Source organism: Psychromonas arctica, assembly GCF_038155225.1.
GTDB lineage: Bacteria > Pseudomonadota > Gammaproteobacteria > Enterobacterales > Psychromonadaceae > Psychromonas > Psychromonas arctica_B.
This window is the reverse complement of the sequence record NZ_JBAKBA010000002.1, coordinates 57,672-115,342: the sequence shown is the minus strand read 5'-3', so window position 1 is coordinate 115,342 and position 57,671 is coordinate 57,672. Positions and strand designations below refer to the sequence as shown.

The following is a 57,671-nucleotide window of genomic DNA, read 5'->3' as shown; positions in this document are numbered from 1 at the left end:
TAGTTTAGGGAATGATTTACCCGTACCTTATCGAGATTTTAATCGTATAAACAGACCTATATTTTGTCATGATATATGCTATCTGAATTCCATTAATAAAATTTACTCATCAGTAAAAATTAAAAAAGAACGAAGCAATAATAATCAGAAAAATAGTATCTTGTTAGTGGATGATATAGAAGCAAATCGATTCATTGCTGGGGAAACTTTAAAAAATAGAGGTTACCAAGTGTCGTTTGCTTGTGATGGCATTGAGGCGCTAGAAATATTAGAAAAACAACACTTTGATGTGGTTTTAATGGATGTGCGTATGCCAAGAATGAATGGTATCGACGCGGTAAGATATTTAAAAGGTGGTGAGGGTATTAATCGGCATACACCGGTTATTGCAATGACAGCTAACGCTGAAGTCTCGGAAATGGAAAGGTGTAAAGCGGCTGGAATGGATGAGTTTATTGGTAAGCCTTTTGATACTCAAATATTAGTTGAGTGCATTAATCGTTGTATATACAAGACCAAAATTAAGATGCAATCTATTACTGAAACTAAAGTTGAAACTAAAGTTGAAACTGATGTAGACAAGAACCTCGATGAAAGTAATAACAACCTTGCTACTAATAACACGAATAATGACAACGAAGAGTTAATAGAAGAAACATTTTTATCGAAAGAAGTATTACTATCAAAAGAGTCGCTTAAAGCTTTAGTGATTGATACATCACCTGTAGCTGTTTTAACCTTAATTGGCTTCTTTATCGATGATATTCACCGTCGTACTGAGTTAATTAACTTGTCTCTTAAAAGTTGTGATTTAGAGGAACTCGGTGATCATGCTCATGCATTAAAAAGCTCAGCAGGTTCATTAGGTGCTGAAGCTATGTTTTCATTTTGTAAAAACTTAGAGCAAGCCAGTTTAGCGGAAGACTTTCCTAAAGCAAAATCTATCTGTGCAGACTTAAATCATATTGCTGAACGTACTTTGACGGTTTACAAAGACTTCAGAAATAACCAAGGAGGCGCTGCTTAAGGCTTTGTTTAAGGTTTAGTTTACGTTGTTCAAACGCGCTGCTAGATAATAAAAAAGCGCGTTTTATTAACTGAGTTTTAATGTTGATAATTAATAGGAAAGAATAGCAGCACACCTTTATTGCATGTGTTGCTTCTGACGTTGTAATAACTTACTTGGTTTAGTGGCGTCTTTTACCTGTGCAGCATAAAGGTTAAGTGTGTTGAATACACTTTTAAGGCCTGAAGCCGTGTAGTCTCGCTCAAGTTGTGGCAGTACTACTTCATGTTGGTCAGGAAACAAAGCAACGACCGATTGCGAAATTAACTCGTATAAACGCTTAAGATTAATCTTATGTGTTTGTCCCGTTTCGTCGAATATCCAGTTAGAAATCGCCATAAAGTTATCAAAAGGCTTATCAGCGAGTAGGTAATCTAAGGTGTGTTTAAATCGTCCTGAATTACCAATCATATCCCAGTATCGTGCAAAGCGATTAACCAATTGCATGGTGGCAAAATCGACACGATCCGTACTTAAAATATTAAACGGTGGTAACGGGTTAAAACGTAAATCAAAATTTTCAGTGTGTCTAATAATCGGGCTTCCTTTAAGGCGCTTTAAAATACCCATTTGTATTTCATGTGGCTTACACGCGTATAGCTGGTCGAAACTATCCTTAAAGGTGTCAAAAGTTTCACCTGGTAGTCCAAAAATTAAATCGGCATGAATATGTGCGGTGGTATTTTCTTTCAGCCAAATTAAATTATCTTTAGATTTTTTGTTATTTTGTTTACGGCTGATATTAGTTTGAACTTGTTGGTCAAAGGTTTGAATACCAATTTCAAACTGTAATGTATTTTCAGGGAATAGCGCTAACATTTCTTTTAGTTTTCTAGGCAGGTGATCTGGCACGACTTCAAAGTGCAGATACAAGTCATCGGTCATTCTATCTAAGAAAAACTGCATAATTTGCAGTGAGGTATTAATGTCTAAGTTGAAGGTTCTATCAATAAACTTAAAGTTACGAGCGCCACGTTCATACAGTGTGAGCATTTGTTTTAAGAACACGGTTAACTCATAAGGATTGGATTTGGTGTCTAACGAAGATAAACAAAATTCACATTTGAAAGGGCAGCCACGAGATGCTTCAACATAGAGTAAGCGATTCTTTAAATCTTCATCGGTATAATACTGATAAGGCATTTCAAGATCTTTTAAATCAACGGGTTTTGATTTCATGATCTTTGTATCTGGTGCATTATTGCTCAGAAGATCTCTACAAAGTTCATAGAAGCTGATATCCGCTTCACCAGTTAATACATAATCTGCCGTTTGAACAATAAGTTGCTCTTCTGATTCATAACTTACTTCAGGTCCGCCGAGTACTATTGTAACTTCTGGGGCAATGACTTTTAGTAGGCTAACCACATTAGTTGTTTCAACAATATTCCAAATATAAACCCCAAAACCTACTACCGATGGCCTGGCCGCTAGTATTTGTTCAACAATATCTAATGGACGAGTATGAATAACAAATTCTTTAACTTCACAATTATCTTGCAACTCTTTTAAGTTCGCATACAAGTAACGTAGCCCTAAACTAGAGTGAATATATTTAGAGTTAAGCGTTGAAAGTACGATGCTAGAGTGAGTTAACCCTTCAATAACGGGTACCTTCTCTTCATTGTTACCAGTACGCATAATTGTGAGTGCATTATCGAATTGTTGAATAGTCATTAAAGCTCTTAAATCTCGGGGGAATATATGCGCGACATAATACAGTAATCGCTTATTCTATTCAGCGTCTATTTTCTCTAATGAGAAAGGGAGCGATTTAATGTTTAATATCTACATAAATGGACTCTGTAAATAACTCTGTCTAACTGTGAGTTTACATTGTCTTATACCAACGAGCTAAAAGGGTAGCGAGTTGTTTACTAGGACTCCCTTTCTTTTCACTTTCTCTGGTGAGTGCAGACCAAGCAAGGTCAAGTCCTTTGGGGCCCAGTTTAGTTGAGCTAATTCTTTGAGTTTTAAGTGCAGAACTGACCGCCCATTTAGACAATATGCTCACGCCTAGGCCTGCACTAATTAATTCAATAATCGCATCGGTCATTTCAACGATCTCTAACTGTTGTGGAATAACGCCTGAAGGGCTAATAAAACGGTCATATTCAAAGCCAGGCAATACGGTTTGGCTATAAGTGTAGTAATGTTTTTCTCTGAGATCTTCAGCTTCAATGAAGTCTTTATTGCTTAACGGATCGTGATAGGGCGTTACCAGTACTAATTCATCGATAAAAAGAGGTGTTGTTTTTATGCCTGGTGTCGCGAGGTGTCCTGGTGCAATCACGACATCGATTGAACTATATTGTAAACTGGTTATAGGATTCTGTGTGGCTGAGATGACTAATTTTATTTTTAAATTTGACGTATTTTGGTTAACAAATTGCACAAAATCAGGAAGCCAGTAATAGCAAGAATAAGAAGCCCCCCCTAAGTGTACTACTTGATTATTTAAACTGGTATTAGCTTCAAAATCGGCTTCTGCTTGCTTCAATATAGGGAGGGTTTGTAGCGCCGATTTTGTAATTATATCTCCTGATGGACTAAATGAATGATGGGCATTATTGGGGTTAGCATTTCTTGCTGCTGAGTTGGTCGTCGCTATGCTGTCTTGTTCATTATTGCTTGATACGGCCTTAACAAGGCTTGATATCACTGCGATGTTATTAGTCTTGTGGCGCTTTGTATACGACACCCAAAGTCTATTGTATAACCTAAGTCTATATTATTGGTCGTCGAAACAGATTTAAAATAACAAGGTTTTTACTTATTTAGAAAACTAATTAATAAAACTTAATATTATGAAAGGTTAAATAAACAGATTGTTTTTGATCTCTTCTACAAATTTATAACAACTTTTCATTTATCAAATCTTTTATTGATCTAGCACTATTCTTATCAAGATTAGACTATTGATAATGGTTTAAAGCGTGTTTAGGTTCAGGAGGCTATAAAATGTATAAATATTTAAAATATATGTTGCCAATAGCCATACCTTTATTGATTCTTTATTTGCCTGTGTCTGCTTTTCTTTTTGAAGGTATGACGATTGTTCAAAAACGTATTGCCGCTATTTTTGTATTCGCTACGCTCAGTTGGGTATTGGAGCCAATCCCTATTTATGCAACGTCTGTCGCTATTATCGCTCTTGAACTGTTTTTAGTGTCCGATAAAGCAATCATTTTTTTTCGTGGATTAGAAGGAACTCCGCAGTATGGTGTTGTAATCAACCATGTCGATATCATGGCTACTTTTGCTAGTCCGATTATTATGCTTTTTTTAGGCGGTTTCTTTTTAGCTATTGCCGCTACAAAATTTCGCTTAGATGTAAATTTAGCAAGAGTACTTCTCCGTCCCTTTGGCAATAACCCTCGTTATGTCATGTTAGGATTGATGTTGATCACGGGGATGTTCTCGATGTTTATGTCAAATACCGCGACGACGGCCATGATGTTATCTATTTTAGCACCTGTGATTGCTTTATTTAGCCCTAAAGATCCCGGTCGAATTGCCTTTGCTTTATGTATTCCTCTTGCCGCGAATATAGGCGGAATAGGAACACCTATTGGTACGCCACCTAATGCGATTGCGCTAAAGTATTTACAAGGCGTCGACAGTATTACTTTTGGTGAATGGATGGCATTTGGTGTGCCATTTGCTTTGATAATGATGGCTTTTTCATGGGGGCTTATTAATAAACTGTTTCCTGCTAACCAACAGAAAATTGAATTAGAGATTCAAGGTGAGTTTTTAAAAACACCAAAAGCGTTGTTGGTTTATACAATATTTATTGTGACGATCCTCTTATGGTTGATGGGCTCGGTTCATGGAATGAATGCTTATACGGTGGCAATGATTCCCGTGACAGTTTTTCTGATGACCGGGATCATTACTAAAGATGATTTAAAGAAAATTTCATGGGATGTGCTGTGGTTAGTATCCGGTGGTATTGCGCTGGGGTTAGCATTGGACAAAAGTGGTTTAGCTGAGCTGATCGTTTACAGTATCCCTTTTAACTCTTTTTCTCCTTATGCGGTATTGATAGGTGCGACATTTATGAGCTGGTTGATGGCTAATTTTATGTCTAATACAGCAACGGCAAACTTGTTGTTACCTATTATGGCTGCATTAGGTACGTCAATGACTTCATTAGCTCCATTGGGTGGCGAAGTCGCATTGATATTAGTGGTGACCTTTGCCTCTTCACTCGGTATGGCATTGCCTATTAGTACGCCGCCTAATGCGTTAGCTCATGCTACTGGCCACATAAAAACCAATGACATGGCTAAGGTTGGTATTATCGTTGGTTTATCGGGAGTATTGTTAAGCTTTGTTGTCGTTTGGGCATTGAATCTATTAGGTAGCATTTAGCGCTGACATCTACTTTATACTTTAAGGGTAAATAATGGATAAATTACATCTTGTTTGTGTCGATGAAAATAACGAAGTGACGTTTAAGCTGTTACATGATCTCGCACCATTGATTGAATGTTTGACTGTCATTCAATGTCATTCAGCCGATGAAGCTATAACTAAGTTAGATAGTATTGATAGACAAGGGGACTTGGTCGCGATAGTCGTTTCAGGGCTAACGGAATGTACAGAAACTTCAACGCAATTGTTAGAAGTGATAGCAGAGGATACTCGCTTTGATCATACTAAAAGAATATTAATTGCTAGTGATACTTCTAAAGAGGTGTTAATTAATGCGATTAATGTGGCTCATATTAATCGCTTTTACGAATCGAATTGGGATGCTGATATTTTATTGCAGCAAGCGAGAGTATTACTGACCAAATATATTTTCGCTAAAGGGCTAGATTACGAACAATACCAAGCTCAGCTTGATACTGAAACCATATTAAAGCGTATGCGAAAACGCCTTTGAGCTGACTAAGCTGATATGGGTTAACGTAGTGCTTTAGCAATTTATTAAGTCATCATGAGATGGGTAATGAGTAGCTATTTATCATTGGTCCAATAGATAACAACTTGCTGTTTCCCCCATTCTCGCGCTTTTTTAACATCTTTACCCATGTAAATATCGATTTTCTTTTTCCAGCGTTTATTCATTTTATCTAACACGCGAAATGTGCCTTCGAAACCTTTAATTCTGACTTCTTGTTGATGAGTTAGCCCCAGTTTTAGAAGGTCTCTTGATACTGCAATTGATTTCATACCTGGTTTCAGTTTGTCTCCCCATGAGGCTTCATTTGGTGTTGAATCTGTCTCACCAATGCTTGAAGTATAGGCACTCGCTGTCACCGTTAATGATTGTTCTGCTATAGCGAAACCCATAAATGACATGAGCGTTAATACAATACCGATATGAAAGTTAGATTTCACCATGGATAGTCCTTTATCATTTATACCCGTTACCGTTCAAGCTAACGACCTAGAGGGCCGCTGTGAAGTAAACACCTTCGTTGTTAAAAAGTGTCGATTTAACCCGTTAGATCGTCTTCTTTTTACCTAGTATCTGTTCACTTCACTGCTTGCTGAATTTTGTATCTTGAATGGTAACGGGTATATATGTTTGTTTATTAAAAACCGTCAAAAATAAATTTAGTATTTAAATTGACTAATAGCCAGTACGTCACCGTTTTGATTTTGAAGTTCAACTTTCCATTGACCGTGTATATTCGATTGAATAAATTTACTCGAATGACTTCTCCAACGATTACCTATGACACCTATGCGTACTTTCGCAATATGTTCATCATTTAAACTCCATTGATAATAGAGCGTCGTATTTTTTGAGTCATCAACTTGAGAGAAGGCATAGATCGTTGCAATATTATTATCAAAAACAATGTCGTTGATAGTGCCTACTGGTTCATTATTGATGACATTTTGAGAAAGGGTAAAACGTTCAACATCATCAGAAAATATCTCTGTTTTAACCTGAGTGAACAGTGCCGAGGAATTATTGGTCTTTATTACAGGTACCTCAGTTGCTGCCGTATTTGAAGCTGTCGATGTATTAGCTGTTAAATTATTTATTTTATCTTCGATAACAGGGGATTGTTCAGTATCGCCACTTGTGACGTCAGGCATGGTTGTATTGCCAATTGACGAAGTATTTTCACTTGACTGCTTAATAGCTGAAGTGATTTTTGTGAGTTCACTTTCTATGGCATCAACAGGTGTTGCATCAACACTGATATTTTCAATACTAAGGTTTTCTAATTGGGCCAGATCTGGTTCATTTATTGATATTTTTGTCTCATTTGGTATGTTGGTAGTTGTTGTTGAACCTGAATTTTCTATTGAAGGAATTTGGGATACTGTTGTTGCTGGCTCTGTACTGTCAGTCTTTGCTGCTATTGTTTGATTCTCATCAGTATTGTCTTGGGAAAAATAATAAGTACCATAATAAACACTACTGCCAATGGCCATAAACACTAATAGAGAACATCCAATTATTCTCCCCCAGTGGTACTGATATTTTTTTTCATCCTGAGTGATACTATTTTGTTGCGGTTTAAAATTAACTCGGATGGTAAATTTTTCCGATTTATTCATGCTTTTGATCTCACTGAGGTTCTGATAAGTAATAAAATATTGGACTATTAATACAATTAATAATTCAAAGGTGCTTTTAGGCTTTTTTGTCTGATATGATTATGATTTTACTTATTTGGTATGTATTTGCTACTTTTCTAAGTCTAAATCGTTAAATGAATTAATGTTAATGATGACTTAATCATTGAATAACGAGCGGTGGGGAGGGCAGCTGTACTAAGATTGAGTGTTAAGTGCTGACAATAAATCTTAGTGCTGCTTACAGTCACTACGAAGCAACGGGTTAGGGTTATTTGTTGGAAGTCTGTTTTCGAAAGCATAATAGCTGATTGTTTGCGGGCATTACGTGATCATTTATTAGATTAAGGTTTGCTGAGTTTGCCAATATTAATATGTCTTCAATGTTACGAATACCGCTGTTTTTATCTCTTTCTTTTAGCCACAAATCAAAACTTTCATTGCTTTCGCTAGTAAACTCTCCTTTATATTTAAAAGGACCATAAATACAAATATGAGCGCCTTCTGACAAGTTATGCGCAATGCCTTCAAAAAACTTAACCACTAATGGCCAGCTTATTATGTGTAACGTATTCGCTGTAAACAATGCATCTATTGGTAATGCTTTGTTTGGAATCGGCCAATTTTCATTTAAATCAACGATGATAGGTTTTTCAATATTCACTAATGCGCTTTCATCTAACCATTGATTAATGCCGCTGTGATTGATCGGTAAATCACTGGTTTGCCAAGTTAAGTGCGTTAAATGTTCAGCAAAGAAGACGGCATGTTGCCCTGTCCCTGAACCAATTTCTAATACATGTTTATTAGACGCGAATAGGCTTGTTAAAAGATTGAGAATAGGTTTTTTATTGTTTTCAGATGCTTGAGAAAAAGGTTTATTGGTCATTTTTAATCTAATTTTTTGAAGGGTAAGAATTCACGACATTGTTCCTGATACAGTAGCATGTGGCTTTGCTCTTGTTGACAAAAATCTTTAATTGCATCTTTAAAACTAGGGTGCATTATCCAATGATAAGAGTAAGTTAAAATAGGTTCAAAGCCTCTTTGAATTTTATGCTCTCCCTGAGTACCTGGATTAAAACTTGTTAGATTATTTTCAATACAAAACTCAATACCTTGATAATAACAAAGTTCAAAATGTAAATTATTATAGTATTCAGTACACCCCCAATAACGCCCATATAGTTGTGAGTCATCATAAAAAAATAATGCACAAGCAACATCTTCTTGGCCATTATCCGCAATGAGTAATAAGACATTATCGGTCATTTTATTGACTATATCTTTAAAGAACTCTGCATTTAAATGAGGCTGGTGACCACGTTTTAAATAAGTTAATTGATAGGTTAAATAAAAGAAGTCTAAGTCTTTCTGTGTGATTTGATGATTTACTAATCGTCGAATGTTAATTCCTTGCTTAACCACTGATAACCTTTCTTTACGCGTGCTTCTTCTTTTACGTGATGTAAAAGTATTAAGGAAGTCATCGAAGCTTTTATAGTTACGATTAAACCAATGAAATTGTACGGTATTACGTTGATAAACATCTTCTGGTAACGCTGTTGTTATTTGATCGCAATAGAGTAAATGCCAACTGTTAATTTGTTCTTGTTCACAATGTTGTATTAGCGGTTCAAATAAATTACATAAGTGTAGCTCTGAAGACAGTAATTTATCACTGTTGACAGGCGTAAAAGGAATGGTTGCTACTAATTTAGGATAATAATCAATGTTGTACCTTTTAAATGCATCTGCCCAATCCCAATCAAAAACATACTCACCCCATGAGTGACTCTTTAAATATATTGGCATAATAGCAAGGGCATCATCACCTGCTTTTGCGAGCAAGTGGTGAGGTTGCCATCCTTGTTGAGCACTAACGGATTGACTATTCTCAAGTGCCTTAAAAAAATCATAGCGAAGAAAAGGGCAGGTTGAGTTGTTTAACTTGTTCCAATCATTCTCATTGATATTTTCAATAGCATTAATGAAGTTAATTTTTATGTGGGTGGTCAATTGACATTCCTTAATTGATCTCTGCTAAAGCGCATTGTTAATAAATAATGTGGCTATTACTTTAAAAACGTTTTGTATTTTATTTATTGCCTAGCATACCGTGGTAAGAACAGAAGTAAGATAAAAATTTTTATCATCTTACGTGGACTTAATAAATATTTGTTGAACTTGAATCTGCTTGAAGCGTTTATTCTAGTGCATTACATGATCTAATTGAGCTTTATATTCGTATTTATACTCTGTTGATACTAAATACAGCGATACTAAAAAAGTATGAAACTAAACTTATTACGATTAATTTAAGGCTCATGTTAATGAAATATGCAAAGCAAAAGATAGCAAACGTTTTATTGGTTATAGCCTTTATGACACTGAGTAGCGGAGGAGCAATGGCGACAGAAGAAGCTAAATATGAACTTGTGCATCAAGAAGGTGACTTCCAAGTGCGACAATATGCCCCTCACATCGTTGCTGAGACTCTGGTCGATAGTGAATTTGAAGATGCTGGTAGTGAAGCCTTTCAACGTTTGTTTAAGTATATTTCAGGTAATAATAGTACTAAACAAAATATCAATATGACAGCACCTGTTAGACAAGAAGCCGGTGGAGAAAAAATTGAGATGACATCGCCAGTCGGACAGCAAAGTGTTAACGGACGTTGGGCGGTTAGCTTTATGATGCCTGCGTCTTCATCTTATGAGGCGCTTCCTACTCCTAATAACAGTGAGGTGGTACTGAAACAGGTACCAGAACGGTTTATTGCTTCTATTGAGTATTCTGGTCTTTGGAGTGAAAAAGCGTACAAAGAGAATAAGAACGAGCTACAAATGTGGATCAGTAAAAACGGTTATAAAGTAATAGGAGAACCTATTTGGGCGCGCTATAACGACCCATTTACTCTTTGGTTTTTAAGACGTAATGAAGTTCTCATTCCTATTGAAAATCCTTAAAGGAGTTAATAAATAAAAATAACCTGTATTTATATATTATCTTGAAATTAGTTTATAAACTGAAAATGCAGCCATAATCGATGTGTTCTTTAATACATTACATATTTAATACATCGATTTTATAAGAGCATTTTCTAAAACCAGCCGACTAAAACCAATTCATAATATAAATTAATAATTCCTCATCTTTTTTTGATCTTCATCGATACATTTATTAGATAATCTATCCTTGTATATATTCATTGCTGTATACGTATTTTATTCATTAGTTATAATACATCCATCAAAAAATAGTTATTTCCACGAGTGCGCTCAAAGAGGAATTCTATGTCGGTAGATATAATATAAGTGATATAGTGATCAATGACTTATGATTTAAATGAAAAAGTGATGAATTGCTTAATCTTATTTAAATCAGTATTTTTGAAAAGAGTGTTTTGAAAATAGTATGTGAAAACAGCGCTCCATATTATAGGCAACTTTTGTTACATGCTAAAAAGACTGGTGTTCGCTGTATGTTGTTAAATAAAGTAGGTTAGATTCACATGAGTAATAAAATATACCATCATCCTGTACAGATTTATTACGAAGATACAGATCATTCAGGTGTGGTTTATCACCCTAATTTTTTAAAGTATTTTGAACGTGCTCGCGAGCATGTAATTGATAGCCAACGCTTAAATAGATTATGGAATGATCAAGGCATCGGTTTTGCCGTTTATAAAGCTAATATGATCTTTCAAGAAGGTGTGGAGTTTGCTGAAGTGTGTGATATTCGCACCAGTTTTATTATTGAAGGTAAATATAAAACACTATGGCGACAAGAAGTTTGGCGTCCAAATGCAATCAGACCTGCTGTTATTGGTGATATTGAAATGGTGTGCTTGGATAAAGATAAGCAATTGCAGCCTATACCTAATGAAATTTTAGCCTTACTCGTATAAATTATATTTTTAGCAATGTTACGGCTCTCTCAAACTTATTAAAATAACGATTTCACGCTTGCAGAAATAGTATTTATAAGTCATTTTAGGACTTTAAAAAAGGGATAATTATGATTTTTGCAAAAAATGAACAACGCTCGTTTCATCGAATGGAAATTAATTTACCTATCGAAATTACAAAAGATGAAAAAACTTATCATGGGATTTGTAGTGATTTAAGCAGCACTGGAATGCGAATTTCGCTAGAAAAAGCAGAATTAAATGAAGGAGATGAAGTGAATATTAATCTTCGTACTGATGATGATCGCTTTATGCCATTAAATGCGACTGCCAAATTATTGCGAGTGAGTAAATCGGAAGATGGAAGCTTTTCTGCAGCCGTCGAATTCTTAGATTTAGAGTGAACGTTAATTACTTGAATAATAAACTAATTTAATTGGTTAAAACAGGTGGCAAATACTGTTATATTTTATAATCAAAATATATTTTTTAGAACTCTATTTATAAGATCTCTGTTTATAAGAAATTTCTTTATAAAACTGGGTGTAGCCACTTGTAGTTCGTATTAACTTGTTTTTTAAATCGACTGATTACTTTTTTAATAAATGTTTTGCATCAAAATATTTTATAGTTTGTTGTAATGTACTTGTGCGGCATATTGCTAATGATTGTTCATTAAACATGGTTTGATGACATTGCCAAGGTACAAATTTGTCCAACGAGTAATGATCATTAAAATTGATATCTACGTTTTGCGTTAGTCGTTTTTGAAGGTTAAAGTAAAAAGTATCTAAGCCTAACCCAATCCCAATCCCTGTTGCCTTCACAAATGCTTCTTTTAAAGTCCATATTTCAAAAAAACGTTGTTTTTGTTGTTCCCCAGTTAAGTGGCTAAGTTGCTTATGTTCTTGTTTTGCAAAATAGCGTCGACTAATTAGTTCAACATTGATTTTTCGTTTTGGGTTTTCTATATCACATCCAATGTCATCATTTGCACAAACTACCATTACAATTAATTCGTTGTTATGGCTAAGGTTAAAGCGAAGTGCATTTATATTATCAACTAACTCTGGTTTGCCGTGTTGATTGCGTATAAATTTTAATGATTCAGGCGTTGTGTTTGTATACTGAGCGAGTATTAAACGACATAGCGATCGGGTAACGGTAGATGTATATTGGGTCGGTTTATTTTTATATTGTTGGAGTTTTAATACCTCTTCATTACTTAGCAAAGCACGTAATGATGTCATTGCTTCTGTTGATAATTGATGAGGTTCAATAAACCACAAATCAATATGGTTAGTATTTAAAGAGTTAAGAGAAGAGGGAGGTAGAAACAATTATTCACCATTTATAAAAATAAACTTATAAAGTAAAAAAGATAGCTAGGCTATCTTTTTTATAATCAATTTTAGTATTATCTAAATGATTTATTTAGTTGATTCTGGACGTCTAAATGCATTGATTTGTTTATTCACTTCACGACGTTCTTTTGATAATTCAGCACCAGTAATGATGTGATCGTCAACACGATCTTCATAGTCAGATTGCATGTTTTTGATGATATTAACAATATCTGCATGACTCATATTTGGTGTGATGTACTCAGATAAGTTTGTTAATAGATCCACACGTTTGCGGTTATCACGGATTTTTTTCTCATTATCAATGATTTCACGCTTTAGTTTGTTTTTACGTCGAGTGTTTTTTACCAATTCAAGAACAGTACTCATTTATCACACCTTTTTATTTATACACTTAATGATTATTTAAATAGTAACAAATAATATTATTCGTTTAATTAAATCAATAAATTGCTGATTTTTACTTAGAATTCAATTATACGCTGCATATTCATTTACGAAACCGATTTTTTAAAAAAATGTTAGATAAATGACTTATTATTGGACTTTTATGATTTTTTTGTAAAAGATAGTCGAGTCATAAAAATGTAATAACTTACTGTTTATATAAAAACTCCACTGCAACATCATAACCAGAGGAATTATTCATGACAGATATCGCACGTAAATTTTATATACTAGATACCAATGTTTTATTACATGAACCTTTAGCTTTATATTCCTTTCAAGAACATAATGTTGTCATTCCCATGACCGTATTAGAAGAGTTAGATCGTATCAAAGATAGGCAAAAAGATGTTAGCAGAGATGCTCGGGTTGCAATCCGTAGTTTAGAGCAACTTTTTCAAGATGCGACAACAGAACAAATTAGCCAAGGAGTTGAAATAGACCATAAAGGTGTTCAGTTAGGAGGCGTTATTTCGATTTTCGCTGATCATCATGCCTCTTTTATACAAGAATCTTTTAGTGAAGATGAACCCGATAATCGTATTATCAACGCTGCGTTATATCTACAGAAAAGCAAAGCTCCTGCTAAAGTAATTCTAGTCACTAAAGATATCAATATGCGTCTCAAAGCTAAAGGGGCAGGACTTAAGTTCGTAGAAGACTATAGGACTGATCAAGTGATTGGCGATGTCGATCTATTAAGTAAAGGCTATCAAAAAGTAGAAGGACAATTTTGGGATAACATAAAAGAATGCGAAACCTTCAATCGCGGCGAAGATACTTACCACCAACTAAAATCTGAAAAAATACTTAACCCTTATGCTAACCAATACGTTATTGATGAAAAAAACGATTTTGTTGGGAAAGTGACAGAACATTTTAAGGATGAAGTAGAGTTATTAGACATCGGTTATGATCGTTTAATGAATCAGCAGGCTTGGGGAATTACACCAAAAAATATATATCAAGGTATGGCGATCAATGCATTGTTAGATCCTAAAGTCGATTTAGTGATTTTAACGGGCCCCGCGGGTTGTGGTAAAACCTTACTTGCTGTTGCAGCCGCACTTGAATTAGTCATTGAAAATAAGCAGTACGATAAGATTATCGTCACGCGTAATACGCCTGATATTGCTGAAAATATTGGTTTTTTACCCGGGACGGAAGAAGAGAAAATGATGCCTTGGTTAGCCTCAGTGACAGATACTTTAGAAGTACTACATAAAAATGATAATTGTAGTGCCAGTTCCGTTAAATACATTATGGATAAAGCCAATATTCAATTTAAGTCTGTTAACTTTATGCGGGGACGGAGTATTCAAAACAGTTTTGTATTACTGGATGAATGTCAAAACTTAACGGCTTCACAATTAAAAACGATCATTACACGGTGTGGGGAAGGGACTAAAATAGTCTGTTCTGGCAATCTTGCTCAAATCGACAGTAATTATCTCACGCCTGTCACATCGGGATTAACTTATATAGTAGAACGATTTAAAGATTTTGAAGGTAGCGCTAATATTTATTTAAATGGCGTTATGAGAAGTCGATTAGCTGAATTTGCTGAGGAGCATTTATAATAAACTAGCTTGTTCGTAAAAGTATTGGCTTTTTAATGTGCTTAAAGCCAATACTGCTCATTTAAAGCTTAAGGTATTAACTCTTTTCTGCTTGTGCTCTCTCTAATCTTTTAGCTTCTTTGATCATATTGTTTTTATACTTCAATTCTTTCACTTTAATTTTGTTGTTTTTATCACGGCTATTTTTAATTAAATCATTATCGAGTTGATGTTGTTGTGATTTTGCTAATTTATCATAAAGAACAACATTCACTGAGGCTGCTAAATTCATACAACCAATCGTCGGAATATAAACAACTGCATCAGCTTTATTGATCACCTGTTGTTTGATAGTGCCGTCTTCTGGGCCGAATAAATACATGGCATTTTCAGGGTGTTCAAAATTAGGTAATGGAATTGCACCTTCAATTAAATCAACACAGACTAGTTTCATTCCAGGTTCTAACGCTGTTAACAGATCTTCGTAATGTACTAAGGGTACAATTTCATGGACTTTTTGAGTGTCTGCCGCTAAACGAACCGCGCGATTAAATCGGTCGCCGGAATAAACCACTTTCTGTGCATCGTAACAACCCGCTGCACGCATAGCGCCGCCAACATTAGATGAGCTTTTAGGATTAGTAAGGGCGATCATGGTACGAATTTTTGAGCTAGATTCTAGTTTATTTTCAGACATAATAAATTGGCACAGTAAGTAAAAGTAGAGGGTTGGAATAGGTTATAAGCATGTTAGGTTTTATTTACTTTACTTTACTTTTGATAGAGTTCAATCGTTATGAACTTCAATTTCAGGTAATAAAGGAGAAAAAGCTAACACGCTTTTAATTATTAACTATTATTTATTTAACTAATTGCAATAAAGAATAGTAAATTATAACGCTTCGATTTGGCCAAGTGCTTCAGTAAACTCTGACAAACCTAATTCAATGTCATCTTCATCGCCAACCCAGTTAAGGCCAACAATAACATCATCTTCAACTAAATCTTCTAACCAGAACTCAAACCAATCCGCTAATGCAATAGGTGCTGGCGTATAATCTTCCCATTCTTCGATACAATGTGTTTTTGCTAGCGCTTCAGATGACCATAATGGCATTACTTCAGTTTCTTCATAGCTCATTGAATCCATCACAACCCAATCACCACTTGCTTTATCTTGTAGTGCCCATAAAACTTGACTTTCTTTAACGTCATCTTGGAATTTTTCTAATGCAGCAATGTTCTGAGTCATGGTGTTTCTCTCTTATCATGAAGTGGTAAAGCTAAAAACGCTTAGTATACGGGTTAAGGTGATAATTGATAGTCAGAAATAAGGATGTTTTGATGCAATGACTTGATAGTCAGTATTTTTTAATTCTGTCATAATTACGCTGACTTAAAAGGAAAAATCATGGAATTATTACAATTAGAGCATTACGGAAAAACACTTCGACTTGAAGCTTCAATGGCTGGTTGGCAGCAATTGTATTGGGGAGACCAAATTGTATCGCAAATTACGGCGAGCGAGTTCGCGCAAGGTAAAAAAAGTCATGAGTTTGAACTATTTCAGCAAGCTGCATTAAATGAACTCCCTTTAACACCTAATGCAGACCAACCAGAAAGTGTGACAATAAAGTGTAAGTTAGATGTTGAACTTGAATGGCAGCCTTTTTTACTTAATTATTGTTTTTATGAAAATGAAGAATTAATAAAAGAGGCGTCTCGTAATGAAAAGGATATCGAACAACAAACACCGATAAAAGTGGTATCAGAACCTAAAAAGATAAGCCTTCTTGGTTTAGGTTCTTTAGCATTAAAACTATTTAAAAGTGCAAAAATCATTAAAGTGGTATTAGCAGGAGCAAGTGTTGCTGCTTACAGTTGGTTTTTCTCTTTTCAATTTGCAGCTGCATTGATAGCTTGTTTAGTCTTTCACGAATACGGTCATATTCGAGCTATGAAATATTTTGGCATGAAAACTAAAGGTATTTATTTAATCCCTTTTGTCGGCGGGTTAGCCGTATCCGATGAAAAAATTAATACACGTTGGCAAGATGTGGTGATTTCGATCATGGGGCCAACATTTGGGTTAATAATGTCATTGGTGTGCTTAATTATTTATTGGTTAACTGGTAGTGAATTTTTTGCTGGTTTAGCGACATTTAACGCATTACTTAATTTGTTTAACCTTTTACCTATTTTGCCGCTTGATGGGGGGCATATATTAAAAAGCATTAGCTTTTCTATGAACAGTAAAATTGGTTTGTTAGCTTGTGTGTTAGGTGCTGCTGCCGGCGTCTTTATTAGTTACGCATTAGGATTAGCACTATTAGGTTTTTTACTATTAATAGGCAGTGTTGAAATAGTATTTGAATGGAGAGCACGTTTTAATAGTCATTTGTTACCATTAGATCGCTACGGTCAACTATTTTCAACAACTTGGTATCTATTAACAGTGGGTGCTTTAATAGGTATCATTTTTTATTTTGCAAAATCGGGTGATCAATTATTATCGCTACCTTTAATTATATTAGGTAGCTAAACGTTAGGTGAATAAGCGAACGCGATAAATTAAACATCCAAAAAGTAAATTAGACAGTGCTCGGCAGATAAAATATTAACAATTGATATCATGATTCTTTTAAAGTAGATTAGCGTTAAATTTTTTACAACTTTTATACCTTTTTATGGTCGTAAAAAGTGTTCGTAATAAAGCCAGTCTCTACTGGCTTAATTTTTATAGTCAAAGGTGTTTATCAAAACGTTTTATTTTATATTGGTTTAACGTTTAATAATCAACATTTAGCATCAATGACATAATTAATTACGCTTATAACTATTTTCTATATTCTATCTGAATTTGTTACTGATACTTTTCAGAGAACACTGCATAATACCTTTAAATTATATATATCCTGTGACTTTGTAAGGAAACACATGAACAATAAAAGACTAACTCACCTTAAGGCACTTGAGGCTGAATCTATTCAAATAATGCGTGAAGTAGCCGCTGAATTTGATAACCCAGTAATGCTGTATTCAATTGGTAAAGATTCGTCTGTGTTATTGCATCTTGCACGTAAAGCCTTTTACCCAGGTAAAATTCCTTTCCCATTACTTCACGTTGATACTGACTGGAAATTCAAAGAAATGATTGAATTCCGTGATAATTTATCGAAGAAGTACGATTTCGATTTATTAGTTCATAAAAATCCTGAAGGTATTGCAATGGGCATGGGACCGTTTACACATGGTTCAGCTAAGCATACTGATGTAATGAAAACACAAGGCTTGAAACAAGCACTAGACCATTACGGTTTTGATGCTGCATTCGGTGGCGCACGTCGTGACGAAGAGAAATCTCGTGCTAAAGAACGTGTTTATTCATTCCGTGATAAAAAGCACCGTTGGGATCCTAAAAATCAACGTCCTGAATTATGGAACATCTATAACTCAAAAGTTGACCGTGGCGAAAGTATTCGTGTATTCCCACTATCTAACTGGACTGAGCTTGATATCTGGCAGTACATTTACCAAGAAGATATCGAAATGGTGCCACTATACTTCTCTGCACCACGTCCAGTTGTTGAACGTGATGGTTCATTAATCATGGTTGATGATGAGCGTATGCCACTTGAAGAAGGTGAAGTTCCACAGATGAAAAATGTGCGTTTCCGTACATTAGGCTGTTACCCATTAACAGGTGCGATTGAATCTGAAGCGAAGACATTACCTGAAATTATTCAAGAGATGCTGTTAACAACAACATCTGAGCGTCAAGGCCGTGTAATCGATAACGATTCTGCTGGTTCGATGGAAAAGAAAAAAATGGAAGGTTACTTTTAGGCCAACGCTTAAATAACCCAGTCCTATAAAGAGTTAAGGAAAAAAAATGACTAACGATACAAATCTAATCGCATCGGATATCGAAGAATATTTACGCGTTCACGAAAATAAAGACATGATGCGTTTCATCACTTGTGGCAGTGTAGATGACGGTAAATCAACTTTAATTGGACGTTTATTATTTGATAGCAAAATGATCTTTGAAGATCACATGGCTGCTATTGAAAAAGATTCTAAAAAATTCAACACAACAGATGAGTCTTTTGACTTAGCATTGTTAGTTGACGGTTTACAGTCTGAACGTGAGCAGGGCATTACGATTGATGTTGCTTACCGTTACTTTGCAACTGAGCAACGTAAATTTATTATTGCTGACACACCTGGACATGAACAATACACACGTAACATGGCAACAGGTGCTTCAACTTGTGATTTAGCGATTATCCTGATTGATGCGCGTCATGGAGTACAAGTTCAAACTCGTCGCCACTCTTACATTTGTTCTTTGTTGGGTATTAAGCATGTTGTTATTGCTATCAACAAAATGGATGCAGTCGATTACGATCAAGAAGTTTATAAGAAAATTAAAGCGGATTACCGTGAATTTGCCAAACAATTAAACATTGCTGATGTTCGTTTTGTGCCAATTTCAGCGCTTAAAGGTGATAACGTAGTAAACCAAAGTGAAAACATGCCTTGGTATCCTGGTTCGCCATTATTACGTTTATTAAATACAGTTGAAATCAGCAGTAATGCAATTGATCAATTCCGTTTAGGCGTTCAATATGTAAACCGTCCAAACTTAGACTTCCGTGGTTTTGCAGGTACTGTTGCATCGGGTGAAATTCGTGTAGGTGATACAATTGAAGCATTACCTTCTGGTAAACAAAGTAAAGTGAAAGAGATTGTTACTTTTGACGGTAACTTAGAAGTTGCTTATCAAGGTATGGCTATCACACTAACACTTGAAGATGAAATTGATATCAGCCGTGGGGATATGATTGTTCGTCCGCATGAAAAACCACAATCAACTAAAAACTTTGAAGCTGATGTTGTTTGGATGGATGAAACGCCACTAAACGTTGATCGTGAATACATCATCAAAGTTGGTAGTAATACGACGGTCGGTGCTGCTACTTCTGTTAACTATCAAACAGATGTTAATACAGTTCAACAGAAGCCAGCGACGCAATTAGCATTAAATGAAATTGGCAGTTGTAATTTTGAAGTCGCAAAAGAAGTTCAGTTTGATGCATACTCAGATAACAGAGCAACAGGCGCGTTCATTATTATTGACCGTTTAACTAATGGTACTGTTGGAGCGGGCATGATTAAACGTTCACTTGAAGCAACTGCAGGTCCTAAATCAGCTTACAGCGAGTTTGAAGTTGAATTTAATGCATTAGTTCGCAAACATTTCCCTCATTGGGAAGCAAAAAATATCCTAAAAGGATAATTGCTAAATAGTGTTCGGTTACTAGTGTTAGGCTAGTAACCGAATGCTCTTAACTGATGGCCTATTCATGACTCTTCATTCCTATTTTGTTCTCGCAGTTTTCATCTTCACTATCATCGGTTTAATTAAATTCCAAGAGCGTCCAAGTGTTGTCTTCGGCGTTGCATTAATGACTTTATTTTCCACACAAATGGTGACAACAGACCAAGTAATTAAAAGTCTCTCCAATCAAGGACTATTAACATTAATTTTGTTAATGCTGTGTTCTATTGCCCTTGAAAAAACCCGTTTATTGCGTTTAGTTGCCATGAAGGTGATTAAACCAAGTTATAATTCAACATGGCTACGACTATTCGGTTTTACTGTTTTCTCTTCTGCTTTTTTAAACAATACTGCTGTCGTATCAACCATGTTAGCGCCAATTCGTAATAACCCTAATCACTCTGCAAGTAAGTTATTAATTCCATTATCCTATGCCGCTATTTTAGGCGGTACATTAACCTTAGTTGGGACATCAACTAATCTGATTGTTAACAGTCTTGTACTTGATGCTAATTTACCTTCATTAGGCTTTTTTGACTTCACCTTAGTCGGTTTATGTTTAGTCGGTGCTTGTGGTCTTACATTATATGTTTGTCGTTCATTATTGCCCGACATTGATATGAAATTAACTGATGCGCCTTCTTATTTTATTGAAGCAAAGGTTAACCCTGATTCTAGTTTAGTGGGTAAAAGCATCGATCAAAATGGTTTACGTCATTTACAGTCTCTGTTTTTGGTTGAAATCATGCGTGGTGAATTGCAACTTACCGCGATCACGCCAAATGAAGTTATTCAGGCGAACGATAAACTCATCTTCAGTGGTGACATTTCTAAAGTTAACCAGTTACGTTTATTTGATGGCTTATCTATTTTTGCTGAAAATAGTGGCTTACCATTAGGTAATTTACGAGAAGTGGTCGTACGCCCTGAAAGTGTTCTAAATGGTAATACATTAAAATCAGTTGGTTTTCGTTCTTTGTTTGATGCGGCAGTGGTCGCCATTAAACGAGACGGTGAAAAAGTATCAGGAAAAATCGGCAAACTAAAAATCAAACCAGGTGACTTTTTAGTATTAGCAGTGGGTGAAGATTTTAAATCTCGTCGTAACATACGTAAAAACTTTATATTATTGTCGGATGTCGAGCTAGATTCGCGTTTATCAGGTAAAAAAGAACTTTTAGCTATTTTTGGTTTTGTTGTTGCTATCGCTTTAGCTGCGATAGGTATCATCCCTTTATTCAAAGCAGTATTACTATTACTAGGTGTATTACTTTTAAGTGGTTGTCTAACTAGTAGTGAGTTAGTAAGGCGTTTTCCTACTGATATTTGGGTAATTATATCGTCAGCTATTGTTTTATCTTATGCATTACAAAACAGTGGTGTTATCGATATTTTTACACAATTGATGAGTAATAACTCAGGCTCATTTAGCCCATTACTCGCGTTAATTGCAGTGTATGCTATCACCTTGCTTTTGACCGAATTAGTCACCAATAACGCCGCCGCTGCATTGATATTCCCGATTGCTTATGGTCTTGCAGTAAGTATTGATGCGAATCCAACTGCTTTTATTATGGCCGTCGCGTTTGGTGCGAGTGCAAGTTTTATCAGTCCTTACGGTTACCAAACTAACCTGATGGTATTCAATGCAGGGCAGTATAAATTAAATGATTTTATTAAAATTGGTGTACCTGTTAGCTTGGTTTATAGCGTGACATGTATTATTGCCATTGTTTTTGTATTTGGCCTATAGACTGTAAACGTTTATTAATTAAATAAGAAGTTATGCTTTATTGAGTTCACTGACTTCTGTTATTAGAGAGAATATTATGAATAACCCATATATAGAAAAAGATGTTGATGGTGAAAAATCATCTGATGTTGTATGGCATCAAGCGAGCGTTTCACATCAAGACCATTGTCAATTAAACGGCCATAAAGCGGCAGTCTTATGGTTTACAGGCTTGAGTGGCTCAGGTAAATCTACAGTTGCTAATGCGGTTGATTTAATGCTATTTCAACACCAAGCTAAAACCTATGTATTAGATGGTGACAATGTTCGTCATGGTTTAAACGGTGATTTAGGCTTTTCTGATACTGATCGTATTGAAAATATTCGTCGAGTAGGTGAAGTGTCAAAGCTTTTTGCTGATGCAGGTTTATTAGTCTCTACTGCTTTTATATCACCTTTTGTTGCAGACCGTGAAATGGTACGTTCACAGTTACCAGAAGGGCAGTTTATTGAAGTCTTTATTGATACACCTTTAGCAGTGTGCGAGTCTCGTGATCCAAAAGGTTTATACAAAAAAGCACGTGCTGGCGAAATAAAGAATTTCACCGGTATTGATAGTGCTTATGAAAAGCCAGTTAATCCAGAAATACATGTTCAAACAGATCAAAAGTCTATTCAAGCTTGTGCTCAACAAGTTATTGATTACTTGAAAGAAAATAACTATTTATAAGCTCTAAGACTTTTATTAAATATTTTATGACATGATGTTGTGGTTAATATATTCTGAGATATTAGGCATGATGTTTGACAGATAGTTAAATTTTTACAATTATTGTGCATGTAGTACATATAATTAAAGCCCTCTGAGTCACTTATAGCGAGTCACTCAGAGAGCCTTATTATTTTTAGTTTCTTATTAAGCGTATATTTAATGCTTACACGCTTAAATGTTAAATTAGATTAATGACTCTTTGATAATTAACTTTTTTGCTCAATTCCGCCTAAGCATAAATATTTAATTTCTAGGTAATCATCTAATCCGTATTTTGATCCTTCTCTACCGCTACCTGATTCCTTAATGCCACCAAAAGGTGCTGCAGCATTAGATAATGCTGTTTCATTAATGCCGACCATTCCATACTGTAATGCGTCTGATACTCTCCATACTTGATTCATATTTTGAGAATAAAAATAAGAAGCTAATCCTGCATCGGTTGCATTTGCTTGCTCAATAACTTCTGTCTCATCTTCAAAAGTCATAATTGAAATGACGGGACCAAATATTTCTGTTTGTGCAATGTCCATTTCATTATTCACATTCGTTAATACGGTAGCGGGGTAGAAACCGTCAGCTTTTAACGAGTCATGTGCTTCGTCTTTATTGGATAGTGTTAATTCTGATTGATATGCTATTTTAGCACCTTGCTCTACTGCTGAGCTGACTAATAAACTGACTTTATCAACCGCTTGTTGCGTAATGAGCGGGCCAATATTAGTCTTAGAATCAAGTCCATTACCTGCTTTAATAAGTTGAGTTGCTTTGATCACTTTTTCAGTAAACTCATTTGCGATGTTGCTGTGTACACAAAAACACGGTTGATAGCAACACATATTTGTCCTGCATTTTTAAACTTATTAGAGATTAAACCATTCACAGCGGCGTCAATATCAGCACTTTCAAATACGATCAGTGGCGCATTACCACCTAATTCCATTGACACTTTTTTAACGCCTTCAGCACATTGTGCGAGTAATGTTTTTCCAACGCCCGTTGAACCAGTGAAACTGAATTTATTCACTTTAGGGTGCATGGTTAATACTTTACCTACTTCTGCTGATTCGGTGCTAACCACCACATTAAAAATACCATCGGGTAACCCAGCAACGTTAGCTAAGTGAGCTAATACTAGCGCAGATAGTGGTGTATCAGCAGCCGGTTTAATGACAAAAGTACACCCTGCGGCTAAAGCGACAGAAGCTTTACGTAAAAGCATGGCATTTGGAAAGTTCCAAGGCGTTATTGATGTCACGACGCCAACAGCTTGTTTATTCACTAATATTTTTTGTTGGTTAGAAAGGGCTGGAATAACATCACCGTAACTACGTTTACCTTCCTCACTAAACCAATGTAAATAACTCACACCATAACGAATTTCAGCAAGCGCCTCAGAAACAGGTTTACCTTGTTCCAATGTTAACAAGCGTGCTAAATCTTGTTCATGTTCTGTAATTAATTTAGCCCAAGCAGTTAAGTGCTCCGCTCGTTCGTAGGTTGTTAGTTTAGTCCAACTTGGAAAGGCTGCTGCTGCAGCTTCAACCGCGGTTTCGGCATCATTTTTTTGTGCATTATGAATTGAGTTTAAGCATACCTGTGTGGCAGGATTGATTACTTTGAAATGCTCAGAGGGTTTGTCGGTTGTTAATCAGTTGCCATTAATGAATGAGCCAGATTTGATCAGTTCTTTATGTTTAATATCATGCATTTAGTTATATCCTACTTAAGTTGTAGTCTATTTAAAATTAGCGTTTTTTGCAGACTATTTGTGCAATAGCGCGATTTGGGTTGTGCTTAATGCCTTCAAAATAAAACAATATATCCCAATCCTTGAAAAGTGTTTTAAGTTCGTCCTTTTTTAATAAAAATTGTTCGCGATGAGGTCTACCAAATACTCGGTTTGCTTCGGTGAATGTTTCATAAATAATAATACCACCAGGCTGAACCGCTTGTTGAAGTGCATTGAACAATGGTCGATGTAAATACCTGAACACAATAATACCCTGTAACTGCAGTTTATTGAGCTTGAGGGCATCAGTTTGAGAGTCAGACTCAAAGTCTGCACACCAAGTATTCTGTTGAAGAACATTGTCATCGGTGACTAAACTATCTAATACTTGCTGTTTTATATCAGCGAATAACACATCAATACCCTGTTCTTTTAAATACAAACCATTTTGGCCTTTACCGCAAGCTAAGTCTAATACTTGGCCGTGTTCTGGTTTTAAAAGGTGTCCATAGTCTTGTAATAATTGCGCACTTAACATGTTGGTAATCTCACTTAACTTTCAGACACATCTAATATGGTAACGCATGAGACTTTGTTATTAAACCCTTGCCAAAAAATGAGTTAACAACAGAGTCCCTCACTGTGTTTCAGTTATATACGCTAGCATTTTATAGGTGCTCAGCTTAAAAATTAGTGAAAGATAATCGCTATTGGTTATTGTAAGGCTTCGATTAACTCTCGTACGTTTTTAAGTGGAATGATTTTTTGATCGCCTTTCACAAATTGTTGCATTGAAGCGTGATAAGCCACAGAAGGGATAAAAATCTGCTTTTTTCCATGGCTTAATGCTTCACGAACACGAGGGACAATTTGTGGTATCTGACGTAGTTCTCCCGTTAAGGCTAACTCACCGATAAACACAGCATCACTCGGTAAAGGCTTAGAGTTAATTGAGCTGAGCAAAGCGGCGGTCACCGCCATATCGGTCGATGTTTCAGAATCTGCCATTTTTAAACCGCCCACTAGACTGATATTAATATCGTAATAAGTAGGAATTCCACCGTGTTTTTTGAGTACCGCGGTGATTAATGATAAACGGCTGTATGAAACACCAATACAGTTTCTAATTGATTTTTCTCCTTCAACTTCCGTCGCTAACGCTTGTATTTCAATTAATAGATTACGAGCACCATCTTTAATCACCGAGATAGCAGAGCCTTCAAAGTGCTCTTCACTACCAGATAAAAATAAGCGACTTGGATTATCAACAGAGCGCATGCCTTTTTCGGTCATTTGAAAAATACCCACTTGCTCAGTATCACCAAAACGGTTTTTATCGGCACGTAAAATTCGTACAGAGGCATCATTCACTTCAATGTGAATCGCCGTATCAATAATGTGCTTGAGTGTTTGTGGGCCCGCCATTTGCGAGTTTTTATTTACCTGACCAACTAAAATCAAGGTAATGCCGTGCTGCTTACATAAACGGTTTAATATTTTTGCACAAGTTTTAACTTGAGTGACACCACCTGCAGAGCCATCCACTGAATTTGATTCAAAAGCTTGAATGGAATCGGCAATTAAGAATTTCACTTTATTTTCAATACATTGGTTAACAATATCTTCAATGCTGTCAGTATCTGATAATAAAAAATTATCTTCATTAAAGTGTAGGTTTAACCTTTCAATGCCACGTTTAGCCCATTGGCTTAAACTTTCTTCAGCGGTGACATATAAAGTGGACATCGTCTGTGACATGACAGAGGCCACTTTAGTGAGTAGGGTGGTTTTACCAGAACCCGGGTCGCCGCTAATTAATACCACTGAGCCTAATGTAATACCATCACCCAATACGCGGTCTAATTCACTTAAACCTGTTGAGACACGTTGTGCATTCTCTACTTGTACAGTTGAAATTCGTTGCACGCCATTAGTGGTTACACCGGCATAACCACCGACTTGATTACGATTAATGGCGGCATTAACTGATTTAGTTGTACTCGATGCTTCTCGAAATTCAGTGATTGTATTCCAAGCTTTACATTCGCCGCATTGACCTTGCCATTTAGTATAATCAGCACCACAGTCACTGCATACGTAGGAAATTTTTGTTTTTGCTTTTGCCATGAATTTTTCCGTATTATCAAATCAGACTTAATGTCTTGGAGTCTCAATCGTCTTAAGTTTTCTTTAGTATTCTTTAGTATTAATTTTTGTATGCTGTTGTTTTTATATGTTTATTTTTAACTTTAATTTATTATTCATCTAACGCTAACTGTTGATTAAATAACTTTATCGCTTGATTGGACTTTGAATAGTCATAACCATGAGAAGTAAGGTGTCTTAGTGCTTTGGTTTTCTGTTTTTGATCCTCAATTGCTACTTTGAATTTCTTAGAAAGCAGTAAACAAGCTTCATCGAGATCATTAAACGTGGGTGTTGGAAAACCTTCATTATGTGATTCTATGGCTAATGCAATAATATCGAAACTATGACCTTTGGCCTGTAAAAATCCCATCGCTTTTTGTTTTAAATGTTGAGTGACAATTGCTTCACGATATTTATTACTTAATAATTGCTGAGCAGCATCAATGTAATTGAACTCATTGTCATCAAATGTTTGTTTAATTAATAGTTCGCCAATGCCTTTTAATTTTAAATCTTGTTTTATACGAGTCGCGCCATAACCTTTATTTTGCGAGCCACGAATAAAGGACTCCGTAAAACGTTGATCATCAAGATAATTGTAATCTAAGCATTCATTGATGACGGTTTCTATCCACTCTTGGTTATCCGTTTTACGTTGAAGCTTTTTTAATAGTTCTGCTTGGCTATGGTCTCGACGTGATAAATGCCAAAAAGCACTTCGACGTACCCCATCAATATCCTTTGCAACCTTAATTGGCTTATTCGCAAACATAATTAACTCGCTTAAGTGTGTTTATATACAGTATAACGTTATATTACCTATTATTACAGGTATGTTGTGTTAATTGAGCAGGGAAGGAACGATTAAAAGGGTTGTATTGTGTCATTATCACCCTATAATATGCGCCCCCATATTGATATAACAATACAGTTAATTAGGTTAGCTATAAGCTATCACTAAACAGTTGGGGCACATAATAAGCGGGTTCCCTCACCCCGTTGTTACATTAAAAAGTGGCAGTAAAAGCCACAATAAAAAGGTCAAAATATGTTATCACTTTCAAACACGCAAATTCGCCGTGCGCTTACGCTATTGGTTGGATTTCACATCATTATCGTTTGTGCTAGTAACTACCTAGTACAATTGCCGTTTACTTTATTTGGCTGGCACACTACATGGGGTGCTTTTAGTTTCCCTTTTGTTTACCTTGCAACGGATTTGACGGTCAGAATCTTCGGACAGAAGAATGCTCGACGTATCATTTTTAAAGCTATGCTGCCTGCGTTAGTTGTCTCTTATGTCATTGGTGTATTATTTCATCAAGGTATATTTCAAGGTATGGATGCACTCGCTAATTATAATAGCTTTGTATTACGCATTGCTGCTGCAAGTTTTGCTGCGTACTTATTTGGTCAATTGCTAGACATTAAAGTATTTGCCAATTTACGCCTGACTAGATCTTGGTGGATTGCACCAACGGCATCCACTTTATTAGGTAACTTACTGGATACCTTAATCTTCTTCTCTTTAGCTTTTTATGCATCAACCGATGAGTTCATGGCGGCTAATTGGCCTGAAATTGCGTTGGTAGATTACGGTTTTAAATTGTTAGTGAGCCTGTGTTTATTCTTACCTGCATATGGTGTGTTATTAAAAGTGTTAGAGAAACGTATTATCAAACTGCCAGACCCAATCTCTTTAGCTTAGAAACAATACTTTAGAAGTAATGGTTTATCAAAAAAACTTTATAAACTATAAAATACTATAAAATTAATTAACCAATAAAAAGTTCAAAGGGAGATCTTCTTATTGGTTTTTTTAATGTTAATCCTTTCTTTAATAAACCTTTCTTAATTATTGCTTACTCACCCATTTATATCGACTATTACTCATTCGTTATACCTATTGTTAGTGGTTAACTTTAACCTTACCTTTTAGAAAATAGAATTAATGATTGTACTTACTAACGGGCAATTGCAACTCATCAAATCATAAAGAAGCAATCACTAATGCAGGAACAATAAGTGATGTGAATGAGTGGCTAATACCGTTAAACGTCAACATTTTATGGGAAGTCTATTAGTAACGGGAAGTTAATACCTAACACATTAAATAAGTTATTTTAACCAGTAAAATAGGGCAGTTAATTAATGTAATTGGTATAAGTTTACTTTGAATAAATTTGCTGCAGTGAAGACCATTCAATATCTTCCCAACTATCAGGGTTAGGCCATTGTTCAGGGGAAGCTGTTAAATCAAAATATTCAACCTTAGTGACTGGATCTCCTTCAAATACATTATCGACCACAATCTTTGAATTTGGGGCAGTGCAAATGGTTAAAACAGTTTTAATCTGTAATAATAATTTAGGATCAATCTTGTCATTCTGACTTTCATAATCATAAATAACTCTAATGCTTTTTTGTTTAGAAACAGGGTGTTTTAATAATAAAAAATATAATAAACCACCGTGTTTTGTCTCTTTAAAACACTTCACTGATTTTACTTTATAGCGTTCAGCTTGTATTTTTTGCGCCGCTAAGTCAGCCTTAACATAGGTATAACCACTTTCAGAGGTTGATAACCATTTCCTCGTTGAATTAAAAGCAAATAATCCTGCAACAACAACGGCTATAGGGAATATAACTGTTGAATAATCACTACTAATACCAATATCGATAGAAGCAAAGGTAGTCAATATTAAGCTACTGAGAAACCAAAGAATACAAAAGCCAAACAATGAAAACACCCAAAATACAGCGGTATTGAGGGCCGCTTTAAGGTAGCGTTTTTTAGGTGCTGGTAACGTACCCAATACTTGAGCTAAATAGAGATGTTCTATTTCGTTCATCTCACGTAAGTGTTCAGTGTTTGTATTGTTACTCTGGTTATTAGTCTCGTTCATATAGCGCTATCCACCATGATATTGAGTGAACTTATTTTTCTTTCTTCTCTTTATTTTCTTTATCTTTAGTTTCGTCTCTTACAAATTTTATTTCTGAAAAGCCCATGCGTTCAAATTCATTTGCACGGTAGTTTTTCATTATACCTTGACCACGTGAACTCATTTCAAGTTGCTTTTCCATCGCCCAAAACGATTTTAAATCAACACCTTCTGCAGCGGCTACCGCTTCAAAAATATCAAAGTGTTGGCTGAATGAAAATGCGATGGTTTTTTTAGTGCCTTGATAAAAATAAGTTACTTGGCGTGCCATAAAATTGTCTCTATAAATAAAAAAAAGGATTTTAACACAGCTTTAAGTGTTGCTATAACATCCTTTTAAATTTAATGAATGATATGCCTGTAATGAAGGCGGAAAGGCTATAAATAGTGAAAATGATTATTTATTATGCAATTTGAAAATATCCTATTTATCTTAAAGTGGCTGTTTTAGGCATTATGGATAATTTAATCCTTGAAAGTGTTATAAGACTCTGATAATCGGCATTGCATTGCGCATTTTAGTCGTTTTACGTTAGCTTATTGATATAATGTTCATAAACTACTCAATCAATTATTGAATCCTGATATTAGTAATTATTCACGAATCAATCGTTTACTCAAATATAAAGGCTTTAATATGTCGCTTAATCTTTCCCACAACAACTTAATGTCTTTAGCTGATCATACATTTAAAAAGTACGCGTCAAATGCGTTTGTATGTAATGTAGGTGAAGATGATTTAACTTATCAAGAAGCACAACAAAAAGTTATTCAACTGCAGGCAATGTTTAAAGATTTAGGATTAAAGCAAGGTGATAAAATTGCGATATGCAGTGAGAATATGCCACAGTGGGGAATTGTTTATTTAGCGATTACTGCAATGGGCGCGATCGCAGTTCCTATTTTACCGGACTTTCACACTAATGAAATTCATCACATTATTAAACATTCTGAAGTAAAAGCTATTTTTGTTTCCCATAAGTTAAGTGCTAAATTAAACGAAGATGATTTTAGTTCAAGTTTATCTTATGTTTTCTCATTAGAAACGTTTGATTTAATTGAAGATAAAACACCTAAGCATTCAGAATTTTTTGTTAAAGGTGTGCAAACGATTGCGCAAATGAAGGACAAAGCAATAAAGTTTGCAAAACAAAAGAAACTGCTAAAAATGAGTGAGATAGATAATACGCTCACAATTAATCCAAACGATCTTGCGGTGATTATTTATACGTCAGGGACAACAGGGCAATCTAAAGGGGTTATGTTAAGTCATTACAACTTAATGTCTCAACTTTACCAAGCTAACACGCTAACAGATATACACGAAAAAGATCGTTTCCTGTCTATATTACCTTTAGCGCATACTTTTGAATGTTCGGTTGGTTTCTTAGTGCCTTTTTCAAATGGTGGATCTATCCATTATATTAATCGTGTACCTTCGCCAAAAATTATCTTAGCGGCAATGCAAACCGTTAAACCAACGTGTATGTTAAGCGTACCCTTAGTCATTGAGAAAATTTACAAAAACAAAATATTAGTTGAGTTTAATAAAAATAAATTGACTAAGTATTTATATAACAATGTTGGTTTTGTGCGTAAAAAACTTAATAAAATAGCAGGTCAAAAACTGATGGAAAGTTTTGGTGGTGAAATGAAATTTTTTGGTATTGGCGGCGCTAAATTATCAAGCTACGTAGAGCAGTTTTTATTAGAAGCTAACTTTCCTTATGCGATTGGTTATGGATTAACGGAAACAGCACCCATTATTGCCGGTGCTGTTCCTGGGAATACTCGTTTAGGCACAACAGGAATATTTGTACCTGATATGGAATATCGATTCATTAAGCAAAATGAAGAAGATAAAGAAGGTGAGTTACACGTTCGCGGTCCTAATGTCATGTTGGGTTATTACAAGGAAGAAGAACGTACCAAAGAAGTGTTAGATGAGGATGGTTGGTTTAATACTGGTGATTTAGGTTATGCGGATGAAATGGGGATTTTAACCATTAGTGGCCGTACTAAAAATGTAATCATCAGCTCTAGTGGTGAAAATATTTACCCAGAATCCATTGAAAACGTGATCAATCGTCATCCTTTAGTCATTGATTCAATGGTCTATGAGTTAGATAAAAAACTCGTTGCTAAAATTTACATCGATTATGACTTGTTTGATGAGCAACATAACCTTAAAACTGAAACTGATTCAGACTTACACAAAGAGATCCTTGTATTGTTAGAAGACATTAAAAATGAATCAAATGGACTGTTATCTTCATTCTCTAAATTGAACTCAGTGGTTGAACAAACAGAACCTTTTATCAAAACACCAACCAAGAAGATTAAACGTTATATGCACATGTAACCGAGTAAAAAAGATGTAAGTAACCTCAGTTCTAGATAAGCAAAGCGATACAACACTGCTATTTCTGCGTTAAATTATCTCTCAATAACCAATTATTGCTTCAATAATTCGTCTTGAACTACGCAAAACTAACGGCACTGTAGAGTAAAAAATATAACCTTATGATTTTAAATGTAATTTTGCTTTCATTAACCAGAATTGAGGTTAAGTAGTTAATATCAAATCAATTAAATAATTTAGCTTAACAAAATTAAGTAAGCAATTATTGATAGGCTAATCTGCTTATTAACTTACGAATAAAAAAGGGACCAATAAATTTATTTATTGGTCCCTTTTTTCTATTAAATATTTATGTTTCAATTCTAAATTTTATTAATCAGATTTAGAATTTATAACCAAGATTTAAAGATACAGAGCGTCCTGGTGCTGGTATCCGTCCAATGGCAGAAACATCTAACCCTCTAAAGTAATAGTCGTTATCGAATGCATTATTTAAGGCGAGACTCGCTGTTAAGCTTTGTGTCCCTTTCTTATATAATTCAGTTGCCGCTGTTAAATTAACGACAGTATAAGCTGGTAATTCACCGACTTCACCCGTTTCATCTTCCTCAACAGTATTTGCTGAGTCAGAAAATGCTTTACTGTAATAGTAGGCACTTAAACCTAAATCAATATCGTTATAGTTGTAAAAAGCACTTGCAGAGAGTTGATGTTTTGAAGCATCTTGAAGTTGATTACCTTTGTTATCACCTTCAAGTTGTTCTGTATCAAGATAGTTGTAAGAAGCTCGTAAGGTTAATTCTGGTAAGTTTTCTGGTGAAAACTGTCCTTCAATTTCAACCCCTTGGCTACGAGTTTTACCAATATTTTCAAATTGTGTACCGGTACTGTTCGACTCTATTTTATCTTTATTATCAATGCGGTATAAAGTTAAGTTAATGCTGCTATTATGCGTTGGTGTAAAACGAGTCCCTATTTCATAGTTCCATGAAATTTCAGGGTCTATTGAATCAATTTGTGTTGTGCTTGTTAAATGTGATACTTGTGGTGTACGTAATGACTTTTGTGCATTTGCAAAAGCAAACCATTGCTCAGATAACGTATAACCTAGTGTTAAACTAGGTAACACTTCTTTAATGTGCTGTTTTTGTTGTGCGCCGGAGACAACTTCATTATAAGACAAATTAACATCTTCGTATCTTACGCCAGGGGTTACTACAAAACGGTCATCAAAAAATCCAATTTTATTACTTACGTAATAAGCCATTGCATTAGTGGTTACTTTTCTATTGCGTATTAGTCTTGGTTCGGTCACACCATCATAAAAAAATCGATTAAGACTTTGATCAATATCTTCATGTACATAACGAGTCCCAACTATCCAATCTTGTGTTATCTCCCCATCAATAAAAGCTGTTGCTCTAGGTTCAATTCCAAAAATCTCAAACTCTCGTGGGGCAGTATGGAATAGTGTTGGAGGAGTTAAAGTATTGGCATCATTTTCAAATGAAAATTCTCGGTCACTTTTATTAGCAAAAGTGATCAAATCAAATTCAGCATAATCAGCAATACCAATATCACCTAATATTTGATTGTAAGTTGTTGATAAACGGATGGTGTTAGCATCAAATGCATCGTTAGTACGTAATGATTGAATTCTATCTTCTTTATAGGCTGCTGGATTTAAGGCTCCAGGTAATTCTGTATCTGCCTCATAATATTGTAGAGTTGTTGCTAATGATTTGTCATCACTAATTTTCCAATTTGTTTGTAACATCCAATTCTGCACATCTGTATCAGAGTGATCTCTAAATGATTCTCCGCTTAAAATATTACCACTAAAACGAATATCAAAATATTCATTAACTGAACCACCCGTGCTAAAAGAAGTATCATAAAGTACTTTTTTGTTGCCGAAAAAAGTTACCTTTTCATTTAAACTTGTTGTCCATACTTCTGGAATAGGTTTAGAAATAAGATTAATAACACCACTTACATTATTAGGACCGTATTGCACTGCTGAACCACCACGTACAACATCAATACGATCAATCATTTCTAAGGTTGCAGGAAATAAAGATTGCCCATTATGACTGTACGGAGCAAGACTTAGAGGAATACCGTCTAATAAGAATTGAGCATGGCCACTACGGCTTGATGTTACACCACGTATAGATACATTAGGTAGAACACCTGTACCTGTTTCATCTAAGATCTTTACACCCGGTATTTGTTGAAGGGCTGTATCAATAGATCGAGCGCCTGTTTTTTCCAATTCTTTTGATGTTAAAATACTACGGCTACCTGTAAATAATTTAATATCTTCAACTTCAGAGTTACCTAAAACACTCGCCGTAACAACAATTGGTTCAATTTTATCTGCTTCATCTGCTTGTACATAGCTTGAGATAAGTCCTGTAGCAATAGCAACTGAGAGCGTTGTCATTTTGAAGTGAACTGTTTTACCTTTCATTCTTTATTTCCTTATAGCTTATAGTGAGTTTTTTAGGCTATTTTTTAACACTTTAAATAATAGTTTTTGAGTCTTTTCTATTAAAGTAATAGAGCCATCTTCAACATGCTTTTTGAGTAGTTTGAATATTAAAATTAACAACAAATAAATTTATGTGGTTGCATTTAAATTAGAATTAATTCTACTCGTAACACATCAAAAATTAATGAAAGAGGACATAAGTTAAAACCTTTCATTTATCTATTAATGAATTTGAGGATAGATTTATGAAGAACCAGTATTTTAGTGATAAATAATATCTCTATTAATAAAAGCTAATGATAATCAATTTCATTTGGATCGCAAGGATTATTAACTATTGTTTTGTAAATAGATGAAGATTTGTTTATTGACGATCAGGTCATTGATAATAATTGTCTTTAAATAAAAGATATTTTTTAAAGTTAACTGTTAAGTTATTGATATTGCTTCAATAATTTTATTTTTCATTACTTAATTTGATCAAGTGTTAATTATTCAAAGTTACTTTCTTGGTGTGCTTGTTAATACAGATCGAGATGCCTTTTAATAAAGCAGATTTATCTCAGCGATTAGGGACAATTAGATAGATATCTCGCTTCAGGAGTAGCAAGCTTTAAATTGTCTAAAAATTATTGGCTTACAATGAAAGTTAAGATTTTTCATTGCTGAAAATCATAATGTAGTTACACCGTGTTTAAATCGACCTAAACACCTAAGTATTATTTGTTATTGAATTCAGTAATTTCTTTTGCAATTGCTTCAGCAGCTAAAACACCACTACTTAATGACCATATATTGGGAGATGTTGTAATTAACTGGCCTGATTTTGCGACAGCTAATAACTTCCAAAGTGGATTTTTTTTCCATTTATCGATAACGGTTGTTTGAGTATATTGCCCTACAAATAACCAATCAGGGTTTGTTTTTAACAGCTGCTCAAAGCTTGTTTGTAAGTAAGCTTTTTTGGAATTATTAATTAACGAACTGTTTAATCCTAATGCTTTAATAACACTGCCAGCATAAGCATATTGACTATGCATCCACATTCCTTTGTCGCTGATAATGGCAAACTGATATGTTTCTTCTGTATTAAGTTGATCTTTAAAATCAGACATTAATTGGTAGTGTTGTTTCAATCGTAAATTTACGACTTCAGTTTTATCAATGGCAGCTGCAATTTTTTGTGCTTCTATTAAATTCTCACGGTAAGTTACGCCTCTACTTTTAAGCATCAATGTTGGCGCTATAAGCGATAAACCATTGTAGATAGAGCTGTGGCGACCACTATCGGCAATGATTAAATCAGGTTTAAGATCTGAAATCGCTTCTAAACTAGGTTGGTAACGAGAGCCAACTGATTTCCAATCACTAATGAGGTTTCGAACGCTTTTAATGATCCGTGTTTTATCGCCATCATCAGCGATACCCACAGGAGAAACGCCTGCAATAGCAAGTGCATCGACGAACGAGAAGGCCAACACAACAATACGCTTAGGTGTTTTCTCAAGTGTTAATGTGCCTGATTGGTGTTTAATAGTGACGGCGTTAACTTGATAACTAAAAAAAATGAGTAGCAGGGCTAATAATATTGAAGGTAAGCGAAAGAACATCTTTAAATCCATTTAATAACTATATGAAAATGATAACTGTTATCGTGTATGATGTCATTAGATTTTATGAGATATAATGGTTGTTTGTCATTATGGGTTTGTAATTATTAATGTTATTTAAATCTAATATGGTCTAGATAAATTAAAGTATTTTTTAGTAAATATTATCATCTGCTCATAATTCAATAAATGTTGTTGTTTGAAAAATTACATTTACATATATACCCGTTACCACTCAAGCTGCAACATTCAGCAAGCAGTTGAGTGAACAGGTTCTAAGCAAAAAGAGAACGATCTAACGAGTTAAATCGACACTTTCTAACCACTAATATGTTTGCTTTAGAGCTTGCCTTCTAAGTCGTTAGGATGAAAACTAACTCTACGTTGCAACCTTCAATAAGGACTCGTCATTGTCATTATGTTACGCCATGATTTGGATTCCAAGCTAACGACTGAACAAGCACCTTGAGCGATAACGGTTATATACCAATAATTTAAAGTCATTGTATATAAAAGATTGCTTTATCTATTGGGAAAAAAGAATAACCAAAAGATCATCTTATTTTTAATTTAGAGTATGTCATGCGCATTGTTTATATTATTTTATTTTGTCATTTCTTAACTGCTTTTACTGCATTAGGTATGCCTTTATTTATGCCGAGAATGTTAAGTAGTCTGATTGAAGGTGAATCGCAATACTTGATAGGTGTCATGTTTATTGTTCCACCTTTGTGTGCTGCGTTAACTGCTCCTTGGTGGGGGCGTTTTGCAGATAAATATGGTAAGAAAAAGTCGTTATTAAGGGCGCAAGGTGGACTAACAATTGGTTTTTTATTATCAGGGTTTGCAGATAACTTATGGCTATTTTGTTTTGGTTTAATAGTACAAGGCATCAGTGGCGGAACACTTGCTGCCTCAAATGCTTACCTTAGCAGTCAATATAAAGGCTTAGCATTAGCTAAAAGTCTTAATTTAACACAGTTTTCAGCTCGTTTAGCATTAGTAACTGGCCCTATCTTATTAGGGTTATTTACACAAATAGCTGAACCGTTAAATATCTATCGTTATTTATCCTTATTACCTTTGAGTGCATTGTTAGTAAGCCTGTTTTTGCAAAGAGACGATTTAAAAAGTAAGACAATTGTTGACTTGAAAAATAAGAAAAACCAAAAAAACATTGTTACTCAATTACTTTTTTTACAGTTTCTATTTTGTTTTTCAATGGTGGTAACTTTCCCTTATTTCTTACCTTATGTACAAACATTAGGAAAATGTAGTGATAGCATGGTTGGGTTTTATTATAGCTTGCCTCATCTTGTGTATTTATTATTTGTGTTTTTTATCGGAAAATTAACTTTATCGGCACAAAAGCAAAGTTTATTTGGTTTTTCTCTATTAGGGATAGCTTGTATGGGACAGTTTAGTTTACAGAATATGGATAGTCTTATCTATTACCGCCTATTATTTGGTTTAGGTATGTTGCTTTGTTATAGCGGTTTACATTTACTACTCACCCAACAATTACAACAGCATCCAGCAGGATTGTTTTTCGGACGGTTTGATGCGTGGGGAAAATGGGCTGGCGTTTTAGCTGGATTAATGGCGAGTTTTATTGCTCATTATTTCTCTCTTCATTGGCCTTTTTTAATATCTAGCTTCGCTTGTTTAATCGCTATTGTCATTTTAGTAACTGACACTAAACAATCGTTTACTCAGAGCAATTTGACCATCGATTAATTACCTTTCTAAGGAATATTTCAAATAAAATTCAGTTACCGATCACATATTATTTAACCTCTTTAAATCCTTCGCTTGAATCCCGCTTTATCCTGATTCAAATCAAAGTTGTTAATGCTTTCTTTAAATATATTGTCACTACGTAGTTAGTACGCAATAACAATATAGCGACTACCTGCATTGTATTAACAAATGTTAATACTCAATGTCATTAAGGAGCTAAGAATGGAATTTTTCGCTATGTTATTGGATGATCCCGTTGTGGCGGCAGGTGTCGCAGTGATTGTCAGTACAACTTTTATTATTGGTTATATTGCTTATTATTTTATTAAAAATGTCATTAATTCTAAACCTCGTTAGTTTTAGCGAATCATTTTATGCTTGTTTGGTTGAGATTTAATAATGGTTTGAACGTTTTTTTATTGTTAATAATGACTGATCAATTTAGTGAGGTTATTGATAATGAGTGCATCCATCCATTACTCAATATAGCAGTATTGAACAGAGAAATGCTCAAGATTAAAATGATGAGTCATCGTTTTAATTATTTAAAGGTGTATAGATTCCCCTTTAAGCATTTATTAGACGGTTATTAACTTCTTTAAACTCCTTTTAGTGACAACTTCCTTCGCCGCTTAACCACACTAATAGTTATCAGTGAATAATAGTTATTAGCTAAAATACAGGTATAATTATGAAAAGTAATATTGTCTAAAAAGAGATTTAAATCATGGCTAAAACCGCATCAGCACTTCATATCCTAGTAAAACATCAAGACAAAGCAGAAGATATTATTGCTCAGTTAAAGAAGGGCGCTAAATTTCAAACGTTAGCAAAGAAATATTCTACTTGCCCGTCAGGCAAAAAAGGAGGTGATTTAGGCGAATTCAAAAAAGGTCAAATGGTACCTGCTTTTGATAAAGTCTGTTTTACTGCTGAATTAATCACCCCACATCTCGTAAAAACAAAGCATGGTTGGCATGTAGTCAAAGTATTATATAGAACTTAAGTCGTTATTTATTTTATGTAGTTCCGTTTAAAATTTATTTTCTATGAGCCTTTGCGATTTCTAAAATTTGCACTTTTTTTTCAGTGCTTTTTGTTGTACTTCTTTATCTTAGATATTTCATTATTTTTCTAATCATAAAGAAGTAATTATATTATAAAATGATGTTTTTCATTTATTTTTTAAGATATCTATTTGTTTTATGGTTGTTTTATGGTTATTTTTTTGATTTTAATGTTTCTGAGTGTCACAATCAGTTTATTAAAGATGGATCTAAATTCAGATGTGAAATGATGGTTAAATAATGACAAAAATAATAGGCGTCATATTGAATCATTAATCCCAATACCTAGCTAATAAGTGCCTCATTAAAATGAATAACCATGATATTTTAGGGACAAATGACTCTTGGTCAAATAAAGCGATCAGAAAACAATTCAAATTGTTATCGCTTAAAATCCATCCGGATAAGTCTGGAACAAGTGAATTATTTAAAATTGTTCATATTGCTTATAAAAAAGTAATGAACGGTGGAGGTAACGAGCATTTTGTTTATTTGCCTTCTGAAGAAGTTGCCGTCGATGAAACAACACTAGATCCGGAATCATTAAAGATTCAAGTTCTTCAGTTGATCGAAGAAGTTAGAATTAAAACAGATTGTTTAGATGAAGCTAATGCACAAATTCGTAAGCTTACTGCTGACTCAGATGTCTCTAAAATTGCAGGACAGTTAAAGTTAGCATTAAGTGCTTTATTTATTATGATTGTTGGAGGTTCATTATTACTGATGTCAAATTGGAATAATGTCGATCAATCAATAAGCCCATCGACTCGCTTTTTTCTTAGTACTATGCCTAAGACGTTACCTGAAATACCTAAACTGTTACTTAAATCTAAAAAGCGTGATTGGAGTGATGTCCCTGGATACTCCAAAGAGGGAGATTTTGGAGACTTCATTCTTATTACTGAGCTAGGTATTCCAACGTTAATGTTTAAAATTGATCAAACATTATATAGCAGTGAGCAAAAAGCAAAATTAAGAAATGAAAAACACGGTTCTTGTGAAGCGGCATTAGGTATTAATGATTATCAAAAAGTGGGGCTAATAAATCCATTTGCTAGAGCAACCATCGATTCTGATTTTGTATTCTCTATTTGGTTATTCGATAGTGTTGACCTTGAGATATTTAAAGACTTTAAAACACTCACGTTAATTTGTGATGACTTGATTTACAGTGCAGAGTTAGAGCTGAAAAAATAAGCGCTATTTGCAAGTTAACTTAATCAATTATGAAAGTATTAAAAGCATTCATATACATTGCTTTATAGTTATACCAAAAGAATTAATAAGGTGATCATTCTTGCTGGTTAAAATTACCCCTAACTGCGTTCTGAGTTTTGAAGTGAGAACAACTATCTTCTACAACTCACGCCTTCTTAGCGTTAATTTTTCCTGCGCAATTTCTGAACACTTATTTAATTCCATTGGTATTATCGAAATGTAAATTATTTTAGTTTAATAGGAAAAGTAATCAATACTATTATATCTGCTTTTCCTATTTCTTCTTCATTATCATATAATTAACTCAAAGCAGCGTTAAGTTACTCATATAGCGCTTTACGCACCAATAAACTAGCTCATGGAATCTCGTTTTATTCAAAAACCTGATATGAAAATTAATGACCCTAGTTAATTTTTTCATTTAAACAAATACTAGTCGGTTAATCGCGTATTTTTTGAGTTTAGAACTTAAGGTTGTAGGTTTTAATCCCAATAACGCTGCTGCACCATCTTCACCGTAAATTTTGCCATTACAATCTTTTAAAGCTTGTTCTAAATTGCTTTTCTCCAATTGTTTATGTTGTATTGCACTGATTACATTGGTATTAAGATTTCGGTCAATATTGATATTGCTTCTATTTGCCTCTTTGCCTAAAAAGTCAAAACTTAATTTATTACTTTTAGACAGAATGATCTGGCGTTCAATAATGTTTTCAAGCTCACGAATATTGCCCGGCCATGCATAATCTTGTAAATATTGCATTTGCGATAAGGAGACTTTAGGTGTTGATTGATTGAGTTGTAAACAAATCTTATCGATGAAGTGTTTTACTAATAAAGGTAAATCATCTATTCGTTCTCGCAATGGTGGTGATTTAATAGGGAATACATTTAACCTAAAATACAGATCTTCTCTAAACTTGTTTTTTTCAACTAATTTTTTTAAATCTCTGTTGGTTGCTGCAATCACTCTCACATCAACATGGCGTGTTTTAGATTCACCGACACGTTCAAATTGTTGTTCCTGTAATACTCGTAATAATTTCCCCTGTAGTTGTAGTGGTATTTCGCCTACTTCATCTAAAAAGATAGTGGCACCATCGGCTAACTCAAAGCGTCCGACTCGATCTGTAATTGCCCCAGAGAAAGCGCCTTTAACGTGGCCAAAAAATTCACTTTCAAATAATTCTGATGGAATGGCTGCACAGTTAACGCGAATGAGTGGCCTTACATTACGTTGACTGGCTTCATGGATAGATCGCGCAATAAGCTCTTTACCTGTACCCGATTCTCCAACAATTAACACATTGGCATTAGTCGGGGCGACTAATTCGATTTGGTTCATCATATGTTTGATTTTAATACTTTTACCAATCATGTATTGATGATTAAAATCTGCATTTATCTCTTCAAGTAGATAAGCATTTTCCATCTCTAAGCGTTGTTTAAGGGCATCAACTTCTTTTAGTGCTGTTAATAGTTTATCTTGAATTCGTTTACGTTCGGTGATATCTCGAAAGATAACGACCGCACCGATTAAAGAACCCTCTTCAGTGAGCGGGGTACTGGTATATTCCACTGGAATCGGTTTGTTTGTTTTCGACCAAAATACTTCGTTATCAACACTGTGTACGGCTCCGTCATTAAAAGCTTCATAAATAGGGCAGGTATGTACTTCATAGTGACTGCCATTAAGGTGTGAGTGATGAATAATGTCATGTATTTTCTTACCCATTAATTCGGGTTTAGTCCAACCTAGGATTTGTTCGGCAGCTTCATTCACAAAAGTGGTTTTACCTTGTGAATCTACACCGTATATACCATCACCGACGGCTGTCAGCAAAAGTTGATTCTGTCGTTCTATTTGCTCGAAAATAGTTTCATCTTTATTCCAATGAAAAAATCCAGACTGATAATTAGATTCAATAATCGCGTTAAAGTGGCGTTTAAACGTTATGTGGTTATCTTCGCAGCTCAATAAAATATTGCACTCTAATTGAGTTGCATTGATTCCTAAATATATAGTTTTATGTTCTATATCAATACTCAAATCACTACTCCAAGCTGAACCTTGAGTTAACACTTGTTGCGTAAATAAATGTAACTTGTCTATGCAGCTTTGGAATAGCTGAGTGACTTTCTTTTGTCTTAAATCTCTTTCGTTTAATCCAAATGTTTTTTCAGCTAATTGGTTAACAGCCAATACTTGGTCGTTGATCGGGTCAATCAGTAACATGGCTGTTGGAGCATTTAAGAACAGTTGGTTCAACATATTAAGCACAGCCTTATTTTATATTCAAAATTAATAGCTTATGGCAAAGCAACTATTAAGCCAAATCAACGATATTTCGTTGCATTAGCAACTTTAAATCGTTGCTCAACGTTTTTTCGTGGTTAATTGTTTCATTAAGTATTTTTAAATTGATTAAAAAACAATAAGTTAATGATTTCTTGTCTATTGGCATACTTAATGCAATGTATAAACATAGACAACTATTAATTTAATAAAGAAGGTTGTCAGCAGTGGTGTAACGAGATGTTAGATAATAGTGGTTGATATTTTTGCACCATTATCGGGCGGTTTAATCTTAATTATCGTGCTATTTCATACATTCCAAAACGGTAAATAAAAAACAGTAAGGAAAGAAAATGAAAAAAATTGATGTAACAGAAGCAATATTTGCAATTAAAAAAGACAGAGAGCTAACGTGGGAAGCTATTTCTGATGCGATAGGTATGTCTATTGTATGGACGACCTCTGCTTGCTTAGGTATGAACAGCTTTACTGAAGAAGCGGCTGATAAATTGATTAAATACTTAGACTTGCCCGTGGATAGCAAAGCGACTTTGCTGGAGAATCCAACAAAAGAATGGGACAAAGCCGTACCGCAAGATCCACTAATTTACCGCCTTTACGAAGTCGTTGGTGTTTATGGCGATACGTTAAAAGAAGTAATTCAAGAAAAATTTGGTGATGGCATCATGAGTGCGATCGATTTCACTATGGATGTAGATAAACAAGAAGATCCAAAAGGTGATCGTGTAATTGTCACGCTTAATGGGAAATTCTTACCTTATAAAGCTTGGTAAACGGTTTAAAGATTAAAGTAATAAAAGAAGTAATAAAAGTACGCAAGGATTGTTCCTCAACAAGTATGTTGAATATAAAGGTAAGTGATTTGTTAATGTATTTTATATAAATACTTACCACATAATAAAAGTGAGAAAATTATGTCTTATTTAGAACCTACAGAATTTGTTACAAAAATGGTTGATACTGGTGAATCAAAAGTTTTCATGTCAACTAAAGATACGTTAATACGCGCATTTATGGCCGGGGCTATATTAGGGTTAGCGGCAGTCTTTGCAATTACTGTTGCTACAAAAACGGGCAGTCCAATATTAGGGGCTTGTTTATTCCCTGTTGGCTTCATCATGTTGTATCTAATGAAGTTTGATTTGTTAACTGGTGTATTTACTTTAGTGCCGTTAGCGTTACTGGATAAACGTTCGGGCGTGACGCTTTCTGGTGTTATGCGCAACTGGGGGTTAGTGTTCATTGGTAACTTTGCAGGAGCGATGACGACTGCATTTATGATGTCATTTATTTTAACTTATGGTTATTCTGCTGATGGTGGTGCTATCGCTGCTAAAGTAAGTAGTATAGGTGAATCACGTACTTTAGGTTATCAAGCACATGGCGTTGGTGGTTGGTTTACTATCTTTATTCGTGGCATGTTATGTAACTGGATGGTGTCAATGGGCGTTGTTGGTGCATTAATTTCGACGTCTGCGGGTAGTAAAATGGCGGCAATGTGGATGCCTGTTATGCTGTTCTTTTACATGGGTTTTGAGCATTCAATTGTTAATATGTTTTTATTCCCATTCTCAATGATCATGGGTGGTGATTTTACTGTCTACGATTACTTATTATGGAATGAAATTCCAACGGTATTAGGTAATTTAGCTGGTGGTTTATTATTAGTTGGCTTACCGCTTTATTACACACACGTTAAAACATCAGCCGCTCGTAAAGTGTTGAACCGTGTTTAATCTTATTTCTTTATAGAGTCTATTTATTACAAAATGGTACTTTTAAGAAGAATACAGAATGTAGAAGCTAAAAACAGTTAAAATCTATAACTATAAACGGCTTCATGATTAACGTCATGAGGCCGTTTTTATTTGTGCTAGGTAACAAATATTAAAGGAGGGATTTATCTTTTAATATGAAGTATCTAGCATTAAGTTAATTAAAAGTATCGGTAGATTGTATAGGGCATGATACCTGTGTATATTAGTGCTACTTTTTTGTTTTAGTGAACTTATTCTATTGACCGTCAAGCAACATAAAAACGCAACAACCACTCCAGAAATTAGAGCTTTTATTCGCGCTTCTGAATTGCCGACGGCAGTATTAGCACGTCTTTTAAAGATATCTGAATCTACTGTGCGTAAATGGCGCCAACGTGAAACGCTTGAAGATGCTTCTCATATTCCGAAACACTCTAAAACAACACTCACCTTGCAACAACAATATGTTGTGGTGCAACTACGTAGCCATTTGATGCTCTCTCTCGACGAGTTATTAAAAGTTTGTCGTCAATTTATCAATGAAAACACATCCCGTGCCGGTCTACAGCGTTGTTTGAAACGACATGGTGTTTCTAAATTAGCCGATATTGACCCTGCTGGTGAATTGATTGAGCTTGAGCAACAGGTAAGCGTTGCGATTCAAGATAATACTTCCGACAAAGTAATGAATTCAGTGGTTAATCCACAAGCGATGTTAGACGTCTTAAATCAATTACGTCTCGAAGAAGTGAATAAAGAACAAAGCAGTGAGCTTGCTAACCATGCGCGAACAGCAAAAACACGTAGTTTAACTTGTTCTGATGTCGTGCAAGTGAGCGTAACAACGTTGCCTGATCTTGATAAAAAGTCAGAGTTAAAGTCAGAAAAAAATATTAAGCAACATCGTCTATTAATCGCTAATGACCCTGACAGTCAGTGGGTTTATGTGGATTTATATCAAGACGATGAAGCGGATGCTGCAAGACGTTATATGAAACATGTTTTAAAGCACGCACCATTCCATATTCGTCGTTTATTAGCGGCAAATTATAATGAATTTTTAAGCAGATTTCATTTGTTGAGTGAACAGTAAAATTCAGCAAATTAATAGTAATGCCATTGGAGAAAATAATGTCAAAAAAGCAAACCACCAACACAGCGTCAGATAAGCGTATTAACTCTCGCTTACAAGAAACGCCGATTGCAATTGTTGGTATGGCTTCGGTTTTTGCGGAGAGTAAAAACCTTGGACAATTTTGGGATACCATCGTTAACTCTGTTAATGGCATTCAAGATGTGCCTGAAGATCGTTGGGCGATTGATGACTATTATTCAGCTGATAAAAAAGAAGCGGATAAGAGTTATTGTAAACGTGGTGGTTTCTTACCTGAAATTGACTTTGACCCAATGGAGTTTGGCTTACCGCCGAACATATTAGAATTAACCGATATTACGCAGTTAATGGCATTAGTCGTTGCGCGTGACGTGCTAGCAGATGCGGGTGTCAGTGAAGAAAGTAGCTTTGACCGTGATAGAATGGGTATTACATTAGGTGTTGGTGGCGGTCAAAAGCAGGGTGGGCAATTAATGTCTCGCTTGCAAGGCCCGGTATTAGAAAAAGTATTAAAAGCGTCTGGTTTAAATGCTGAAGATACCAATATCATTGTTGATAAATTCAAAAGTGCTTATATTCCGTGGGAAGAGAATTCATTCCCAGGCATGTTAGGCAATGTTATCGCTGGACGTATTGCTAACCGTTTTAACTTGGGTGGCACTAACTGCGTTGTTGATGCTGCGTGTGCAGGCTCTTTAGCGGCAATTAAAATGGCGGTGTCAGACCTTTTAGAATATCGTTCAGATATGATGTTATCAGGCGGTATCTGTTGTGATAACTCGCCTTTCATGTACATGTCATTCTCTAAAACACCTGCGTTCACGGATGGCGATTGTATTCGTCCTTTTGATGATAAATCAAACGGTATGATGATCGGTGAAGGCGTGGGAATGATTGCATTAAAACGTTTAGAAGATGCTGAACGCGATGGCGACCGTATCTACTCAGTGATTAAAGGTATTGGTAGTTCGTCTGATGGTAAATTTAAATCTATTTATGCACCACGCCCAGAAGGGCAATTAAAAGCCTTAAAGCGTGCTTATCAAGATGCTGGTTTTGATCCAAGAACGTGTGGATTAATCGAAGCCCATGGTACGGGGACTAAAGCGGGTGATGCTGCTGAGTTCCGAGGTTTAGAATTACTGTTTAGTGAGAATAATGATCAAAAACAGCATGTCGCATTAGGTTCTGTTAAATCTCAAGTCGGCCATACTAAGGCGGCGGCAGGGACAGCAGGTTTAATCAAAGCTGCACTGGCATTGCATCATAAAGTATTACCAGCGACCATTAACGTTGATAAACCTAATGAAAATTTAGACATTGAAAATACTCCGCTGTATATCAACTCTGAAACGCGCCCTTGGATGCCACGTGCTGATGGGATAAAACGTCAGGCTGGTATTAGTTCATTTGGTTTTGGGGGGACTAACTTCCATTTAGTGTTGGAAGAATATACGTCAACTCAACAGGGGGCTTATCGTTTAAATGAAGTTGCACAATCCTTCTTAATCGCTGCGAATAGCAAAGCTGACTTAATTAATACGATTGAAGCTGAATTAAAGGCGATCAATGTTGATGTTGAACTGCAACCTTATGCGTTTAATCAGTTAGTTGTTTCTCATCCAGTTAAAAAGATCAAAGAAGATCACGTTCGTTGTGGCTTTGTAGCAAAAAATGCAACACAAGCTAAACAAATGCTCGAACAAATTATTAAACAATTAAAAACTGAACAGAGTAAAGAGTGGTCAACACCAACGGGTATTTACTATCGTGAACAGGGGTTAAAAACAGCCGGTAAAGTGGTGGCTTTATTCTCAGGCCAAGGTTCGCAATATGTCAATATGGGGCGCGAATTGGTTTGTCATTTCCCAAGCATGATGGCAAGTCAGGTTTCGATTGATCAGCAATTCCATCAAGCTGGCCAAGCTAATTTATCGAATATAGTTTATCCCATTCCAGTGTTCGACGATCAAAAAAGATCTCAGCAGGAGTTGGATTTACGTTTAACACAGTATGCACAACCGGCTATTGGTAGTTTCTCTGTTGGTTTATTTAATACCTTTAAGCAAGCAGGTTTTAAAGCTGATTTTATGGCGGGTCATAGTTTTGGTGAGTTAACTGCATTATGGGCAGCAGAGGTTATTTCAGAAACTGATTACATGGCATTAACGATGGCGCGTGGCCAAGCAATGTCATCACCGCAAGACAGTGATCTTGATGCGGGAACGATGGCCGCAGTCATTGGTAATGTCGCAGAAATTGAACTGCAAATTTCAACAATCAAAGATGTTAGTATCGCGAACTATAATGCGAACAATCAAGCAGTGATTGCGGGTAGCAGTGAAGCAATAGCGACAGCCACTACACAGTTAACTGACAATGGCTTTAAGGTTATTGCATTACCTGTTTCTGCTGCATTCCACACTCCTTTGGTTGCACATGCACAGCAACCATTTGCTAAAGCAATCGATTCTGTCACTTTTAACAAACCTAAGGTTGCTGTTTATGCAAATGCGACCGGTGAAGCACACAGTGAAGACCAAGCGGCTATTAAAGCATCGTTAAAAGAACATATTTTACAGTCAGTACAATTTAGTAAAGAAATTAATAACTTATATGATGCTGGTGGACGTATTTTTGTAGAGTTTGGCCCTAAAAATGTGTTAACTCGACTTGTTGATAATATTTTAGAAGATAAAGCAGAGGTGTTTAGCATTGCAACCAATAGCAATGCTAAACAAAGTGCTGATTTACAATTACGTCAAGCTGCTATCCAATTGGCAGTGTTAGGTGTAGAACTGGATAATATTGACCCATACTCTGCCATTGCTCGTCCAACCGTTGCGCCTAAAAAGTCACCTTTAGCCATGAAGCTGTCTGGCGCCTCTTATGTTAGTCCTAAAACTAAAAAAGTTTTTGAAGATGGTTTAACTGATAACTGGAAAATCTCTAATACACAACCATCAACACCCATTGTGAAGGAAGTGATTAAAGAGGTAGTGGTTGAAAAAATTGTAGAAAAGATTGTTTATGTTGATGCTCAAGGTCAGCCATTAGTGAATCAACCTTCATCGATTCAAGGCTCATCGATTAAAGAAAGTGCACTTGCTAATAATGACAATCAGCAATTAGCTTCAAGTATAGAAAATAGTGTCGATCAATTTGTTAAGCATCAATCTGAATTACTGGCCGTACACCAAGCTTACTTGGAAGGGCCGAATCAATATGCCGATACTTTTAAAAGTGTATTAGCAGAACAAGCGGGTCAACAAACATTACCGGAAGGGTTAGATAGAACGTTAGCCATGTATCATGATTTCCAGACGGAAACATTGCGTGTTCATGAAACGTATCTGAATAATCAAACTGATAATATGCAACAAATGTTGAATACGGTATCAAATACTCAACACCATCAGTCCAGCTCGAGCGATGTTGCTTCTAATAATGTTACTTCTAATAATGTTGCATCAAATAATACTGCTTCTAATGTCAGTGAAAATGCTAAAACAACTCTGTCAGTTATTTCGAAAAGTGCAACACAACCAGCACCTGTTAATGCATTAAATTTACAACAGCAGTTACAAGCTACACATCAAACCATTCAATCAGCTCAAGCTAAACCTTCAGTTGATATTCAGCCAGTCAATAAGAAAAGTAACGAAGTGGCGCCATTAAGTGGTTTATCTGTAGATTCAGCTCAAGCCATTGAAAGTACAATGTTATCAGTAGTGGCTGATAAAACAGGTTACCCAACAGAGATGTTGGAATTAAGCATGGATATGGAAGCGGACCTAGGTATCGACTCTATTAAACGTGTTGAAATCCTAGGGGCGGTGCAAGATGAAATAGCCGACTTACCAGAATTGGATGCTGAGCAGTTATCACAAATGCGTACCTTAGCTGAAATCGTCACTTACATGAATTCAGTAATGGGAACTGTTGTGTCGAGCTCTGTTAATGCTACTAATGCAACGGCTAACACAGCATCAACTCTTTATAGTTCAACGTCGTCTATCGATGCACAAGCAATCGACATTAACGTTATTGAAAATATTATGTTATCGGTAGTGGCTGATAAAACAGGTTACCCAACAGAGATGTTGGAACTAAGTATGGATATGGAAGCAGATTTAGGTATCGATTCTATTAAACGTGTTGAAATTCTAGGGGCGGTGCAAGATGAAATCGCTGACTTACCTGAATTAGACGCTGAGCAGTTATCACAAATGCGTACCTTAGCTGAGATCGTCACTTACATGAACTCAGTGATGGGAACTATTGTGTCGAACTCAGCTAATACAGCATCAATTGTTGCCAATTCAGCTACGTCTATCGATACAAAAGCTATTGAAAATATTATGTTATCAGTAGTGGCTGATAAAACAGGTTACCCGACAGAAATGCTTGAATTGAGCATGGATATGGAAGCAGACTTAGGTATCGACTCTATTAAACGTGTTGAAATTCTAGGGGCGGTGCAAGATGAAATAGCCGACTTACCAGAGTTAGATGCTGAGCAATTATCACAAATGCGTACCTTAGCGGAGATCGTCACTTACATGAGCTCAGTGATGGGATCTATTGTGTCGAGCTCTGCAGGTGCTGTTAATCATGCTAATGCAGCATCAACCGTTGCTAGTTCAACGTCGTCTATCGATGCACAAGCAATCGACATTAACGTTATTGAAAAGACCATGCTATCTGTAGTGGCTGATAAAACAGGTTACCCGACAGAAATGCTCGAACTAAGCATGGATATGGAAGCGGACTTAGGTATCGATTCTATAAAACGTGTTGAAATTCTGGGCGCGGTGCAAGATGAAATCGACGACTTACCAGAATTAGATGCTGAGCAGTTATCACAAATGCGTACCTTAGCGGAGATCGTCACTTACATGAATTCAGTGATGGGAACTGTTGTGTCGAGCTCTGTTAATCCTGCTAATGCAACGGCTAACAAAACATCAACTGTTGCTAGTTCAACGTCGTCTATCGATGCACAATCAATCGACATTAACGTTATTGAAAAGACCATGCTATCAGTAGTGGCGGATAAAACAGGTTACCCAACAGAAATGCTCGAACTAAGCATGGATATGGAAGCAGATTTAGGTATCGACTCTATCAAACGTGTTGAAATTCTAGGGGCGGTGCAAGATGAAATCACCGACTTACCAGAATTAGATGCTGAGCAGTTATCACAAATGCGTACCTTAGCTGAAATTGTTACTTACATGAACTCTGTGATGGGATCTGTTGTGTCGAGCTCTGTTAATCCTACTGATGCAAAGGCTAACACAACATCAATTGTTACTAGTTCAACGTCGTCCATCGATGCACAATCAATCGACATTAACGTTATTGAAAAGACCATGCTATCAGTAGTGGCGGATAAAACAGGTTACCCAACAGAAATGTTGGAACTAAGCATGGATATGGAAGCGGACCTAGGTATTGATTCTATCAAACGAGTTGAGATTCTAGGCGCAGTACAAGATGAAATCACCGACTTACCAGAATTAGATGCTGAGCAGTTATCACAAATGCGTACCTTAGCGGAGATCGTCACTTACATGAACTCTGTGATGGGAACTGTTGTGTCGAGCTCTGCTAATAATGCATCACCAATTGTTAGTTCAACGTCGTCTATCGATGCACAAGCAATCGACATTAACGTTATTGAAAAGACCATGTTATCAGTAGTGGCGGATAAAACAGGTTACCCAACAGAAATGTTAGAACTGAGCATGGATATGGAAGCGGACCTAGGAATCGACTCTATTAAACGTGTTGAGATTCTAGGCGCAGTACAAGATGAAATCACCGACTTACCAGAATTAGATGCTGAACAGTTATCGCAAATGCGTACTCTGGATGAAATTATTTGTTATATGCAATCAGTGCAAACAGGTCCAATAGTGAATGCTCATTGTTCATTGAATGTTGCGAATGAAGAAACACATGTTAATCCAACGCCAGAAAAATCGATTGTGCTAGATCCTTCACCAAGTGCAACGGTGGAAATAAAAAAGCTTGCTGCACTTGAGTGTATTAACTCAAGTGTTGAAAATAAACATCTGCTATTAGTAAATGATGGGTTAGATAGTGGAGTAGCAACAGCTAACGAATTATCAACATTGGGTTGGACAGTCACTGTATTAACGCCGAGTTGGGTAAAAAGTAAAATCACTAAAGCCTTTAATAAATCAATTTTACAGGTGAGTTTATCTGAGTTAACTGAGCAAACATTAAACCAAGTATTAGAAACACAAGATCAATGGTTGTCAGTTATCTATTTACATCCTAAGACGGCTGTAGAAGGCATTGCCTTTGAGAGTCAGTATAAGAAAGGCTTACAGTTGGCTTTCTTATTGGCTAAGTTAACTAAGCTTAATCAAAATGCTAATGAAAAAAATAACGGTGACCGTTCATCGTTTTTAGTGTTAACACGCCAAGGTGGTGATTTTGCTACTCAGAATATTGATAAAAAAGCAGATCTTGTACAAGGTGGCTTATCTGGGTTAGTAAAAACGTTAGCGCATGAATGGGATAATGTGTTTTGCCGTATTGTAGATATTCCCACTAAATACAATGCTAATAAAGTGGCGAAGATTGTCGTTGGTGAATTAAATGATAAACAACGTCTGCCAGTTGAAGTGGGTTTCAACACTGAAGGACGCTTATCTTTAGTTGCAAAAGAAACAGATAGTTATCAATTAGAAAGTGGAAATCAATTAGATCAAGATGCAGTCTTCCTGGTTAGCGGCGGCGCAAAAGGGGTGACAGCGCATTGTGTTATTGAAATTGCTAACCAGTATCAATGTAAATTTATTTTACTAGGTCGCTCTCGTTATCAAGCGCAAGAAGATGATTGGTCACTAAGTAGTGCCACTGAAGGTGATTTAAAGAAAGCAGCAATGCAACACCTAATAAATAGTGGTGAAAAGCCAAGTCCTAAATTAATTAAGCAGATGATTAGACCTGTATTAGCTAATCGAGAAATTACACAAACATTACAAGCGATTGAAACATTAGGTGGTATTGCTGAATATGTTTCTGCGGATGTATGTGACAAAGAAAAGCTTCAACAGGCTATTAATCCTATCTGTGATTTATGGGGACCAATTACTGGTGTTATACATGGTGCAGGGGTGTTGGCTGATAAGCTTATCGAGCAAAAGACATTAGCGGAATTTGACCAAGTTTATAACACTAAAATCGAAGGATTGAATGCCTTATTAGCTTGTTGTGAGTTAGAAAAGCTTAAGCATCTAGTACTATTTTCATCTGCTGCCGGTTTTTATGGCAACCCAGCTCAGTCAGATTATGCAATTGCTAATGAGATCCTTAATAAAGCGGCTTACCGATTTAAGGCGTTATACCCAACAACGCAGGTATTAAGTTTCAACTGGGGTCCTTGGGATGGCGGGATGGTAACACCTGAACTTAAACGTATGTTTGATGAACGTGGTGTTTACATTATCCCTGTGCAATCTGGCGCAAGCTTATTAGTCAGTGAATTAGCGGCTAAACATAATCGTTGTGTGCAGATTGTTGTGGGAACTGATATGTCAGGTACTGACAGCGAAAATCTTGTGGATCAAAGAGTTGTCGATCAAAGTATTGTTGATCAAAATAATGATAATGCATTGAGAGAATCAAGTCATCAACAGATTAAAACCTTTAATCATTTAGATAATGCTTTGCTAGTCGATCACAAAATCGATGGGCAGCAAGTCTTACCAACGGTTTGTGCTATTGCTTGGTTAAAATCAACCTGTGAGAGCTTATATCCAGAATATCAGTATCAAGGTATTGAAGACTTTAAACTGTTTAAAGGTATTGTTTTTGACGGCTCACAAGCTGGTGAATATGTTATTGATACTAAGATCCTCGAACATAAAGTGCTTAACAGCAAAACAATCCAAGAGTCTGACAATACTTTACGTATTGAAGTGACCGTAGGCAGTGAAAATAAACAAGGTAAACCTGTTTTTCATTATAAAAGTACGGTGAATCTTGCTAAACCATTAGTTGAAAATACACCATTAGCATATCAAGGGATTTTACCTAAACTCGTTAAAAAACAGTCTGCACAAGCAGCATCATTATACCTTGATGGCAGTTTATTTCATGGCCTGAGCCTACAAGGTATTAAGCATATTCATCAATTAGATGATTCAGGCTTATTGCTGGAGTGTGTTATTGATAAATCAGTTACTCAAGCTGAGGGTGAGTTTTTACTTGAAGAAACCAATGTTTTTGCCAATGACTTGGTTTATCAAGCGATGTTGGTATGGACAAGTAAGCAGATGGGATCGGGTAGTTTACCTACCAGTACTGCAGCTTGGCAGGTGTTCCGGGAAGTGAAAGTGGATGAGTTTTTCTTTATAAAACTCAATATTATTAAAACAACCGGACAAAGTGTATTTGCTGATCTGTTATTGATTGATCAAAATAATAACATCATCAGTAAAATAACTGCTGCAGAAGTCACATGCAGTGCAAGTTTAAGTGAGTTATTTAAGGTTAGCGCTTAACCATGCTAGCAGTGATTGGTTTGGAAGTAAGTTTTGCATCAGTCAAAGGGATTGATGCATTCGATTACCATCTTTATAGCAATAAGCCGATCGCACTTATAAAGCAAGATGATCTAGGACTTGTTGATGATGCTAATTTACTGCTTGAACGTTTATTAAATACCAATCATTTAGCCGCTTCAGACGTTGAACTTGTTTTATTAAACGCACCTTCAAATGATGTTATCAATAGGATCGAAGTTGGGTTTGCTAATACGGCTAATGCACTGTCATTGAATTATGCTTTGTTAACGGCCTACCAGCGAAGTGAAAATAATAAACGTGCTATTGTTATCTTATCTCTTAATCAATTACAACGGGATGGTGTTGCTGCTGTTTTAGTGTGTGCTAAATCACTACTAACAGATATCAGAATGACTGAACCATTGGTAACTAAAGTTGAAGAACGAGCTCAATTTCTTCAGCAGCTGAGTTTATGTCATGTTTATGCAGAAATTAATGCGCATTCATCTTTCGTTAATGGCAACAAATCAAATGTTATCTCAGACCATATTCAAGGCTTTATTGCTGACAATCAGTTACAGCCTGAACAAATTGAATCGTTATTAACAACGTCATCTTTAACGGCTCAAACCAATAAAGAACATCAATATCAATGCTTATTGGCATTTGAGAGCCTTAATGCTTCATCTTATAGAGTAGGGTGTAAAATAGGCAATAAAGTAGATGATAACGTAAATCATGATGTCGCTAATGGTGTCACTAACGATGCAACTAATGCAATATCCCTTGAAACGTTAAAACCTAGTTTACTTACAAACAAACCGACATTACTAACAAGTGTTGATTGTATTGAAAACACATCAGGTCATTTTAGTGCAATGATTTCTTTGGCTTCATCTATTTTATGTTTAGACCAGTATTATCGTTTAGGCTCTAAACAAAGTTTGATTGAAGAAGGTAATTCATTAATCAAAGCACGTTGGGAAGCCTCTGGCTTTTATTGCTTAGCGGATTCTACTAGTTACTTATTTTCTAAAGCACAGCTATCTAAAGCACAATTATCGAAAGTATTGCTATCTAAAACACCGCTATCTAAAAACCAGTTATCTAAAAGCGTGTTAGCTGAAAAGAGTACTAAGCGTTATATGGCTGCGAGTCATATCGAAGACTCATCGCATCAACTAATACTACTTTCAAAAGATCATGATGTTATAAAGCAAAGTACCGACTCTGAAGGTGCTTTATCGAAACAGAATGCCATCAACAATGGTTTTCTTGCACAACAAACTACAAAGCCGGTTATTTTTAGTGCTCAAAGCGTTGAACAGTTAATAGACACATTAAACGAAGCGCTGCTATCTGACGATCTACTCTGTGAAGATCTGTTATATGAAAAAATGAACGAAGGTCTGTCTTCAAAGCCGTATGGTGAACTTGAAAATTTAGCACTATTTAAACAATTTGCTGCGCGTCAATATGCAGAGCATTTATATCAACATCAATCATCTGTAGAAACCAGTGACGCTGAATCTGGTACTGATGAACACTGTTACTGTGTTGTGTTATTAGCTTGTTCATTTTCGACATTAAAAAAACAACTACAGTTAGCATTATCTGGCATCCCAAGTTCATTAGACAGTAATACACCATGGAATAAACCATGGAAAACACCAGCCGGTAGTTATTTTAGTGCTAAGCCTATTCGCCGAACAGCAAACAAACAACGGCAACCGCTGAGCTTTGTTTACCCAGGAGTTGGGGCGTTATATGTCAATATGGGCAAAGACTTGTTGCGTTTGTTCCCTGAAGCCTATCAAGCACTATTAAATATCAGCGATGATTTAGCTTTTAGCCTGCAAGATCAATTAATCACACCACGTTTACTAAGTAAACCTGACTATAGTCAATCGGTTGAGCTTGAAAAATCACTGCGTTCAGAACTCGCTAATATTGCAGAAGCAGGCGTCAGTTATGCTTGCCTACTAACGACAATATGGCAACAACAATTACAAATAAAGGCGACCTGTGCTGCAGGCTATAGCATGGGAGAGGTAAGCATGTTTGCAGCGCTTGATTGTTGGAAAACTCCTCAGAAAATGAGTCAACGATTACGTGAAAGCCGCATTTTTACAGAGCAGCTTTCAGGGACTTTAAAGCGTTTAGAAAGTGCATGGGGAGTTTCTTCCTCTATTTCTTCTACCGTCGCAACGAGGACAGCGACTTCAACTACTTCAACTACAGATAGTGATGATGGCGTTTGTCATGTGAATGAGAGTGCGACTAAAAACAAACCACTGTGGGAGTCTTATCACCTTAAGGCAACCGTTGAGCAAGTTGAGTCGCTTATTACATTCTTTCCACGTGTTTATATTACCATTGTTAATACTGATGAAAGCCTTGTGATTGCAGGTGATCCTGAACAATGTATTAAGCTAGCTGAACAATTAAAAGTACGTGCGATTGCTTTAAATGTCCCTAATATCATTCATTGTGATTTGGCTAAAAGTGAATATGAGAATATGCAAACACTCTATTCATTACCGGTTAAACATAAAATATCAACTCAGTTGTATTCAAGCTCTTGTTATTTGCCTGTGCCTCTCACTGAAAAAGCAATTGCAGTCAGTATTAGTAAATGCTTAACAGAACCAGTTGATTTTCCGCGTTTAATAAACAGCATGGCCAAAGCAGGCGAAACAGTTTTCATAGAAATGGGCCCAGGCAAATCCTTAAGCACATGGATTGAGCGTATTCTAAAAAATCAGCAACAAGTGAAGCCTGTTACTTGTTTATCAGTTAATCAGAAAAATTTAGATGACTACAGCGCTATTTTAAAAACCATCGCACCTTTAATCAGCCTTGGTTACCCAGTTAATTGCCAGTCCTTTTTTAGTGGTTCGTTAATACGTCCTGTTAAGAAATTGACGGCTTCAGTTTTAGTATCATAGAGAGTATTTATGGAAAACATCGCCGTTATAGGTATCGCTAATTTATTTCCTGGCTCAAGCGCTCCAGAAGAGTTTTGGCAGCAGTTATTACAACAGCAAGATAACCGCACACCTATCACTGAAGCGGAGTTAGGCGTTAAGCCTGAACAATATTTGGGTAAGAAGGGCGAAAGCGATAAGTATTACTGTCTGTATGGCGGTTATATCCGTGACTTTCACTTTGATGCCGCCGAATATCTATCAAACAAAGGCTCTGCGAACATTAATGCACAGGACTTAAACCAACTAGATGATTTACATCAATGGTCTTTATATGTAACGAAACGTGCTCTGCAAGATGCTGGATATTGGCAAAGTGAACGATTAAAAAATTGTGGCTTAATTTTAGGGAATTTATCTTTTCCTACTAAGCAATCTAATTATTTGTTCATGGATTTGTATCGTGATGTAGTTGAACTTGCTTTACAACAGACGGTACATAAAAACATCTTGCTAAAGGCCTATACTGAAACTAAACAAGTCTCAGCAGAAAATGCATTAGTTGCTGGTTACCCTGCAGCTTTATTGGCGCAAGTTAATGGATTAGGCGCTAACTACTTTGCGTTAGACGCAGCCTGCGCATCTTCATGCTATAGCGTAAAATTGGCTTGTGATTATTTGCAAACAGGTAAAGCAGATATGATGTTAGCAGGTGCGGTGTCTGCTGCTGATTCATTGTTTGTCAATATGGGCTTTTCTATCTTCCAAGCGTTTCCTGAAAATAACCGACATGCACCTTTTGATAAAGACTCTCAAGGCTTATTTGCCGGACAGGGTGCAGGCATGATGTTGCTTAAGCGACACAGTGATGCTATTAATGATGGTGATAATATTTATGCCGTCATTAAAGGTGGCGCATTAACCAATGATGGTAAAGGAGAGTTTGTA

At 35.7% G+C, this 57,671-nt stretch carries 44 protein-coding genes (2 of these 44 cut by a window edge); 24 read left to right on the top strand and 20 right to left on the bottom strand.

Annotation, left to right across the window (positions count from 1 at the left end):
- Window positions 1-1,027, top strand: the 3' portion of a protein-coding gene (locus tag V6255_RS01680) for a response regulator (RefSeq protein ID WP_341626585.1). The gene continues 1,703 nt to the left of window position 1, outside the view; only the last 1,027 of its 2,730 coding nucleotides appear in the window; the start codon falls outside the window, past its left edge; the stop codon is at window positions 1,025-1,027.
- 117 nt (window positions 1,028-1,144) lie between these two features.
- Here the strand turns inward: V6255_RS01680 and V6255_RS01675 are convergent, their stop codons facing one another.
- Window positions 1,145-2,743 carry a B12-binding domain-containing radical SAM protein gene (locus tag V6255_RS01675; protein ID WP_341626584.1) on the bottom strand — a complete coding sequence of 533 codons (1,599 nt, stop codon included), beginning with the start codon at window positions 2,741-2,743 and terminating at the stop codon, window positions 1,145-1,147.
- A 154-nt stretch (window positions 2,744-2,897) separates the two neighbouring features.
- Window positions 2,898-3,767, bottom strand: a complete 870-nt coding sequence (locus tag V6255_RS01670; protein WP_341626583.1) for a LysR substrate-binding domain-containing protein — start codon at window positions 3,765-3,767, stop codon at window positions 2,898-2,900.
- Window positions 3,768-4,027: 260 nt separating this feature from the next.
- Here V6255_RS01670 and V6255_RS01665 point away from each other — a divergent pair, with 260 nt between their 5' ends.
- Entirely contained in the window at window positions 4,028-5,443 is a 1,416-nt protein-coding gene (locus V6255_RS01665) for an SLC13 family permease (RefSeq protein ID WP_341626582.1), read from the top strand.
- A 34-nt stretch (window positions 5,444-5,477) separates the two neighbouring features.
- The gene (locus tag V6255_RS01660) at window positions 5,478-5,960 is read left to right on the top strand and encodes a hypothetical protein (protein ID WP_341626581.1); all 483 of its coding nucleotides are present in this window, start codon (window positions 5,478-5,480) and stop codon (window positions 5,958-5,960) included.
- Window positions 5,961-6,034: 74 nt separating this feature from the next.
- Here V6255_RS01660 and V6255_RS01655 read toward each other — a convergent pair whose 3' ends face one another.
- From V6255_RS01655 to V6255_RS01640, 4 genes are all read right to left on the bottom strand, one after another.
- The gene (locus V6255_RS01655) at window positions 6,035-6,421 is read right to left on the bottom strand and encodes a hypothetical protein (protein ID WP_341626580.1); all 387 of its coding nucleotides are present in this window, start codon (window positions 6,419-6,421) and stop codon (window positions 6,035-6,037) included.
- Between the two features lie 216 nt (window positions 6,422-6,637).
- Complete coding sequence (locus V6255_RS01650; protein WP_341626579.1) at window positions 6,638-7,597, bottom strand: DUF2914 domain-containing protein; 960 nt, start codon at window positions 7,595-7,597, stop codon at window positions 6,638-6,640.
- 289 nt (window positions 7,598-7,886) lie between these two features.
- Window positions 7,887-8,504 carry a DUF938 domain-containing protein gene (locus V6255_RS01645; protein WP_341626578.1) on the bottom strand — a complete coding sequence of 206 codons (618 nt, stop codon included), beginning with the start codon at window positions 8,502-8,504 and terminating at the stop codon, window positions 7,887-7,889.
- A gap of 2 nt (window positions 8,505-8,506) precedes the next feature.
- A complete protein-coding gene (locus tag V6255_RS01640) occupies window positions 8,507-9,634 on the bottom strand; it encodes a GNAT family N-acetyltransferase (protein WP_341626577.1) in 1,128 nt (375 codons plus the stop codon).
- 365 nt (window positions 9,635-9,999) lie between these two features.
- Here V6255_RS01640 and V6255_RS01635 point away from each other — a divergent pair, with 365 nt between their 5' ends.
- The 3 genes from V6255_RS01635 to V6255_RS01625 all read left to right on the top strand — a co-directional run bounded on the left by V6255_RS01635 (window position 10,000) and on the right by V6255_RS01625 (window position 11,932).
- Window positions 10,000-10,584, top strand: a complete 585-nt coding sequence (locus tag V6255_RS01635; protein WP_341626576.1) for a heme-binding protein — start codon at window positions 10,000-10,002, stop codon at window positions 10,582-10,584.
- A gap of 545 nt (window positions 10,585-11,129) precedes the next feature.
- The gene (locus V6255_RS01630; RefSeq protein ID WP_341626575.1) at window positions 11,130-11,528 is read left to right on the top strand and encodes a thioesterase family protein; all 399 of its coding nucleotides are present in this window, start codon (window positions 11,130-11,132) and stop codon (window positions 11,526-11,528) included.
- A gap of 110 nt (window positions 11,529-11,638) precedes the next feature.
- Window positions 11,639-11,932 (top strand): PilZ domain-containing protein, encoded by a 294-nt coding sequence (locus V6255_RS01625; protein WP_341626574.1) that lies wholly within the window; start codon window positions 11,639-11,641, stop codon window positions 11,930-11,932.
- A gap of 186 nt (window positions 11,933-12,118) precedes the next feature.
- Here the strand turns inward: V6255_RS01625 and V6255_RS01620 are convergent, their stop codons facing one another.
- Both V6255_RS01620 and V6255_RS01615 read right to left on the bottom strand, forming a co-directional pair.
- Complete coding sequence (locus tag V6255_RS01620) at window positions 12,119-12,868, bottom strand: 4'-phosphopantetheinyl transferase family protein (protein WP_341626573.1); 750 nt, start codon at window positions 12,866-12,868, stop codon at window positions 12,119-12,121.
- Between the two features lie 90 nt (window positions 12,869-12,958).
- Window positions 12,959-13,261 carry a DUF496 family protein gene (locus V6255_RS01615; RefSeq protein WP_137297402.1) on the bottom strand — a complete coding sequence of 101 codons (303 nt, stop codon included), beginning with the start codon at window positions 13,259-13,261 and terminating at the stop codon, window positions 12,959-12,961.
- 278 nt (window positions 13,262-13,539) lie between these two features.
- Between V6255_RS01615 and V6255_RS01610 the strand changes: the two genes are divergently transcribed.
- On the top strand, window positions 13,540-14,919 hold the full coding sequence (locus V6255_RS01610) for a PhoH family protein (RefSeq protein WP_341626572.1): 1,380 nt from the start codon (window positions 13,540-13,542) through the stop codon (window positions 14,917-14,919).
- Between the two features lie 76 nt (window positions 14,920-14,995).
- On the opposite strand, the gene V6255_RS01605 is transcribed toward V6255_RS01610, so the two are convergent.
- Window positions 14,996-15,595, bottom strand: coding sequence for an RNA methyltransferase (locus V6255_RS01605; protein ID WP_160061939.1), 600 nt, complete (start codon window positions 15,593-15,595; stop codon window positions 14,996-14,998).
- A 195-nt stretch (window positions 15,596-15,790) separates the two neighbouring features.
- Window positions 15,791-16,150 carry a DUF2750 domain-containing protein gene (locus V6255_RS01600; RefSeq protein ID WP_137297405.1) on the bottom strand — a complete coding sequence of 120 codons (360 nt, stop codon included), beginning with the start codon at window positions 16,148-16,150 and terminating at the stop codon, window positions 15,791-15,793.
- Window positions 16,151-16,309: 159 nt separating this feature from the next.
- Here V6255_RS01600 and V6255_RS01595 point away from each other — a divergent pair, with 159 nt between their 5' ends.
- From V6255_RS01595 to cysC, 5 genes are all read left to right on the top strand, one after another.
- Window positions 16,310-17,440, top strand: coding sequence for a site-2 protease family protein (locus V6255_RS01595; protein ID WP_341626571.1), 1,131 nt, complete (start codon window positions 16,310-16,312; stop codon window positions 17,438-17,440).
- A 395-nt stretch (window positions 17,441-17,835) separates the two neighbouring features.
- A complete protein-coding gene (cysD, locus tag V6255_RS01590) occupies window positions 17,836-18,744 on the top strand; it encodes a sulfate adenylyltransferase subunit CysD (RefSeq protein ID WP_298940011.1) in 909 nt (302 codons plus the stop codon).
- Window positions 18,745-18,790: 46 nt separating this feature from the next.
- Window positions 18,791-20,200, top strand: a complete 1,410-nt coding sequence (gene cysN, locus V6255_RS01585; RefSeq protein ID WP_341626570.1) for a sulfate adenylyltransferase subunit CysN — start codon at window positions 18,791-18,793, stop codon at window positions 20,198-20,200.
- Between the two features lie 67 nt (window positions 20,201-20,267).
- Window positions 20,268-21,995 (top strand): SLC13 family permease, encoded by a 1,728-nt coding sequence (locus V6255_RS01580; RefSeq protein ID WP_341626569.1) that lies wholly within the window; start codon window positions 20,268-20,270, stop codon window positions 21,993-21,995.
- 76 nt (window positions 21,996-22,071) lie between these two features.
- Window positions 22,072-22,704, top strand: coding sequence for an adenylyl-sulfate kinase (cysC, locus tag V6255_RS01575; protein ID WP_341626568.1), 633 nt, complete (start codon window positions 22,072-22,074; stop codon window positions 22,702-22,704).
- 248 nt (window positions 22,705-22,952) lie between these two features.
- Here cysC and V6255_RS01570 read toward each other — a convergent pair whose 3' ends face one another.
- The 5 genes from V6255_RS01570 to V6255_RS01550 all read right to left on the bottom strand — a co-directional run bounded on the left by V6255_RS01570 (window position 22,953) and on the right by V6255_RS01550 (window position 27,398).
- Window positions 22,953-23,585, bottom strand: a complete 633-nt coding sequence (locus V6255_RS01570; protein ID WP_341626567.1) for an aldehyde dehydrogenase family protein — start codon at window positions 23,583-23,585, stop codon at window positions 22,953-22,955.
- On the bottom strand, window positions 23,519-24,328 hold the full coding sequence (locus V6255_RS01565) for an aldehyde dehydrogenase family protein (protein WP_341626645.1): 810 nt from the start codon (window positions 24,326-24,328) through the stop codon (window positions 23,519-23,521). The genes V6255_RS01570 and V6255_RS01565 overlap by 67 nt, the downstream gene beginning before the upstream one ends.
- Before the next feature lie 166 nt (window positions 24,329-24,494).
- Window positions 24,495-25,016, bottom strand: a complete 522-nt coding sequence (locus tag V6255_RS01560; protein WP_341626566.1) for a methyltransferase domain-containing protein — start codon at window positions 25,014-25,016, stop codon at window positions 24,495-24,497.
- A gap of 176 nt (window positions 25,017-25,192) precedes the next feature.
- The gene (gene radA / locus V6255_RS01555; protein WP_025564446.1) at window positions 25,193-26,605 is read right to left on the bottom strand and encodes a DNA repair protein RadA; all 1,413 of its coding nucleotides are present in this window, start codon (window positions 26,603-26,605) and stop codon (window positions 25,193-25,195) included.
- A 130-nt stretch (window positions 26,606-26,735) separates the two neighbouring features.
- Complete coding sequence (locus V6255_RS01550; RefSeq protein ID WP_341626565.1) at window positions 26,736-27,398, bottom strand: regulatory protein RecX; 663 nt, start codon at window positions 27,396-27,398, stop codon at window positions 26,736-26,738.
- A gap of 276 nt (window positions 27,399-27,674) precedes the next feature.
- Between V6255_RS01550 and V6255_RS01545 the strand changes: the two genes are divergently transcribed.
- Window positions 27,675-28,334 (top strand): 7-cyano-7-deazaguanine/7-aminomethyl-7-deazaguanine transporter, encoded by a 660-nt coding sequence (locus V6255_RS01545; RefSeq protein WP_341626564.1) that lies wholly within the window; start codon window positions 27,675-27,677, stop codon window positions 28,332-28,334.
- Between the two features lie 460 nt (window positions 28,335-28,794).
- Here the strand turns inward: V6255_RS01545 and V6255_RS01540 are convergent, their stop codons facing one another.
- Window positions 28,795-29,532 (bottom strand): hypothetical protein, encoded by a 738-nt coding sequence (locus V6255_RS01540; RefSeq protein ID WP_341626563.1) that lies wholly within the window; start codon window positions 29,530-29,532, stop codon window positions 28,795-28,797.
- A 31-nt stretch (window positions 29,533-29,563) separates the two neighbouring features.
- Window positions 29,564-29,842 (bottom strand): DUF2960 domain-containing protein, encoded by a 279-nt coding sequence (locus tag V6255_RS01535; RefSeq protein WP_025564440.1) that lies wholly within the window; start codon window positions 29,840-29,842, stop codon window positions 29,564-29,566.
- A 366-nt stretch (window positions 29,843-30,208) separates the two neighbouring features.
- Here V6255_RS01535 and V6255_RS01530 point away from each other — a divergent pair, with 366 nt between their 5' ends.
- The gene (locus tag V6255_RS01530) at window positions 30,209-31,933 is read left to right on the top strand and encodes an AMP-binding protein (protein WP_341626562.1); all 1,725 of its coding nucleotides are present in this window, start codon (window positions 30,209-30,211) and stop codon (window positions 31,931-31,933) included.
- 382 nt (window positions 31,934-32,315) lie between these two features.
- Here V6255_RS01530 and V6255_RS01525 read toward each other — a convergent pair whose 3' ends face one another.
- Both V6255_RS01525 and V6255_RS01520 read right to left on the bottom strand, forming a co-directional pair.
- Window positions 32,316-34,406 carry a TonB-dependent siderophore receptor gene (locus V6255_RS01525; RefSeq protein WP_341626561.1) on the bottom strand — a complete coding sequence of 697 codons (2,091 nt, stop codon included), beginning with the start codon at window positions 34,404-34,406 and terminating at the stop codon, window positions 32,316-32,318.
- Window positions 34,407-35,146: 740 nt separating this feature from the next.
- On the bottom strand, window positions 35,147-36,037 hold the full coding sequence (locus V6255_RS01520; protein WP_341626560.1) for a Fe(3+) dicitrate ABC transporter substrate-binding protein: 891 nt from the start codon (window positions 36,035-36,037) through the stop codon (window positions 35,147-35,149).
- Between the two features lie 582 nt (window positions 36,038-36,619).
- Here V6255_RS01520 and V6255_RS01515 point away from each other — a divergent pair.
- The 4 genes from V6255_RS01515 to V6255_RS01500 all read left to right on the top strand — a co-directional run bounded on the left by V6255_RS01515 (window position 36,620) and on the right by V6255_RS01500 (window position 40,041).
- Window positions 36,620-37,774, top strand: a complete 1,155-nt coding sequence (locus V6255_RS01515) for an MFS transporter (RefSeq protein WP_341626559.1) — start codon at window positions 36,620-36,622, stop codon at window positions 37,772-37,774.
- Window positions 37,775-37,999: 225 nt separating this feature from the next.
- Window positions 38,000-38,134, top strand: coding sequence for a hypothetical protein (locus tag V6255_RS01510; protein ID WP_341626558.1), 135 nt, complete (start codon window positions 38,000-38,002; stop codon window positions 38,132-38,134).
- A 370-nt stretch (window positions 38,135-38,504) separates the two neighbouring features.
- Entirely contained in the window at window positions 38,505-38,783 is a 279-nt protein-coding gene (gene ppiC / locus V6255_RS01505; protein WP_025564430.1) for a peptidylprolyl isomerase PpiC, read from the top strand.
- A 370-nt stretch (window positions 38,784-39,153) separates the two neighbouring features.
- Window positions 39,154-40,041 (top strand): J domain-containing protein, encoded by an 888-nt coding sequence (locus tag V6255_RS01500; RefSeq protein WP_341626557.1) that lies wholly within the window; start codon window positions 39,154-39,156, stop codon window positions 40,039-40,041.
- A 442-nt stretch (window positions 40,042-40,483) separates the two neighbouring features.
- On the opposite strand, the gene V6255_RS01495 is transcribed toward V6255_RS01500, so the two are convergent.
- Window positions 40,484-42,334 (bottom strand): sigma 54-interacting transcriptional regulator, encoded by a 1,851-nt coding sequence (locus V6255_RS01495; RefSeq protein WP_341626556.1) that lies wholly within the window; start codon window positions 42,332-42,334, stop codon window positions 40,484-40,486.
- Between the two features lie 377 nt (window positions 42,335-42,711).
- Here V6255_RS01495 and cynS point away from each other — a divergent pair, with 377 nt between their 5' ends.
- The 6 genes from cynS to V6255_RS01465 all read left to right on the top strand — a co-directional run.
- A complete protein-coding gene (gene cynS, locus V6255_RS01490) occupies window positions 42,712-43,152 on the top strand; it encodes a cyanase (RefSeq protein ID WP_341626555.1) in 441 nt (146 codons plus the stop codon).
- 141 nt (window positions 43,153-43,293) lie between these two features.
- Window positions 43,294-44,115 (top strand): formate/nitrite transporter family protein, encoded by an 822-nt coding sequence (locus V6255_RS01485; RefSeq protein ID WP_341626554.1) that lies wholly within the window; start codon window positions 43,294-43,296, stop codon window positions 44,113-44,115.
- 280 nt (window positions 44,116-44,395) lie between these two features.
- On the top strand, window positions 44,396-45,229 hold the full coding sequence (locus V6255_RS01480; protein WP_341626553.1) for a helix-turn-helix domain-containing protein: 834 nt from the start codon (window positions 44,396-44,398) through the stop codon (window positions 45,227-45,229).
- A 38-nt stretch (window positions 45,230-45,267) separates the two neighbouring features.
- Complete coding sequence (locus V6255_RS01475) at window positions 45,268-53,793, top strand: SDR family NAD(P)-dependent oxidoreductase (protein ID WP_341626552.1); 8,526 nt, start codon at window positions 45,268-45,270, stop codon at window positions 53,791-53,793.
- 2 nt (window positions 53,794-53,795) lie between these two features.
- Window positions 53,796-56,744 carry a hypothetical protein gene (locus V6255_RS01470; protein ID WP_341626551.1) on the top strand — a complete coding sequence of 983 codons (2,949 nt, stop codon included), beginning with the start codon at window positions 53,796-53,798 and terminating at the stop codon, window positions 56,742-56,744.
- A 9-nt stretch (window positions 56,745-56,753) separates the two neighbouring features.
- On the top strand, window positions 56,754-57,671 hold the start of the coding sequence (locus V6255_RS01465) for a beta-ketoacyl synthase N-terminal-like domain-containing protein (protein ID WP_341626550.1). 5,130 nt of this gene lie beyond the right edge of the window; 918 of the gene's 6,048 nt are visible here — the first part of the coding sequence; its start codon is at window positions 56,754-56,756; its stop codon lies beyond the right edge, outside the window.

What these genes read in the sequence shown, in the direction of transcription:
- V6255_RS01495 (WP_341626556.1), bottom strand. Translation starts at nt 42,334, where the DNA reads ATGTTGAACCAACTGTTCTTAAATGCTCCAACAGCCATGTTACTGATT.
- ppiC (WP_025564430.1), top strand. Translation starts at nt 38,505, where the DNA reads ATGGCTAAAACCGCATCAGCACTTCATATCCTAGTAAAACATCAAGAC.
- V6255_RS01610 (WP_341626572.1), top strand. Translation starts at nt 13,540, where the DNA reads ATGACAGATATCGCACGTAAATTTTATATACTAGATACCAATGTTTTA.
- V6255_RS01630 (WP_341626575.1), top strand. Translation starts at nt 11,130, where the DNA reads ATGAGTAATAAAATATACCATCATCCTGTACAGATTTATTACGAAGAT.
- cysN (WP_341626570.1), top strand. Translation starts at nt 18,791, where the DNA reads ATGACTAACGATACAAATCTAATCGCATCGGATATCGAAGAATATTTA.
- V6255_RS01605 (WP_160061939.1), bottom strand. Translation starts at nt 15,595, where the DNA reads ATGTCTGAAAATAAACTAGAATCTAGCTCAAAAATTCGTACCATGATC.
- V6255_RS01655 (WP_341626580.1), bottom strand. Translation starts at nt 6,421, where the DNA reads ATGGTGAAATCTAACTTTCATATCGGTATTGTATTAACGCTCATGTCA.
- V6255_RS01615 (WP_137297402.1), bottom strand. Translation starts at nt 13,261, where the DNA reads ATGAGTACTGTTCTTGAATTGGTAAAAAACACTCGACGTAAAAACAAA.
- V6255_RS01485 (WP_341626554.1), top strand. Translation starts at nt 43,294, where the DNA reads ATGTCTTATTTAGAACCTACAGAATTTGTTACAAAAATGGTTGATACT.
- V6255_RS01635 (WP_341626576.1), top strand. Translation starts at nt 10,000, where the DNA reads ATGACACTGAGTAGCGGAGGAGCAATGGCGACAGAAGAAGCTAAATAT.
- V6255_RS01515 (WP_341626559.1), top strand. Translation starts at nt 36,620, where the DNA reads ATGCGCATTGTTTATATTATTTTATTTTGTCATTTCTTAACTGCTTTT.
- V6255_RS01650 (WP_341626579.1), bottom strand. Translation starts at nt 7,597, where the DNA reads ATGAATAAATCGGAAAAATTTACCATCCGAGTTAATTTTAAACCGCAA.
- cynS (WP_341626555.1), top strand. Translation starts at nt 42,712, where the DNA reads ATGAAAAAAATTGATGTAACAGAAGCAATATTTGCAATTAAAAAAGAC.
- V6255_RS01545 (WP_341626564.1), top strand. Translation starts at nt 27,675, where the DNA reads ATGTTATCACTTTCAAACACGCAAATTCGCCGTGCGCTTACGCTATTG.
- V6255_RS01600 (WP_137297405.1), bottom strand. Translation starts at nt 16,150, where the DNA reads ATGACTCAGAACATTGCTGCATTAGAAAAATTCCAAGATGACGTTAAA.
- V6255_RS01520 (WP_341626560.1), bottom strand. Translation starts at nt 36,037, where the DNA reads ATGTTCTTTCGCTTACCTTCAATATTATTAGCCCTGCTACTCATTTTT.
- cysD (WP_298940011.1), top strand. Translation starts at nt 17,836, where the DNA reads ATGAACAATAAAAGACTAACTCACCTTAAGGCACTTGAGGCTGAATCT.
- V6255_RS01645 (WP_341626578.1), bottom strand. Translation starts at nt 8,504, where the DNA reads ATGACCAATAAACCTTTTTCTCAAGCATCTGAAAACAATAAAAAACCT.
- cysC (WP_341626568.1), top strand. Translation starts at nt 22,072, where the DNA reads ATGAATAACCCATATATAGAAAAAGATGTTGATGGTGAAAAATCATCT.
- V6255_RS01510 (WP_341626558.1), top strand. Translation starts at nt 38,000, where the DNA reads ATGGAATTTTTCGCTATGTTATTGGATGATCCCGTTGTGGCGGCAGGT.
- V6255_RS01540 (WP_341626563.1), bottom strand. Translation starts at nt 29,532, where the DNA reads ATGAACGAGACTAATAACCAGAGTAACAATACAAACACTGAACACTTA.
- V6255_RS01665 (WP_341626582.1), top strand. Translation starts at nt 4,028, where the DNA reads ATGTATAAATATTTAAAATATATGTTGCCAATAGCCATACCTTTATTG.
- V6255_RS01595 (WP_341626571.1), top strand. Translation starts at nt 16,310, where the DNA reads ATGGAATTATTACAATTAGAGCATTACGGAAAAACACTTCGACTTGAA.
- V6255_RS01525 (WP_341626561.1), bottom strand. Translation starts at nt 34,406, where the DNA reads ATGAAAGGTAAAACAGTTCACTTCAAAATGACAACGCTCTCAGTTGCT.
- V6255_RS01475 (WP_341626552.1), top strand. Translation starts at nt 45,268, where the DNA reads ATGTCAAAAAAGCAAACCACCAACACAGCGTCAGATAAGCGTATTAAC.
- V6255_RS01660 (WP_341626581.1), top strand. Translation starts at nt 5,478, where the DNA reads ATGGATAAATTACATCTTGTTTGTGTCGATGAAAATAACGAAGTGACG.
- V6255_RS01625 (WP_341626574.1), top strand. Translation starts at nt 11,639, where the DNA reads ATGATTTTTGCAAAAAATGAACAACGCTCGTTTCATCGAATGGAAATT.
- V6255_RS01500 (WP_341626557.1), top strand. Translation starts at nt 39,154, where the DNA reads ATGAATAACCATGATATTTTAGGGACAAATGACTCTTGGTCAAATAAA.
- V6255_RS01580 (WP_341626569.1), top strand. Translation starts at nt 20,268, where the DNA reads ATGACTCTTCATTCCTATTTTGTTCTCGCAGTTTTCATCTTCACTATC.
- radA (WP_025564446.1), bottom strand. Translation starts at nt 26,605, where the DNA reads ATGGCAAAAGCAAAAACAAAAATTTCCTACGTATGCAGTGACTGTGGT.
- V6255_RS01560 (WP_341626566.1), bottom strand. Translation starts at nt 25,016, where the DNA reads ATGTTAAGTGCGCAATTATTACAAGACTATGGACACCTTTTAAAACCA.
- V6255_RS01550 (WP_341626565.1), bottom strand. Translation starts at nt 27,398, where the DNA reads ATGTTTGCGAATAAGCCAATTAAGGTTGCAAAGGATATTGATGGGGTA.
- V6255_RS01675 (WP_341626584.1), bottom strand. Translation starts at nt 2,743, where the DNA reads ATGACTATTCAACAATTCGATAATGCACTCACAATTATGCGTACTGGT.
- V6255_RS01470 (WP_341626551.1), top strand. Translation starts at nt 53,796, where the DNA reads ATGCTAGCAGTGATTGGTTTGGAAGTAAGTTTTGCATCAGTCAAAGGG.
- V6255_RS01570 (WP_341626567.1), bottom strand. Translation starts at nt 23,585, where the DNA reads ATGTGTTGCTATCAACCGTGTTTTTGTGTACACAGCAACATCGCAAAT.
- V6255_RS01535 (WP_025564440.1), bottom strand. Translation starts at nt 29,842, where the DNA reads ATGGCACGCCAAGTAACTTATTTTTATCAAGGCACTAAAAAAACCATC.
- V6255_RS01530 (WP_341626562.1), top strand. Translation starts at nt 30,209, where the DNA reads ATGTCGCTTAATCTTTCCCACAACAACTTAATGTCTTTAGCTGATCAT.